This window comes from Pseudomonas sp. LFS044 (assembly GCF_047978245.1).
Classification (GTDB): Bacteria; Pseudomonadota; Gammaproteobacteria; order Pseudomonadales; family Pseudomonadaceae; genus Aquipseudomonas.
This window is the reverse complement of the sequence record NZ_JBFPFX010000009.1, coordinates 1-53,581: the sequence shown is the minus strand read 5'-3', so window position 1 is coordinate 53,581 and position 53,581 is coordinate 1. Positions and strand designations below refer to the sequence as shown.

The window sequence follows — 53,581 nt, the reverse complement described above, 5'->3', positions numbered from 1 at the left end:
AGGGCTGTATCGACCAGGCGACGAAGCCGTTGGTTGTCACTGGCCAAGGCGAAAGAGAAACTCCCGGGAGGCACCTGGCAGAAATGGTCGATCCTTACCAGGCCCTGGTAGGTTTTGCCGATGAGATAGTCGGTACTGATGGCATCGCCCAGGTACGCATCCGCATCGCCCATCTCTACCGCCGCCAGGCCGGCCAGGGTAGAACGATAGAAACTCAGCTGAGCCTTGGGGTAGAGCGTGCGGACCGTTTCGCCCGGCAAGTAATGATCGACCATTGCCAGGCGCAGGCCGGCAAGGTCTTTGTCGTTTTTCAGGGTGCGCCCTTCGCGGGTAACGATGACCGGCAAGTCGTCGGCGTAGGGCTGGCTCAGGCTTAGCTGGGCATCGGCGGCTTCGAAGCCGTTGGAGCTGCCGAGCATGTCGATCTTGCCATCACGCAGGGCAGCGATCGCCTCATGGCGGCTGGAAAATCGCCTGACTTCGATCGGTATGCCCAGTTGCTCGGCAATCAGCCCGGCATAGTCTGCGCTGAGGCCTTCATAGTCGGCCTGGCTGATGTTGATATCGAACGGCGGGTAATCGGGGCGGGAGCTACCCAGCAGCAAAACCTTGCGTTGCTGCAGCCATTGCCGGTCGTCGCTGCCCAGTTTTAGCGGTGGCGCAGCACTGATGGAGCGCGCCAGCAGCTGCCGTGGCTCGGCGTCGGCGAGGGTTGCAGGGGAGCAGCAGGCCAGGCCGATGGCCATGAGCAGGCCTGCCAGCGAGCGTTTCATGGCGATTGCGGGCCTACTTGACGTAGTTGCGCGTGGCCAGGTCAACCATTTCCACCAATGATTCAGTCTTGAGCTTGTCCATGATGCGTCCACGGTAGGTGCTGATGGTCTTGGCACTGAGGTTCATGCAATGGCCAATGTTCTTGTTGTTCTCGCCACGAGCCAGGCGTCTCAGTACTTCCATCTCGCGGTTTGACAGGCTGCCCAGCCGCGCCGCCTCGCTTTCCAGGGAATTGCTGTTGACCGACATCTGCGGAAAGGTGGAATAGCCCTTCACCAGCGCCTTGAGTGCAAAGACGACAGCCTCGAGGTCTTCATCCTTGGTCACGAAGGCGCCAATGCCGGCGTCCAGGCAGCGGCGTACGTACAGGTCGGTGGCTTGCCCGGTCAGCACCATGATCCTTGGCACTTTGGGTAGCTGCTGCAGGCGCTTTATCACCTCCATGCCGTCGAGCCCCGGAAGCCCGATGTCCAGTACCACCACATCCGGTTGCAGGTTGCGTGCTACCTGCCCAACTTCACTCCCATTGTCGACCTCACCAATAACTTGAAAGCGCTCGCGCTCAAGCAACATGCGCAGCGCGAAGCGGACGGTAGAGTGATCGTCGACGATCAGCACGGTTGTCATGAGGAAAACTCCTGTCGAAATGTGGTCCGTTTCCCGCGGTTATCAGGAATACGTCTGCAAGGTCTTTCTGCAGCGCAGCACGATACTTCCATTCCGACGCCTTGATAATGGCGAGTATAGATCTGTTGACTAAGCGGGCTGACTTTGTTGAAAAATCCTACAAAAACGGCTGAGGGCGGGCATCGTCAGAGGCATTTCGACGCTGCCTGCCCTCGGTAGCTGCTTATGCGCAGGCGGCGTGAGGCTTCGACACGCGCTGGGTAGAGGCAGGGTTGTTGCTGAGCGCCTGGCCGACGCGCGGGGGGCGGGCCAGCAACTGGCCGGCGCAATTTGGGCAGCGGCCCTGGAAGCGGGTTTCGGCACAGTTGCGGCAGAAGGTGCATTCGAACGAGCAGATCAGCGCGTCAGGGCTGTCGCCCGCAAGATCAACGTCGCAGCATTCACAATTTGGGCGTAGCTCGAGCATGGGCGTGACTCCGGTCCGCGCAATGGAGCCTGGAGTCTGCTACGGCACCTGGCAGGTTGGCAATGGTCAATCACCCGGGCGATAGAGGTGTGCGTGCCCTGCGCGGTACAAGGCTGACGCGGCGAACGGTGCGTCCCCGAGCACGTGGCCGACGAGGATCAGCGCCGTGCGGCGAAAGCCCTTGGCGGCCACCTGTTCGACGATAGTGCCAAGCGTGCCGCGGGCCCAATCCTGGTCCGGCCAGGTTGCACGGTGCACCACGGCGACCGGGCAGTCGAGACCGTAATGGGGCACAAGTTCGTCGACGATACGGGCCAGGTGCTTGACCCCCAGGTGGATGGCCAAGGTACTGCCATGGCGCGCCAGGTCGCTCAGTTGTTCGCCAGCAGGCATGGGTGAGCTGTCGCCGTAACGGGTGAGGATCACCGTTTGCGCGACCTCTGGCAGGGTTAGTTCACAGCCCAGCAATGCGGCGCTGGCGGCGGTGGCCGTAACGCCGGGGATGATCTGGTAGTCGATATTCAACTCGCGCAGATGGCGGATCTGTTCGCCGATGGCGCCATACAGGCTGGGGTCGCCACTGTGTACCCGGGCTACATCCTGGCCTTTTATATGGGCCGTGCGCATGGCCTCGATGATCTGGTCCAGGTGCAGTTCGGCACTGTTGATGACTGTCTCGGCCTGATGGCCCTCGAGCACTGCCGTCGGCACTAGCGAGCCGGCGTAGATGATCACCGGGCACTGACGGATCAGGCGTTGCCCCTTGACCGTGATCAGCTCGGGGTCGCCGGGGCCGGCGCCGATGAAGTAGACCGTCATGAAGATTCCTTGCAGGTAATGGATGTAGCGATTATCCGCCGCAGGCGAGGGCGAGGGTAGCGGGGCCAAGCGATTGCCGCGTCACCTGGAGCCTGGCGTTGCCGTGGTCGAGGTGCGCGAGGGCCAGGGCCGCGCTTTCCGCGACACCCCAGCAGCCGCTGTGGGCGTGGGCCAGCGCAGAGCGATGGCTGAGCAGGGGCTCGAAGGGGTGCAGCTGGCTGGCGGTGAACAGCATCAAGGGTAAGCCGTAACGTTTGGCGAGTTGTTGCAGGCCTGGCTCGTCGGCCTTCAAATCGATGCTGGCAATGCCGCGCAGCGCTGCCAGCGCCAGGCCGTGGCTTTCCAGGGCCTGACGCAGCAGCGTGTCGAGCACGTCCACCGGGCAGCCCCGGCGGCAACCAAAGCCGGCGTACAGGGCCGGCGGTGGGTGCTGGTTTGCCATCAGGCGTGGCTGGAGCGGCGGTACAGCCAGGCGCTGAGCAGGCCCAGGGCCAGCCAGAAGGCGGCATTGGTCACCCAGGATGCGATCTTGAACTGGGTTTCCAGGGCCTCAGGAGCCAGGCTTTGGTGGACGTCGGGTTGCGGAGCACCGATCACGTGGGGGACCGCCAGCAAGACCACGCCGATCACCTTGAATAGCCAATGGCGGGCGAACACCAGCAGCGCCAGCCCCAGCCCGGTGGCGGCAGCGGTGCCGATCCACCAGCTTTGGCGCTGGCCGAGGTCGGCGGCGGCGGTGCCGGGCAGCTCCGGCGGCAGGCCCAGGGTGGGCGCCAGGCAGAACACCGCAAACCCGGCCAGGCCCCAGAGCGCACCGGTGCTGACGCGGTTGGGTTCACGCAGGCTGTAAAGCGCAGCGAGGATCAGGGCAAAACCGACGGCGACGACCAGGTTGCCACCGGTGGTGGACAGGATGCGCTGCCAGCCGTCCTCTGGCGACCAGGCCTCGGCACTGTGTTCATGGCCTGCTGCATGTTCGTGGGCAACGGCCGCTTCGCCGTCATGGCTATGGTGCTCGGCGGCAGGGGCTGCCGATTCGTAGGTTTCCGCCTGGAGGATCAGCGGGGCGACCCAGAAGCTTTGCAGCAGGGTCAGCAGCAACGCTGCAAGCAGGCCGCTGAACCCGGCGGTGCGGGCAATGCGCTTGATCATGGGGCGGTCTCAGTGGCAGGGGAAGGCGGCGCTGTGGCGGGTGTCGTGGGCGGCGTTGTGCACGGCTTCGATGTGCGAGAAGCCGGCGAAGTAGATCAGGCACAGGCCCAGCAGGCTGGCGCCGGCGGCGATGATGACGCGCTGGCTGAGGGTGACGGGGGTGGCGATGGTGTGTTTGGCGCTGGTGATGGGCATGACGCGTTCCTCTGCTTTGCTTTTTATAGGGGCAACGGGGCACAGGCGAGCGCGACAGCCCCGGGCGTGGATGGCCCAGGGGAATGCGACAGCGCCCGCCCACCGCGGGGTGTTCATGAACGCCAGGCCGGTCTCCGGGCTTGCGAGGAGGAGCAGGGCTCCTGTGAACGCGTCACCTTCCCATGCCGTACTGCTTGGCACAGTGGTCTAGACGCTTCGCTCGCTTACCGTTGCGGGGGCAGCACCGGAGTTGTCGGGCCCTGGTCGAGGGCCTGCGACGCACCGGTTTCCCGTTTCACCCCCGTGGGGGCACCTGAACGCAGGGTGTAAGGAGAGCACGGGGCAGGGGTGGCGTCAATTGGTTGATGGGGTTGGGGGGGAGGCGGAGTGGGACGCGAAGGGGGCTCCTTGAATGCAGTGGTGGTGCGCAAATCGAGCGCCGCCCGCGCGGCGCTCGGTCGCCAGGGCGCCACAAATCTCAAGCCATGAGTTGACCACCCGCCACCCCCCGCGTAGCCTTGCCGCTTCGAGGTTCTTCGGCCAAACCGAAGCTAAGACGGGAACGCGGTACAAGCCGCGGCTGCCCCCGCAACTGTAAGTACCGGCAACGGATCGACACAGCCACTGCGCCCAGGCGCGGGAAGGCGTCATCCCGCCAGGCCCTTGTCTGATCAAGGCCTGAACGGTGCAAGCCAGGAGACCTGCCTCGCAACGATTTCGACTTTCAACCGGGCGGGGTGATCCGGTGGCGAACGAGCCCGGCCGGCCTGGCCCGAGGCTTTCGTCCCGCATGCCCGCGCCATCCTGCCAAGGGCAACGCGACATGAAAACACTGGCCAAGCTCCCCGTCACCATCGTCACCGGCTTCCTCGGCTCGGGCAAGACCACCTTGCTCCGGCACATGCTCGACAATGCTCAGGGCCGTCGCATCGCGGTCATCGTCAACGAGTTCGGTGAGCTCGGCATCGACGGCGAAATCCTCAAGCAGTGCAGCATCGGCTGCACCGAGGAAGAGGCCAGCGGCCGTGTCTACGAACTGGCCAACGGCTGCCTGTGCTGCACCGTGCAGGAAGAGTTCTTCCCGGTGATGCGCGAACTCGTGGCCCGCCGCGGCGACCTCGACCACATCCTCATCGAAACCAGCGGCCTGGCCCTGCCAAAACCGTTGGTACAGGCCTTCCAGTGGCCAGAAATCCGTAACGCCTGCACCGTCGACGCGGTAATCACCGTGGTCGACAGCCCGGCCGTGGCCGCTGGCACCTTCGCCGCCTACCCCGACCAGGTCGACGCCCAGCGCAAGCTCGACCCCAACCTGGACCACGAATCGCCGCTGCACGAACTGTTCGCCGATCAGTTGGCCAGTGCCGACCTGGTGGTCCTCAACAAAGCCGACCTGATCGACGCCGAAGGCCTGGCCAAGGTGCGCGCCGAAGTCGCCGAAGAACTGCCGCCTGCGGTCAAGGTGATCGAAGCCAGCAGCGGCCGCCTGCCGCTGGACGTGCTGTTGGGTATTGGCGCTGAGTCGGAAGCGCACATCGATGGCCGTCGCACCCACCATGACGCCCACCATGACGGCGACGACGATCATGATGACCACGACCATGACGCCTTCGATTCCATCTCCATCGACCTGCCGGAAGCCGACGAAGCCCTGCTGCTCGACGCCTTGACCCAGCTGGTAGTGGAGTTCGGCATTCTGCGGGCCAAAGGTTTCGCAGCCATCCCCGGCAAGCCGATGCGCCTGCTGGTCCAGGGCGTGGGCACCCGTTTCGACAAGCACTTCGACCGTGCCTGGCGCGCTGGCGAGCCGCGCATGACCCGCCTGGTACTGATTGGCCAGGATCTCGATGCCGCGCAACTGGAAGCGCGCCTGCGCCAAGCCCTGGGCGCCTGACCCATGCACCTGCTGCGGACCCAGCCCGGCGGCTTCGTGCCGGACGACAGCATCGCCGACCTCGGCCAGACACCCGCCGAGCTGGTGATCCTCTGCAGCGGCGACTCGCACCTGGCACTGCTCGCCGAAACCGCCGAGCAACTGCCAGACGACTTTCCCAGCCTGCGCCTGGCCAACCCCATGCAGGTGCAGAACCATGCTTCGGTCGATCTGTATGTCGACGAGGTACTGCGCCATGCCAAGGTTATCCTGGTGTCGTTGCACGGTGGGGTCGGTTATTGGCGCTATGGCGTCGAGCAGTTGGTCGAGCTGACCGCGCGCGGCGTGCAGCTGATTCTGGTGCCGGGTGACGACCGCCCGGACCCTGAGCTGACCGGCCTTGGCACCGTTACCGGTGAACCGGCCGAGCGCCTCTGGCACTACCTGCGCCAGGGCGGCAAGGCCAATGCCGTCAACCTGTTCAAGTGCCTGGCCAACCAGTGGCTGGGCCGCGATTACAGCTGGGACGCGCCGCAGCCGCTGCCGCGCACATCGGTCTATCACCCGGCCAAACCCGCGGCGGCCCTGGAAGACTGGTACGGCGAGTGGCACCCGGACTACCCGGTGGCGCCGCTGCTGTTCTACCGTTCGCACCTGCAGGCGGCAAACACTGCGTTCATCGACGTGTTCTGCGAACGCCTGCAGGCCGCAGGCCTCAACCCGTTGCCGATTGCCGTCGCCAGCCTCAAGGAAAGCGCGTGCCTGGAACAGGTCGAACGCTGGCTGGACGACATTGGGGCCGAGGTGTTGATCAACACCACAGGTTTTGCCCTGTCCAGCCCGGAGCGCCCCAACCTGCGGCCGTTTCGTCGCGACATCCCGGTGCTGCAGGCGATCTGCGCGCAGGACAACCAACCCGGTTGGGAAGCCAGCGAGCAGGGCCTGGGTGCCCGCGACCTGGCCATGCACATTGCCTTGCCCGAGCTGGACGGGCGCATCATTACTCGCCCGGTGAGCTTCAAGGACATGGCCTGGCGCAGCGAGCGCAGCCAGTCCGACGTGGTCTGCTACCGCGCCCACCCCGAGCGCATGGACTTCGTGGCCGAGCTGGCAAGGCGCTGGGTCGAGCTGGCGCGCCTGCCCAACGGGCAGAAACGCGTGGCGCTGGTGCTGGCCAACTACCCAACCCGTGACGGGCGCATCGGCAATGGCGTCGGGCTCGACACCCCCGCAGCCGCCCTGAACATTCTCAAGGCGCTGCGGGCAGAAGGTTACCCGCTCGACGAACTTCCCGGCAGCGGCACGCAGCTGATTCACCAGTTGCTCGGCGGCGTGACCAACGACCTCGATCACCTCGACCAGCGCCCCTGCGCGCAGAGCCTGAGCCTGGTGGATTATCAGGCCGCCTTCGCGCGCCTGCCCGCCGCCAACCAGCAAGCGGTGCTGGAACGTTGGGGCCCGCCCGAGCAAGACCCGATGTACCGCAGCGGCCGGCTGATGGTGGCCGGCCTGCGTTTTGGCCTGACCTTTGTCGGCATTCAACCTGCGCGCGGTTATCAGGTCGACCCCAGCGCTGTGTACCACGACCCCGACCTGGTGCCGCCGCATGGTTACCTGGCGTTCCATTTCTGGCTACGCCATGCCTTTGCTGCCGATGCGGTCATTCATGTGGGCAAGCATGGCAACCTCGAGTGGTTGCCAGGCAAAGGCGTGGGCCTGTCCGCCCAGTGCTGGCCGGATGCGCTGCTGGGCCCGTTGCCGAACATTTATCCGTTCATCGTCAACGACCCGGGCGAGGGCGCCCAGGCCAAGCGGCGCACCCAGGCGGTGATCATCGACCACCTGATGCCGCCGCTGACCCGCGCCGAAACCTACGGCCCGCTGCGTCACCTGGAGCAACTGGCCGATGAGTTCTACGAAGCGCAGATGCTCGACCCACGGCGTGCCCGTGAGTTGCAGCGCGACATCCTTGAGCTGGTCAAAGCCAACCACATCGACCGCGAGTTGCAGTTGGAAGGCCAGCTGGATGATGCTGCCGTGTGGTTGCCGCGCCTGGACACCTACCTGTGCGACCTCAAGGAATCGCAGATTCGCGACGGCCTGCATGTGTTCGGCGAGTCTCCGCAGGCACGCCTGCGGATCGATACCTTGCTGGCCCTGCTGCGCGTCGAGCGCGCAGATGGCCGCGGCGGCAACGCCAGCTTGCTGCGCACGCTCGCCAAGGCTTTGGCGTTAGGCTTCGACCCCTTGGACTGCGACCTCGGCCAAGCGTGGGAAGGGCCATGCCCAACCCTGCTGCAAGCCATCAGCCAAGCGCCGTGGCGCACCTTCGGTGATAGCCGCGAGCGTCTCGAATTGTTGGCGTTGCAGGTCATCGAGCAAGCCTTGAACGGCGAACTGCAACTGCCCGCCGAGGCGCAATGGCAGGCGGTGCACGAGGTGGTCCAGGCCTTGCTCGAGCAGGTGGCACCCAACCTCGACGCTTGCGGGCCAGCAGAAATAAACGGCCTGCTCGCAGCCCTGGCGGGCCGTTTCGTGCCGGCAGGACCCAGCGGCGCACCCAGCCGCGGCCGCCTGGATGTACTGCCCACGGGCCGCAACTTCTATACCGTGGATGTACGCAACCTGCCCACCACCACGGCCTGGCGCCTGGGTTTTGCCTCGGCGAACCTGATCCTCGAGCGCCATTTGCAGGACCATGGCGACCACCTGCGCCAGCTCGGCCTGTCGGTGTGGGGCACAGCGACCATGCGCACCGGCGGTGATGACATCGCCCAGGCCATGGCGCTGATGGGGGTAAGGCCGGTGTGGGCCACCGGCAGCCAGCGCGTCGACGATTTCGAGATCCTGCCACTGAGCCTGCTCGACCGCCCGCGGGTGGACGTGACCTTGCGCGTCTCGGGGTTTTTCCGTGATGCGTTCGGCAACCTGATCCGTCTGTTCGATGCGGCGGTGCAGGCCGTGGCGGCGCTGGACGAGCCGGATGACCTCAACCCCTTGGCCGCGCGCGTGCGCAGCGAGCGTGAAACGCTGCAAGCGCAAGGTGTGCAAGCCGAGCAGGCCGCACGCCAGGCCGGCTGGCGGGTATTCGGTGCCAAGCCCGGCGCGTATGGTGCCGGGGTGCAGAATGCAATCGATGGCCGCCTGTGGAACAGCCGTGACGACCTGGCCGAGGTGTACCTCAATCATGGCGGCTACGCGTATGGCGCCAGCGACGAAGGCACCCCCGCGCGGGCCCAGTTCGCCCACCGCCTGGGCCAGGTGCAGGCGGTGCTGCAGAACCAGGACAACCATGAGCACGACCTGCTCGATTCCAACGATTACTACCAATTCCAGGGGGGCATGCTGGCGGCGTCCGAGACCTTGTCCGGCGAGCGGGTGGCCAGTTATCACGGCGATCACAGCCAGGTCGACCGGCCGCGTATCCGCACCCTCAAAGAGGAATTGAACCGCGTCATACGTGCCCGCGCCCTCAACCCCAAGTGGATCGACGGTGCCAAGCGGCATGGCTACAAGGGCGCCTTCGAGCTGGCGGCGACAGTCGACAACCTGTTCGCCTTCGACGCCACCACGCACCTGATCGACGACCATCATTACCAGTCGCTGGCCGATGCCTACGTGCTCGACCCGGCGACGCGCGACTTTATGCGCGAGCATAACCCCGAGGCCTTGCGTGACCTCACCGAGCGTTTGCTGGAGGCCCAGCAGCGCGGGCTCTGGGAAACCCCCGGTGAATACCGCGAAGCCTTGGAGGAACAACTGCTCGACGGCGAGGAACAGGCTTGAAATGAGTGACCCCGTACAGTTTCCCCTGGCGGCCGTGGTCGGCGCCGACGACCTCAAGCTGGCCCTGTGCCTGACCGCCATCGACCCGAAGATCGGCGGCGTGCTGATCGAGGGGCCACGCGGCATGGCCAAGAGCACTGTGGCCCGTGGCCTGGCCGACCTGCTTGGCGAGGGGCCGTTCGTGACCTTGCCGCTGGGCGCCAGCGAAGAGCGCCTGGTCGGCACCCTCGACCTCGATGCGGCGCTGGGGCAGGGCAAGGCGCAGTTCTCCCCGGGGGTGCTGGCCCAGGCAGATGGTGGCGTGCTGTATGTCGACGAGGTCAACCTGCTGCCCGACACCTTGGTCGACCTTTTGCTGGACGTGGCTGCCAGCGGCACCAACCGGGTTGAGCGTGACGGTATTTCCCACCGGCACAGTGCGCGTTTCGTGCTCATCGGCACCATGAACCCCGAAGAAGGTGAGTTGCGCCCGCAACTGCTCGACCGCTTTGGCCTGAATGTGCTGCTCGAAGGTTTGCCGGCACCAGAAGCGCGTCAGCAGATCATTCGCCGTCGCCTGGCTTTCGACACCGACCCGCATGCGTTCTGCGAGCAATGGGCCGCCGCCCAGGCGCAACTGCGCGAGCGCTGCCAGGCGGCGCGCCAGGGCTTGGCGGCCATCGCCCTGGACGACCAGGCCCTGGCCTGGATCACCGAGCGTTGCTATGCCGCCGGGGTCGATGGCCTGCGTGCCGACCTGGTCTGGTTGCGCGCCGCCCGCGCGCATTGCGCCTGGCGCGGTGGTGAAGTGATCGAGGAGGGCGATGTCGATGCCGTGGCAGAGTTCGCCCTGCGTCATCGCCGGCGTGCGGCGCCAGAAGCCGCTGCGCCTTCAGCGCCGCCTGAGGCGGGCGGCCGCGATGCGCCCAGCCAGGGCGGGCAGGGCGATTGGGGGGCGCTGCCCGCGCAACCGGTGGCCAGCGGCGCCAGGCGCGAGGTGCCGAACTGGGCAAAAAAGCCCTGAGCATCCGCCCTGCGGGCAAGGTGGCGGATGCCCTGCCGCGTGTCGGCAAACTGGCCGGTAGCAGCCGTGGGCGCGTACGTGCAGCGTCGGCTGGCCGCGTGGCCTGGCTTGCCACTTTGCTCAAAGGGCGGCCGCGGCAGCGCCAGGACCTTTGCTGGCAGCAGCGTCAGGCCCAGGCCGCTGAACTGTGGCTGGTCATCGTCGATGCTTCGGCGTCCACTCGCCGCTATCAGGCACTGGCACAGAGCAAGGGGCTGTTGGCCGAGGTCTTCGACCAGGCGTATCGCCAGCGTGCCCGCCTGGCGTTGCTGACCGCCAGCGGTGCCGGCCCGCAGTGGCAGCGCCATGGCCTGAAAGCCTCGGCAGCACTGCAGCCGTGGCTGCAAGCCCTGGGCGCGGGTGGCGGCACGCCCTTGATTGCAGCGTTGGAGCAAGCCCGATACTGGTTGCTGGCACGGCAGCAGGCCCACCCTCAGGAGGTGCAGCGTTGCCTGGTATTCACCGATGGCCGCCTGCAGCGCTGGAATACCTTGCACCCCATGCCGTGTGCCACGTTGTTGGTGGACATGGAATTGGCGCCAGTTCGGCTGGGGCGTGCGCGGCAGTTGGCCACGCAGTTACAGGCCGAATATCAGCATCTTGAACAATTCAGGATAAAAGACTGAAGGCGAGGGCGCGACACTATGTCGCAATGGCAAAAGTTGCCGGAAGGGTAATGGCAAAGTTGCACAAGTGCGTGCGAGGCACGCACTTGCAGGCAACGTACTGGAATTACTTGGGCATCGACCAGGGTTGCAGGTCATAGCCTTTCTGGCACAGTTCGGCGCGCACTTCCTCGATCAGGCTAGCCCACTGCGCAGGGTCGGAGTAAATGCGCGAGGACACTTGTTTGCTGCCGATACGGGTGTTGGTCCGGTCGACCACTGCCAGGCTCAGCTCACCCGTACCGTTGGGTGCGTCCCAGGCAACGCACTGGAAAGGTTCGAAGGCGTGGTCGGCGATCAGCAGTGCTTCGTTTACACGGAGCTGGGCATTCATGGTTCGGTCTCTCTATGGTCCCAAACATCGAAATTCATGTCCGCGTTACTGCAATGGCGCTTCAGGTAATCGCGATCTGCAGTGCGGGGTTATTTGTACTGATGCTCCCTGTTGGGGGTGGAGTCACACAGTCACTGTAATTTTTTCACTGTGAAACATTTTTTTAATATCCTGCGCCGCCTGTGACGCTGATTAAATTGAAAAATTCCCGACTGGCGTAGTGGCCAAAGAATTCGGCAGACAGACGGTAGTGGGCGCCGTCAGGTTCGTTGCTACTGTTAAGCAGGCGCCGCAACTTACTGTTTTCACGTAAAAAACCACAATTTGGCGCCAAGGAACGGTCATGCACGAAACCGCCTCCCTTCGTCGCTTGCTCATCGTCGACCCCTGCGACGATTGCCACCGCTTGCTACCGGGCCTTGAGAGTGCCGGCTGGGACGTCCACAGCTGTAGCCTGGACCTGGCGCTGGAGCACCGCTGCGATATCGGCCTGCTGCGCCTGCAGGAGTCGCACCTGCGTCACCCCGACGCGGTAAAAGACATGATCAAGCGCAGCAATACCGAATGGATCGCCGTGCTCAATGCCGAGCAATTGCGCATGCAGAATGTCGGTGACTTCGTCTGCGAGTGGTTCTTCGATTTCCATACCCTTCCGTTCGACGTCTCCCGGGTGCTGGTGACGCTGGGCCGTGCTTTCGGCATGGCGCGTTTGCGCGGCAAGGGGGCGGTGCCTGTCGATGGTGTGGAAGACGAATTGCTGGGGGACAGCCGGCCGATTCTGGAGTTGCGCAAACTGCTGGGCAAACTGGCACCGACCGAATCGCCGGTGTTGATCCGCGGCGAGAGCGGCACCGGCAAGGAGCTGGTTGCACGTACCCTGCATCGTCAGTCGCAGCGCTGCGAAATGCCGTTCATCGCCATCAATTGCGGGGCAATCCCGGAGCACCTGATCCAGTCCGAGCTGTTCGGGCATGAAAAGGGCGCGTTCACGGGGGCGCACCAGCGCAAGGTGGGGCGCATCGAAGCCGCTCACGGGGGTACGCTGTTTCTCGATGAAATTGGCGACTTGCCGCTGGAGTTACAGGCTAATTTGCTGCGTTTTCTGCAAGAAAAACACATCGAGCGGGTGGGCGGCAGCCAGCCGATACCGGTGGATGTGCGGGTGCTGGCGGCCACGCACGTGGACCTGGAGCGGGCCATCGAGCAAGGGCGATTTCGCGAGGACCTGTATTACCGGCTCAACGTGCTTCAGGTGGTGACAGCGCCACTGCGCGACCGCCATGGCGACCTGTCGATGCTGGCCAACCATTTCTCCCACTTTTACAGCCTGGAAACAGGCCGCAGGCCACGCACCTTCAGTGATCACGCCCTGGCTGCCATGGGCCGGCACCACTGGCCGGGCAATGTGCGCGAGCTGGCCAACCGGGTGCGCCGCGGGCTGGTGCTGGCCGAGGGGCGGCAGATCGAGGCCCAGGACCTCGGCCTGCACGTGCTGGAGCAGGAGGAGCAGCCCTTGGGTACGCTGGAAGACTACAAGCACCGGGCAGAGCGCCAGGCGCTGTGCGATGTGCTGGACCGGCACAGCAACAACATGAGCATTGCCGCGAAGGTGCTTGGGGTATCGCGGCCAACGTTCTATCGGTTGCTGCACAAGCACCAGATTCGCTGAAACCGTGGCCCCGTGAGGGGCCAGTGCTGCGAGCGGTCAGCTCGACTGGGCTATGTGCCCGTCCGACAGCTCCTCGACCGACTCTTCTTCGTCCGGCAGTGCCGTGATCACGCTGAAATCGCTGACCTCGACCTCTCCACCGCCATACCCCAGCAAATGGAAAGAGAACGCTTTGCGCACGGTCGGGTTGTCGAAGCCGAATTCCATTTCCAGCGGCTCATCGGCGGTCACGCGAATCTCTTCCGGCAGCCCCAGCGGCACATCCTGCTCCAGTTCCTTGGCCTTGAGTTGAATGTAGGCGGCATGCTGCGGGTCGAGTACCCGCACCTTCACCCGTACACGCGTCCGAGAGCCCTCGGGCATTTCCAGGTACTGCGCGCCAATCAGGTTGTCGGCCCAGTCGTCGCGGATCTGCGCCTGCAACTGGATGGCCGAGGGGCCACCGAACTGGTAGCGCAGGTTGAGCGGGGTTTGCAGCAGGGACTGGTCGAGCACACCGGCGAGGGCGCCGAGTTGTGGGCCGAGGGTGCTGTCGCCGGCGCCCAGGTACTTGGCCTGGTCAGCGATGAACCCTTCGCTGGCATAGCGGCGGCAGCGCTGCTGGAAGTCGCACTCGGTGAACACGCCCTGGCCATTGTGGTAACGCAACATGCCGTTGGTGTAGGAGATCATTTCCCGGCCGCTGTCGTAATCGCGGAACATCGAGCGCCCGGCCAGTGCCACGGGCATCGGCAGGGCAAAGTAATCGAGCAGGGAATTGGCCAGGTCGACGTGGCCGTAGGTGCCGCGTTTTATGTGCGGCAATTGCGCCTGCTCCGGTGCCAGGGTCAGGTTGAACCCCCAGGAGGAGGCCAGGCGTACGCCATCGATACCGTGAGACTCGTCCGAAGTCACCACCACCAGGGTGTCCTTGAGCACGCCCTGGCGCTCCAGGTTGTCGAGGAACGCGCCGATGGCGTCGTCCAGGTACGCCACTGCTGCCTGCTTGGGCGTGTCGTAGCGGTCCAGGTAGTCTGCAGGCGCCGAGTAAGGCTGGTGGGTGCCCACGGTCAGCAGGGTGAGCATCCATGGGCGCTCCTGCTGCCTGAGCTGGCCAACATAGTCCAGCGCGCCTTCGAAGAATGCCCGGTCATCCTTGCCCCAGGGGAACTCCAGGTAGTTGTCGTTGCTGAACCATTCAAGGCCATGCACAGAGTCGAAGCCGATGTGCGGCATGATCCGGTCCTTGGCCATGAAGCGCAGGCCCGCACCCTGCAGGTAATGCGTGGTGAAGCCGGCCTGGCGCAGTTGGGCAGGCAGGCAGGCTTGGTTGCGCTGGTGCTGGGTGAGCAGTTCCATGCCCTTGGGCGTGCCGTTGGCCAGCTTGTCGTAGTCGCCGCAGAGCATGGCGTACAAACCGCGGATGGTCTGGTGGGTATGCAGCACGTAGTCCGGGGTGTTCATGCCGCGCTCGGCCCAGCGGCTGAGGTTGGGCATCAGGTCTTCGTCAAAGCGGCTGTGCAGGGCCTGGCGGTTGGGCCGTACATAGGCGCCGGGGATGCCTTCGACGGTGATCACCAGCAGGTTGCGCGCACTGCCGGGGCCAGCGAGCAGCCGCTGGCCATGCAGGTCGGGCTGGGTCAGCCCGGCGCTTGGCAGCGGTGTAACGGGTTGCGTCTGCCCGGCCCAGCCCAGTGCCTGCTGCTGCAGGTCGGCGACGCCGGCGGACAGTAGCTGGTGCGCAAGGTTGTATTGCCGCCACTGGTCGGCATCGGACGGCGCCAGGTGCTGGCTACCCCAGTGCAGGCCGAACAGCGCCAACGGGATGGACAGGGCTTTCAGCCCGAATGCGGCGCCACGCTGGCCACGGCTGCGCCAGGCAGTCAGCGCCCAGGCCAGCAAGCCTGCACCCAGGGCCCAGGGCAGCCAGGCGTGGGCCAGGCCACCGCCGGTGGAGTTCTCCATGAATTGGGGGTCGAACAGGTAGCCCAGGTCGGCACTGTTGGGCAGCCGCCCGACCGCACTCACCAACTCGGCCGATGCCACCCACAACGCGGCCCATGCCACCAGCACGGGCAGGGCCAGCCACAGCGGCCGGCGGTGCAGAAGCAGTACCAGCAGGCTGCCAAGCGCGAGGTCCGACACATAGCCGAGCGGGTTGGACCAGCCCAGCAGGGCGCGCGCAGCCAGTGGAACCACCAGCACCAGGGCTGCCAGGGCGACAAGCCGGGTGTGCGAGGGGCCAAGCAGGTTTTTCACGAAAACTTTCCTTAATTGCCGTTAAAACGTCACAAATCTGTGCGCGATGATAACAGGCTGGGGTCAGGAAAGCGGTGGGCTACAAGGTTGGTTACCAAAAGCCGGGCCCGCGCGGGCCCGGGCATCGAGCGGTCAGAAGTAGTAGGGGAATTTCAGGCTGAAGGAAAAGTCTGGCGCGTCGTCGGTCAACCCGATGGACAGGTTTGGCACGATGGTCAGGTTGTTGGAGGCCGCGAAGGTCATGCCGATGTTGAAGTTGGCCGCGTTGTAGTCGCTGTTGGTGATCGATTGCCAGTCGCCGCCGTCGGGTTTGATCTTGCTCTTGCGCGAGAACTGGTCGGTGACCGAGAACGACATGCTCATCTTTTCGTTCAGGGCGAATGCGATACCGCCACCAATCTGCCAGGAGTCACCCAGCTTCACGTCGCCTGGCACTTTGGTATTGACCGTAGGGCTGATGTCGCTGAACGAGTCCTCCATGTTGTAGGTGTAGGACAGGCTGCCGAACAGCACTGCCGGGTCGAATGTCTTGACCAGCGAGATGCCCGGCGTGATCGCCCAGACACCGTTACCGGTCGGGAGGTCTTCAGGCACGGCGAGGTTGTCGTTGCCGGCCACCTGGATCAGCTTGATGCCATACGGGTCCTTGCCGGTTGGCGCCTTGACGCGCAGGGTGGCGACGGCGTCGGGCCAGTTTTCCGACTCGTCGATGAACTTGTAGGCTACGCCGAAGTTGACGTCGCCGATGGTCGGGTCGCGGGTGACCGTACCGTCCGAACTTACCCCCGCAGCGCCGCCGGCACCGCCGGAGGAGTAGGTCGATTCGCGGTAGACAATGGGTACGTTAATGTCGAACTGCCAGCGCTGGTCGACGTTATAGCGGGCGGTGAGGTCAAGCGTCCAGTTATCGGCCTTGATGCGGTCGATGTTGATATTGCCGAGGAAGATCGAGTCGAGCGCGAGGAACCCGTTGAGGGTCAAGGCGCGCGTATCGTAATGGGTGTAGGTCAGGCCGGTTTCGACACTGAACTTGCCGCCGCCGAAGAAGCCGCTGGCTTCGTCGTACAGGTTGGACACGCTCTGCGCCGGCTCCGAATTGTCCTGCAGCGATTGCCCATACGAGCTGCCGGTGGTGCCTGGCGCGCCGGAGGCCACGGTTTGCGCACCCTTGACCCCTTCGGCGGGCGATTTGGTCAGGCGTTTCGGTGCGGGGGCCGGCGGTGCCTCTTCCACCTGCTTGAGCCGTTGTTCCAGCACCATCAAGGCGTTCTGTTGGGCTTCGTAGCGCTGTTTCAGCGCGATGAGTTCCTGTTTGAGTTGCTCGACCTGTGGGTCGGTTGCCGCCTGTAGCAGAGTGGCCGGGGCCAGGGTTGTCAAACAAACGATAGCTCTGAACGTCAACAAACGGTGCATGGATTAGCCGTCCCTTCTGACTACATACGATGAGACTGAGCGTAGATCAGTATCCGAGATTGCGAAGGCCTTTGAGCTGGTCAAGGTTGGTGCCCACCGATCCGGCCGTGGGCGCGTTGTCACGCAGCACCACATTGAGCGACGTCAGGTTGCTGACGCGGTTGCTGGCGCCCAGCAGGGTGGTGTTCTGCATCAGCCCACCTTGCCCCAGGCGCTGCAGGGTGCTGCCCTGGTTGTCGCTGGCGACGATACTCAGTTGCACCCCCGTGCCGCTGGACGAAACGCTAAGCGAGCCGGCGCCATTGGCGCCGACCAGCGTGGAGCCAGCCGCCAGGGCCTGGCCCTGGGGTTGCGTCGCCGGCGCCTGGTTGGCCTTGGTTACATTGATGTCGACATTGTTATGGGCGGTGTTGTAATCGCCGGCAGCCCGCACCACCTGGGTTACCCCTTCGGTGGTGTTGAGGCCGCTGCCCCCCGTGACGGTCCCCGTCCCGGCGCTGCTCGGTTGCGCGCCGCCACTGCCTTTTTCATTGATCATCGACACATAGAATTGCGGCTTGATGGTGGTTTGCTGAACCTGCATGGCCGACGTTGCCCCGATCACCTCACCATTGGCGTTCTGCCAGGTGCTGGTCATGACGATGCCGAAGCTGACGATGCGCCCGGGCATCACGTAGCGCCCGCGCAGGTTGGCCAGCTCCTGGTCCTTGAGTTCGATCGGTTTGAACGTTTGTGCCTGGGTCGGCAGGCTGGCAGCCATGCAAAGGGCGGCCAGCCAGATAGAAGTCTTCATGGGATGCTCCCGGAGCGTCTTGCCCACAGTCGTTAGAAGAAGTCGCTTTGGATGAAGCCGAAGTCCATCAACTCGGCGTCCTGCACCGGGGTGAAGTTGCTGACGCGGTTCTTGGCGCTCAGCGGCAGTGGCGGGTCGAGCAGGGCGTTGGCCTTGTCGTACCCTTGGCCGATGACGGCAAAGATGATGCCGTTCCAGCCTTTGACGAAGTCATCGAGCTTGAAGCGTTTGTGGCCGAGCACCGGGTCACCGATGTACACCCAGCCTTTGTCGACCTTCTGCATGACCACGAAGTGCTTGTAGCCGCGGATGTCCATCAGCACCACCACGGGGATGCGGATGCTGTGCAGCGTGTCAGGGGCCACCTTGTAGCCGCGTGCGCGCATGCCAAGGCTTTCCACGTAGCGCTTCATGTCGAGCATCGAAAAGCCCTGCGTGCGGACCAGGTCCGGGTCGGCGTGTTCCAGCATGCCTTCGATGATCTGATGTTCGTCGACGTCAAGCCAGTAGGCTTGGCGCAGGATGGTTGCCAGCGACGCTGCGCCGCAACTGAAGTCGGTTTTCTGCTGTACCAGGTCGGCGAACTTGCGCTCGCGGATGCTCTGGATGGGCTTGTAGATCACCGCGCCACCGGGCAGGACGGACAACGGCATCTGGGCTGCTTCGCTCACACTGGCCATGCACAGCAAAAACGCCAAGGCGATAATGCGCATGTTCGACGCCCCCCTGTTTTTTCTTGTTAGAAAGAGGCCCCCCGAAGGGGGCCTCCAGGCCGCAGTGGTTACATCGAGGTGTTGGAGATGGCCAGCGAGTTGCTTTGCTGGTTGCCTACACCGGCTGCCACGTTGACGCCCAGGTTGCCGCTGCCGCCATTCACCGAGCCACTCAGGGTTGCGGTGTTGGTTACAGGGTTGGCCCAGCCGGTCGGGGTCAGCACTTGGAACGACACGGTGTTGCTCAGGGCAAACTCGCTAGACTCGCTGAAGCTCTTCGAGATGCTGTCCGACGATTCGGATGCTTTCTCGCCAGCTTTCTCGTAGGCCGAAGCGCTCGCTTTTTCCCATGCCGAGGCGTTTGCCTTCTCGTACGACGTATCGCGAGCCTTGTCATAGGACGAGTCGCGGGTGCGGTCATACGAAGAGTCGTACGCCTTGTCGAAGGACGAGTCGAACGACTTGTCAAACGACGAGTTGCTGGCCGACTCGTGCGAGCGGTCGATCGATGCATCCAGCGAAGCGCTGAGCGATGCGTCGAAGTCGGAGCTGCGCGACCGGGTGAAGTTGCCGAAGGTTTGCGACGACGATGCACTGCCGTTGGCACTGGCATCGAGCGAAGCATTCAGCGAAGCGCTAGACGAAGAGCTGTGGTCGCGGCTGGCCGAACCACTGGCATCCCAGCTGTTGGAGCCACTGGCGGTCATGCTGTTGGTGCCACTGGCGCTGCTGCTGTTGGAGCCGCTGGCGGTCATGCTGCTAGACCCGCTGGCGCTGCTGCTCTTCGAACCGCTGGCGCTGTTGCTGTTGGAGCCGGACGCGCTGTAGCTCGAGCTGGAGCTCTTGTCGACGCTTGCATCGTACGCACCGCTACGCGAGGCCGAGCCACTCGAAGAAGTGGTGAAGGTCAGGGTGTCGAGGGTGTAGGTGCGGTCGGCACGGTTGTTCACTTCCAGGCCAGGGCCGTTCTGGTCGGCCGAAGCGGTGGCGCTCGAGTTACCGATACCTGCGGCATTGTTGGCGATTGCCATGGTATTTTTCTGCTGGTTCAGGTCGCCGCCAGCAATGTTGATACCAATGTTGCCGCTGCTGCCGTCAGCCGAGCCGCTCATGACCGCAGAACTTTGCGTCGACCAGTTGTTGACGACGTTATTGTTGCTGCGCTGAACCACCTCGGCGCTGGCGGTGGCGGTGCCGAAGACGAAGCTGTTGTCGATGTCGGCGTTATCGGACGAGGTGTTGGCGATGGCCGCGGCGTTGTCCTGCTGGTTGCCGTTACCGGCCGCCACGTTGACGCCGACGTTGCCACTGGCACCCGCGCCGGAGCTGCTCATTTCGGCTTCGTTGATGGTGCCTTCGTTGCGGATGGAGTTACCCGTGCTCCGTTGGGAATCAGTAGCTGTGGCATTGGCGTTGGTATAAACCGCCCTGTCCATCTGCTGGTGATTGTTGTTGTTATTGTGGCCGTGGCCACCGCGTCTATCGTTCTGATCCGCTTGTGCAGCAACAGCCATGACCGCAGCAATTGCGAAAACCAGAGGCTTGATTGCCATCGAGGGTTTCATGGTGTTTCTCCGTCTTCTTTAGGTTAAGTGTTGTTCTTACCTTTTTGGGTCAATTGGCGACCCGTACGCTCAGGGTGTTTGCCGTCTGGTTGCCCACCCCGGCGCTCTGATTCAGCTGGATTACCCCGCGGCTACCGGTGAATGCCTGGTCACCGGTGGTGACCTGGCGATAGCCGGGGGAGGTGTCAGCTGGATCTGAGCTGTTGATCAGCGCCACGTTCTGCTGCAACAGGACGCTGTCATCGATGCTTTGTGGTTGTGTACTGAGGCTGATGCGCAGGGCGTTGGCCTGCTGTGTGCTGGCGCCGGCGCTCTGGTTCACGCCCAGTGCGCCACTGCCATGGCTGAAGGCGTCGCCCTGGATGCTGGCACTGGCGCCCATGTTGGGGTCGACGATGGACTGCTGGCGTTGGCGGATCTGCGTGCTCGCAGCCGCTTCGCGGCCGGTGGCGATCGCCCGGGCATTGGCCTGTTGCTGCAGGTCGCCCGCGGCCTGGTTGACGCTGAAGTTGCCTTGGTACTGGGCGCCGGAACTGTCGATGTTGGCGCTGTTGATCACGGGAACGGGGGACTGGGCGAGGGCCGATGCACTGCACAACGTGGCGAGGATTAACAGCGTCTGCCTCATCTCATTTGCCTCCGGTCAGGATCTGCAGAGGCGCAAGGCCGCGCTGAACGCTGGAGTTGACCATGTTGGAGATACCGTTGCCCGAGCCAGTGCCACGCCCGGCTGCCATGTTTGGCAGTTGGTTCTGGTTGCTGATGTTGCCGCCCAGGTTGTCGGTCTGTTGGGTGATCAGCGAGGAGATCCCGGTGCCGCTGGTGATGTTGGCGAAGTCGCCATCACTCAGTTCGGTGCTCTGCTTGAGCACGTATGCGGACGGGTTGGCGTTGGCGGTGGTGGGGTAGGGGTCGGGTGCCAGGGGTGCACGGGTGGCCATGCGCGGTTGCACATCGCGGGTGATCACGATGATGCCGTTGTCGGCCTGGACCGGCAGGCTCAAGCCTGAGCCCACTACACAACCCACGAGCACCAGGCGAGCGATGCCTTTGTCCAGTTTCCTCACGACGGCGATTCCTTCTACGAGCGCTGGCGTGGTGCAGCGTTGCGAGGAGGAGAGCACGAGGCGTGCCGCTTTTTAGAACTGCTTTGATATCAGCAGGTTGCGCCAACTACCTGGGGGCGGTGGGAAATTGTTGTATCAGCGCTGAGACAGATTTCGCTGCACGTGAGGTTTTGCCCGTTATGCACGTTGCCCGAGGAGCATTTCCCGGCAATGTCTCATCCGCTTGACACTCGCCCCTCGATTGCCGAAGAAGCCCGCAAATACGGGGCTCCAGTCGCTATGGGGTGTGTCAGCGGTTTAACACTCGGTGGCACATTCCGGTGTTTTACCCTCCAGCAGGCGCTGTACGGCGCGCAATGCTGCCGCGCTGCGCCGTGGCCAGTCGCCGTCAATGATCTGCAGCTTCTGCCCATGGCCTTGCAGCCAATGCAGGCTGTCATCGAAGAACCTTTGACGGTCAGCCAGGTCAGGCTGGCAGCGCTGGGGGTCGGCCACCCAGCTTACGCCCTGTGGGCTAAGCAGCAAGTGCAGGTCGTATGGGCGTGACAGCAGGGCCTCTTCCAGCCAGGGTGGGCAATCCTGGAACAGCGCGCGGCTCCACAGCATGTTGCTGAGCAGGTGGGTGTCGAGGATCAGCAGTTGCGGCGCTTGCCCCCGTGCCTGGTCTTCCCAGGCCAACTGCCCCCGGGCAATGGGGGTGATGTCGGCGTAGCAGGTGTCACGGCATTGCTGGTCAATGAAATGCCGCACGTATTCGCCGACCACCACGCCGCCGAAGTGTGCCTGGATCTCGCCACTGAGCCAGCTTTTGCCGCTGGATTCGGGGCCGCATAGCACCACGACTTTCATGCCTGCACCTTGCTTGCCTGCAGGGCCGGGTCACGGCGCCACTCCCGCCAGCCACGCACGGCAATCAGGGTAAGCACGACGAAGAAACCCGCCGTGAAGTAAAGCTGCTGGTGCAGGTACTGGCCGACATAGACCACATCCACCACCATCCACAGCGGCCAGCATTGCACGCGCTTTTGCGCCATCCACAGTTGCGCGACCAGGCTGAAGCCGGTCAGCGTGGCGTCGAGCCAGGGCAGGGCAGCATCGGTCCAGTGGGCCATGGCCGCGCCGAGGGCGACGCTGATCACAACGCCTGCAGCCAGCCCGGTGAACACCGCCTGGTTAGCCAGGCGTGACACGACGCGCGCGTCCTGCGCTCGGCCGGGGCGTTTCCACTGCCACCAGCCGTAAAGTTGCAGTACCGCGTAGGCCAGCTGCAGCAGCATGCCCGAGTACAGCTTTACCTCGAAGAACAGCCAGCCATAAATAAGCACCATCACCAGACCGATTGGCCAGCACCAGGCGTTCTGTTTGACGGTGAGCCAGACGGCGGTGACGCCAAGCACGGCGGCGATGAGTTCGAGGCCGGACATCGGCGATCCTTGGAAAGGGGAAGGGCCGCGATTGTAGCCTGTAGGCGCGGCCTTGTGTCGCGAAAGGGCTGCTGTGGCCGCCGAAGCGGCCAGGCCTTACAAGACGCGCGCTTTCAAACCTTGAACTGCCTCAGCAACAGCTCCAGCTCCTCACTCAAACGGCCCAGCGCCACTCCGGCGTCGCTCGACTGGCGCGCCGCATCGGCGGTTTGCTGTGACAACCCGGCCGTGTCCAGCACATTACGGTTGATCTCCTCGACCACATGCGACTGTTGCAGGGTGGCGCTGGCGATGGTGGCGTTGAGCACGGTGAGGTTGTGCAGGGCCTGGCTGATGGCGTCCAGGCTGGAACCGGCCTCGCGGGCCTGTTCGACGGTTTGGCGCGACGCCTCGCTGCTGGTATCGATGGCCCTGACCGCTGCGTCCGACTGCCCTTGGAGGTGCTCGATCATGGTGTGAATTTCGGCGGTAGATTGCGCAGTGCGCTGGGCCAGCAGGCGCACTTCATCGGCCACCACCGCGAAGCCACGGCCCTGTTCGCCCGCGCGGGCCGCTTCGATGGCGGCATTGAGTGCCAGCAGGTTGGTCTGCTCGGCGATGGCACGGATGACATCGAGCACCCCGCCAATCTTGGTGCTGTGCCCGGCCAGTTCGCGGATCACCTGCACGGCCTGGTCGATGGTCGCCGAAAGCCGGTCGATCTGTTGCAGGCTGCCGTGGATAGCCTGCTGGCCATGCTCCACCTGCTGCTGCGCTGCGCGCATTTCGCCGGCGGCCTGCTCGGCTGTCTTGGCCACGTCCTGCACCGCATAGGTGACTTCGTTGACGGCAGTGGCCACCTGGTCCATCTGCATCGACTGCTGCGCGCTGCGCTGTTGCGCCGCGCCGGCATTGTCACCGACACGCCCGGCCGACTGCGCCAGCGAATGCGCCGCGCCCTGCAACTGGCCGACCACACCCTGCAGCTTGCCGTTGAAACGGTTGAAATGCTCACCGAGGTGAGTGATTTCGTCGCGCCCGTGCGTATCCAGGCGCCGGGTCAGGTCGCTTTCGCCGCTGGCGATGTTGCCCATGGCCTGCACGGCGTCCTGCAATGGCTGGGCAATGCTGCGGGCGATCAGCATGACCACCAGCGCCATCAGCAGGGCGATACCAAAGCCGACCAGCGAGGCATCGCGCAACTGGCGGGCGAACTCGGCCTGTACGTCGTCGATGTACACACCAGAGCCGATCACCCAGCCCCAGGGCTTGAACAGTTGAATGTACGAGGTCTTGGCCACGGGGTCGCTGGCACCGGGTTTGGGCCAGCGGTAGTTGACCGGGCCGGCGCCCTGGCTGCGGGCAAGGGCGGCCATCTCGTTGAACACGGCAAAACCGTCGGGGTCGCGAATGGCCGAAAGGTCCTGGCCGTCGAGCTTGGGGTTGGCCGGGTGCATGATCATCTTCGGCCCCAGGTCGTTGATCCAGAAGTAGTCGTTCTGGTCATAACGCAGCGCTCGCACCACCTGCAGGGCCTGTTGCTGGGCGGCCTCGCGGCTGAGCGTGCCGGCGGCCTCAAGGCCCTGGTAATAGGCCAGCACACCGGCCGCGGTCTGTACCACATGGCGGGTTTTCTCGGCCTTTGCCTGGTACAGATCGCCATGGATCTGGCGCAGCATCAGCAAGCCCAGCACCACCAGCATCGCCACAGCCACCAGCAGGATCAGCCATAAACGGCGGCTGATCGACATCGACCTCAAGGTCTTCATGAATAGCACTCCGCATTGTTCTTGTTATCAAGGTGCATCCAAGCATGCTTTGGCGGTGCTCCCTAGCCGACTTATGGCTAAGTGCCATTTATTGCCTGATCTGCCAAATACCGCACAAGCCATTGCAAAGCCGCTCTGTTAGGATTTCGGCCGTGCAAGATGAAACCTTTAGGGCTTGTGAACTTTTCTACTGGCGTTGGTCCCACCAGTCGCTGTAAAAATGCCGCGCCGCGTGCGGCAATCAAAAGCAAATCAAGAATAAGGGGCCTGCAAGCAGCAGCGCTCCAACCGGGGGAATGATGGATTTTTGGACTGCCTTTCAGGCAATCATCTTGGGTGTGGTCGAGGGGCTGACAGAGTTCTTGCCGATTTCCAGTACTGGCCACCAGATCATCGTCGCCGACCTGATCGGTTTCGGCGGCGAACGCGCCATGGCCTTCAACATCATCATCCAGCTGGCGGCGATCCTGGCGGTGGTGTGGGAGTTTCGGCGCAAGATCCTCGATGTGGTGTTCGGCCTCACCAGCCAACCCGCGGCGCGGCGGTTCACCGGCAACCTGCTGCTGGCGTTCATGCCGGCCGTGGTGCTGGGCGTGCTGTTCGCCGACATGATCCATGAATACCTGTTCAACCCGATCACCGTTGCGACCGCGTTGGTGATCGGCGGGGTGATCATGCTCTGGGCCGAGCGTCGCAGCCACCGTGTAGAGGTGGACCACGTCGACGACATGCGCTGGTCGCATGCCCTGAAGATCGGTTTCGTCCAGTGCCTGGCGATGATCCCGGGGACCTCGCGCTCCGGCTCGACCATCATCGGCGGCCTGCTGTTCGGCCTGTCGCGCAAGGCGGCGACGGAGTTCTCGTTCTTCCTGGCGATGCCGACCATGGTCGGTGCAGCGGTGTACTCGGGGTACAAGTACCGCCATCTGTTCGAGCCGAGCGACCTGCCGGTGTTCGCCCTCGGTTTCGTGACGTCGTTCATTTTCGCCATGATTGCGGTGCGCGCGCTGCTCAAATTCATCGCCAACCACAGCTACGCTGCCTTCGCCTGGTACCGCATCGTCTTTGGCCTGCTGATCCTCGCCACCTGGCAGTTCGGCTGGGTCGACTGGTCGACGGCGCACGGCTGACATGGCACGCACGCACACCGCACAACGGCCCGCCGCGCGCAAGGAGGAGGGTGTACGCAATGTGCGCCTGAAGCTGCTGGTGCTGGGGCTGCTGTGCCTGCTACCGCTGGTGGGCGCTGCGCAGATGGCCTGGAGCGGGCAATCGTGGCTGCCGCTGGCCGTGTATCCGGCAGTGAGCCTGATCACCGCCTTGCTTTACTGGCAGGACAAGCACCAAGCCCGTACCCAGGCCTGGCGCACGCCAGAGAAGGTGCTGCACGCCAGTGAGCTGCTGGGCGGCTGGCCTGGGGCCCTGGTGGCGCAGCAGCTGTTTCGGCACAAGACCCGCAAGCTGTCGTACCAGCTGATGTTCTGGGCGATTGTGCTGCTGCATCAGCTGTTCTGGGTCGATCACCTGCTTCTGGGCGGGCGATTTCTCGCGTTGGGTTGAGGCCAGCGGCTTACAGCAGCAGGCCTGCCTGCAACCGTTTCGGTAGCCGTCGCACCACCAGCTGGTGCGAGCGCTGCAGCAGATCGCACAATTCTTCACGGGCCATGGGGTAGGGCGGTGCCATGCTGACCCACCGCGCCCGCGCCAGGTACGGCGCCGGGCGTACGCCAGGGCGGTCGCAGTAGCCCAGAAACAGCTCATCGGCCACCTTGAACGACAACCCCGCACCCGCCAGGTCGAGCACCGCGAACATCTTGTTGCCGGCCACCGAGAACACCCGGATGCCGCCCCATTTGTAATCTTCCCGCGCGCCAGGCAGGCCCAGGCAGAACGCTGCCACCTGCTCTTCGGTCATCTTCTGCTTAGACATCTACGGCGCCTGGATCAGCCCCATGCCGATCGCCTTGACGACCGCCTGCACCTTGTTGGCCGCGCCGAGCTTGGCGAGGATGTTGTTGATGTGGAACGTGACGGTGCGCTCGGAGATGTTGAGCTGTTCGCCGATCTCGCTGGCGGTGCGGCCTTCGCTGGTCCAGCTCAGCACCTCGCGTTCGCGCTTGGTGAGCGAGATGCTCGCGGCCGGCGACAGCTTCGGCACGAGGAACCGGCCCATCAGCGAATGCGAGAGATTGGCGAGCCAGTTGGCCTGCAGCGTCAGGCTGTTGATCTCGGCCGGCGTGAGGCGGTCCGAGCGCCGCGCGATGGTCAACAGTCCGAACACGCCGCGCGCGGCCCAGCTCGACTGCGCGACGCCGACCGACATGCCGAAGTCGCGCGCGTCGCGCCAGAGCGACGGTTGCTCCGCCGCATCGGCGTCGGGCCAGATGATCATGTTCGGGCTCGCCGCCCCGTCGCGCACGGTCGGATCGATCTCGATGTAGTTGCGCGCCTGATAGTGCGCCATCCAGCCCGGCGGATAGGTGTCGAAGATCTCGACCAAGGGCTGCGATCCCGGCTGCGGCACGCGGATTCCATAGCAGCAGTACTCGAAGCCGAGACGCTTCGAGTATGCGGAAACCTGGTGAAAGAGCTGCTGCTCGTTTTCCGCCGTATTGAACTGGTGGTAGGCATCCTGCCAGCGTAGTTCCATAACGCTCTCCACACGCCTCGAACGACGCTGCCAGGTGGTCGATCCACACCCGCACCGCCGGCAGCAGGCCACGCCGATGCGGGTAAACCGCCTGCAGATAACCGCCCGGTAATGACCAGTCCGGCAGCAGCCGCACCAGTTCGCCGCGCTGCAGTTCCTCTTCGCAGAACATGCTCGGCAGTGCCGTAAAGCCCAGCCCGGCTTTCACGGCGGCGTTGCGCACGACGAAATCATCGATGGCCAGGCGCGGCTCCAGGGCCATTTCCTGCTGACGGCCATTGGGCCCCAGCAGGCGCAAGTGCACCAGCCGGTCAGCTTCGGCGGCGCCCAGCACGGGCAGCGTCGCCAGCTCCGACGGCTCGCGTATGTGGTCGGCAAAGCCCGGCGCGGCCACCAGCTGCATCTGCGCCTGGCGCAGGCGGCGGGTGACCAGCGCCGGGTCCTCGTCGCCCAGGTCGCGCACGCGCAGAGCAACGTCGATGCCTTCGGAAATCAGGTCGACGCGGCGGTTGAGCAGCACCATGTCCAGCTGCACCTGAGGGTATTGCGCCAGGAAACGGCTGATCACATCCGGCAGAAACGCATGGGCCAGCGCCACCGGGCAGGACACCCGCAAGCGCCCACGCGGTTCGCTGCTCATGCTCGCCACTGCCTCATCCGCGGCCTCGGCCTCCAGCAGCATGGCCTGACAATGGTGCAGGTAGCGTTCGCCCACCGCGGTCAGCTTCAGCTGGCGCGTGGTGCGTTGCAGCAGCCGCGTACCCAGGCGTTCTTCCAGCTCGGCGATGCGCCGCGACAGGCGCGACTTGGGGATGCCCAGCTGGCGCCCGGCGGCGGCGAAGCCCCCGGCTTCTACCACCCGGGCGAAGTAGAAGAGGTCGTTGAGGTCTTGCATGGCTGTCTCACTGTTCTATCTGTGGGACAAACTAACGCATTTTTGCCGACTTATCAGCCATTCGACGCCCCGGTAGGATTCTCCCCATCGTGATCGCCCAACGCTGCGGTCTTCATACACAGGAGAGTCCCATGAAACTGTTGCACATCGATTCGAGCATCCTGGGTGACAATTCCGCCTCCCGCCAGCTGAGCCGTGAAGTGGTCCAAGCCTGGCAAGCCGCCGAGCCGGGTATCGAAGTGGTTTACCGCGACCTGGCCGCCGACGCCATCGCCCACTTCTCGGCCGCTACCCTGGTCGCTGCTGGCACGCCGGAAGACGTACGCGACGCAGCCCAGGCCTTCGAAGCCAAGCTCAGCGCCGAAACCCTGGAAGAATTCCTCGCCGCCGACGCCGTGGTGATCGGTGCGCCGATGTACAACTTCACCGTACCCACCCAGCTCAAAGCCTGGATCGACCGCGTTGCCGTTGCCGGCAAGACCTTCCGCTACACCGAGGCCGGCCCTGAAGGCCTGTGCGGCAACAAGAAAGTGGTGCTGGTGTCGACCGCTGGCGGCTTGCACGCAGGCCAACCGACCGGTGCTGGCCATGAAGACTTCCTCAAGGTGTTCCTCGGCTTCATCGGCATCACCGACCTGGAGATCGTTCGCGCCCACGGCCTGGCCTACGGCCCGGAACACCGCAGCCAGGCCATCGATGCCGCCCAGGCGCAGATTGCCAACGAGCTGTTTGCCGCCGCCTGATCGGCAGGCACGAAAAAACCGGCTGTCGCCTGTGCGGCAGCCGGTTTTTTTCATCCAGTTTTCATCTGCCCCACCCCAGCCTCGACCTATTCTGACGCTATCCCCTCGCTCCGCGTGGAAGCGCCGGCCGATGAACCTTTCCCGTTGCTTGCTGGCACTGCTGCTGTTCGCTGGCCTGTTGGCGCCTGCCGAGGCTGCGCCCTGGGTCGCCGGGCTGCACCACATGACCCTGACCGACCCCGTCGATGCGCGCCCGATGCAGGCGCTGGCGTTCTACCCGGCACAAGGCACCGCTCACAGCACCCGCATTGACGGTTACCCCGTCGAAGTCGCCGATGAAGCCCCGGTCGCCCTCGGGCAGTTCCCGCTGCTGGTGCTGTCCCACGGCAATACCGGCAGCCCGCTGGCGCTGCATTACCTGGCAACCGCCCTGGCGCGCCAAGGGTTTGTGGTGGTGGCGGTGGTGCACCCTGGCGACAACGCCCGCGACCCTAGCCGCCTGGGCACCCTGAGCAACCTGTATGGCCGGCCTTTGCAGGTCAGCGCTGCGATTACCGCCGCCCGTGACGATGCCTTGCTCGGGCCTTACCTGAACGATGGCAAAGTGGGCGTGATCGGTTATTCGGCCGGCGGCGAAACGGCGCTGATTCTCTCCGGCGCCCAGCCCGACCTGGACCGCCTGCGCCAGTATTGCCTGGAGCGCCCCACCGACGCCGATGCCTGCAAAACCCATGGCGTGTTGATCGCCGACCGCAGTGAGCTGGCGCCCAAGGCCGATGCCCGCGTGGGGGCGGTGATGCTGATGGCCCCGCTGAGCCTGATGTTCGGGCGCCACGCCTTGGCCAGTGTCAGGGTGCCGGCACTGATCTACAGCGGCGACAACGACCAGCTGCTGGCCGTGGACCGCAATGCCGAGGCGCTAGCGCGCAAACTGCCGGTAACGCCGGACTACCGCCTGCTGGCAGGCGCCGGGCATTTCGTGTTCATGGCCCGTTGCGACAAGGAGCAGTGGGCCCGCATGACGGCGCTGTGCAAGGACGCAGAGGGCGTCGACCGCCGCCATATCCATCACTCCCTGCAGCGCGACACGGCTGCCTTCTTCAGCCAGGCCCTTGGCGCCCCGGAGCACGGCGAGCGCTCAGCCGCGACGGCTGCGCCGCGCCAGCAACAACGTTAGGCCCACCCCGGCCAGGGCCAGCAAGGCGGCTACGCAGAAGATCGAGGCATACCCCAGGTGCACCGCCACGGCGCCCATCACCGGCCCGGCCACTGCCAGTGCCATGTCGAAGAACACCGCGTAGGCGCCCAGCCCGGCACCGCGGCTGCTGCTGGGCACCTGCCTGATCGCCTCGACACCCAGCGCCGGGTACACCAGCGACAGGCCAAAACCGGTCAAGCCAGCACCGACCAAGGCCCAGAGCGGCGAGGGCGCCAGCCATAGCAGGCTCAAGCCGAGCACTTCGGTGACCATGCAGGCGACTGCCACGTTGTAGCCGCCAAAGCGGTTAACGGCGTTGACGAACAACAGCCGCGAAACGATGAAACACAGGCCGAAGGCACTCAGGCACCAGGCCGCACCTGCCCAGCCGCGCTCCAGGTAATAAAGGGTGACGAACGTGGTCAGGGTGCCGTAACCGATCGATGCCAGCGTCAGCCCTAGGCCGCAAGGCGCAACCCGGCCGAACGCCGACCAGAACGGCAGCCGCTCACCCCGCACCACCACCACGTCCGGGCGCTTGCGTAGCACCAGCAACCCCAGCACGGCAAGCACCAGCAAGGCGGGCCCGAGCACGCTGAAATCCAGGCCATCGACCGCTAGCACCCCCACCGGCGCGCCGATGGCGATGGCGCCGTACGAAGCAATGCCGTTCCAGGAAATGACCCGCGCTGTATGCTCAGGCCCAACTTGGCTGATGCCCCAACTTAGCGTCGCAACACCGATCAGGCCCTGGGCAAGCCCCAGCAGCAAACGCCCGCCCAGCAACAGTGCCAGGCTCAGCAGTGGCAGGCTCAAGGTCCAGGCCGAAGCGAACGTCAACACCCCGCAGGCAGCAATGCCCATCAGGCCGTAACGAATCGCCTGCTTGCCACCCAGCGTGTCTGCCACGCGCCCGGCAAACGGCCGGCTGAGCAGGGTGGCCAGGTACTGCAGGCCAATGGTCACCCCGGCAACCACCGCACCAAAGCCCAGCTGATCGTGCACATAGCTGGGCAACACCGCGATCGGCAGGCCGATGCAGAGGAATGCGATAAAGGTGTAGAAGACGATCGACAGGATCTGCAGGGTGATGCTGAAGGTACTGCTGGCGGGGGCGGGCTGTTGCGCGGTCATGGGCTCGTTCGCGGGCGGGCGGTTGGGCGTGGCTTCATCATGGCCGTTGCGCGAAGGAAATGAAAGCAGGCTAACGAATTAATCCTCGCGGCTGCCCGCGATGAGGTCCGCCCGGCCACCCGAAGATGACCAGGCCACCTCACTTACCTCAGACCACTACACCCTGGCTGCGCAGGTAGTCGTCATAAGTACCGCTGAAGTCCACCACACCGTCCGGCGACAGCTCGATGATGCGGGTGGCCAGCGACGACACGAACTCACGGTCGTGGCTGACGAACAGCAGCGTGCCCGGGTAGTTTTCCAGCGCCAGGTTCAGCGCCTCGATCGATTCCATGTCCAGGTGGTTGGTCGGTTCGTCCATCACCAGCACGTTCGGCTTCTGCAGGATCAGCTTGCCGAACAGCATGCGGCCCTGTTCACCACCGGAGATCACCTTCACCGACTTCAGAATCTCGTCGTTGGAGAACAGCATGCGCCCCAGGGTGCCGCGGATGACCTGTTCACCGGAGGTCCACTGGCCCATCCAGTCGAACAGCGACACGTCGTCTTCGAAGTCGTGCGCGTGGTCCTGGGCGTAGTAACCCACTTCGGCGCTGTCGGTCCACTTCACGGAGCCGGCATCTGGCGTCAACTCGCCGACCAGTGTGCGCAGCAGGGTGGTCTTGCCGATGCCGTTGGGGCCGATGATCGCCACGCGCTCGCCGGCTTCGACCGTGATGTCGAAGTTCTTGAACAGCACCTTGTCGTCAAAGGCTTTGGCCATTTTCTCGACCACTACGGCCTGACGGTGCAGCTTTTTGGTCTGCTCGAAGCGGATGAACGGGCTGACACGGCTGGAAGGCTTGACCTCGGCCAGCTGGATCTTGTCGATCTGCTTGGCCCGCGACGTTGCCTGCTTGGCCTTGGAGGCGTTGGCCGAGAAGCGGCTGACGAAGGTCTGCAGCTCGGCGATCTGGGCTTTCTTCTTGGCGTTGTCCGACAGCAGCTGCTCGCGCGACTGGGTGGCCGCGGTCATGTACTCGTCGTAGTTGCCCGGGAACAGGCGCAGCTCACCGTAATCCAGGTCAGCCATGTGCGTGCACACGCTGTTGAGGAAGTGACGGTCGTGGGAAATGATGATCATGGTGCTGTTACGCGCCGTCAGAATCGTTTCCAGCCAGCGGATGGTGTTGATGTCCAGGTGGTTGGTCGGTTCGTCGAGCAGCAGCACGTCCGGGTCCGAGAACAGCGCCTGGGCCAGCAGCACACGCAGCTTCCAGCCCGGCGCCACTTCGCTCATCGGGCCGAAGTGCTGCTCCAGCGGAATACCCAGGCCCAGCAGCAGTTCACCGGCGCGCGATTCGGCGGTGTAGCCGTCCATCTCGGCGAACTCGGTTTCCAGCTCGGCGACGGCCATGCCGTCTTCTTCGGTCATTTCCGGCAGCGAGTAGATGCGGTCGCGCTCGGCCTTGACCTTCCACAGCTGGCCGTGGCCCATGATCACCGTGTCGATCACGGTGAATTCCTCGTAGGCGAACTGGTCCTGGCGCAGCTTGCCCAGGCGGGTGTTCGGCTCGAGCATGACCTGGCCACCGGACGGGTCCAGGTCGCCGCCGAGGATCTTCATGAAGGTCGACTTGCCGCAACCGTTGGCGCCGATCAGGCCGTAGCGGTTGCCGTTGTTGAATTTGACCGAGACGTTTTCGAACAGCGGCTTGGCGCCGAACTGCATGGTGATGTTAGCGGTAGAAATCAAAGTGCTTGTCCTGCGGGGGTTCCAGAGGTGTATTTAGGCCCTCTTGTCTGTGTTGGGCCAGTTCTGGGCCAATTCGACTCGGGGCGGCAGCTTCTCCAGCTCCCTCCAGTCCGAGGAGGAGCTGATCCATTTCGCGTAGGTAGAGGGCAACATCTCGACGCTGTGACCGAGCGGGTCTGCGATGAACGCAGGGTTCATCCCAACCATCAGGCTCAGGGTTGCAGAGGTGTGGCGGGTGTCGTACTGCCGGCGTTCACGGATGGCCAGCGCCTTGAGCGCTGATTTGAAGGGACGGATTGTAACACTTGGTTAGTCAAGCGCGCACGTAGCTGTTCGTCTCGCCGCCTTATGCAGCAGTGAATTGCGTTGCGTAGCCGCACCCGCTCAAAACTCCAGGTCACCCTGCCGAGCGGGTTCACTGATCGGCTCCAGCAACGCTGCCCCCTGATTTCGTACATTGCCCACAGCCTTGTCGACGGGATACCAGCGAAAATCCTCAGCCGGCCTGCAACCGCCCTGCATGATCGCGACTGCTCGCGCTGGTGATGTGGCCGAGTCAAGCCACTCCCTTGCCGTTTCCGCTGTGAGCACCAGCGGCTTCCTGTCGTGGATGTCTACCAAGCCCTGGTCGGCAGCCGCCGTGATGATCACGAACCCATCGCGTTCATCTGGCTCCAGGCCCTGGTGCACTTCGGCAAGCGCTGCGAAATACAGCGGCCCGCCGTCGGCGCTGGTGATGTAGTAGGGCTGCTTGCGTTTCGGGTCTGCAGGGTCGGGTATCCATTCGAACCAGCCGTTCGCCGGCGCCAAGGCGCGGCCGCCTGGCCATAGCCCTTTGAAGAATTTCCCGGTCACCACAGTCTCGCCCCGTGCATTGATCGGGTCTGGGCGCTTGCCCTTCGCCCAGAACGGCGACCACCCCCACTTGACCCGGTCCACGCTCAGCCCGCCCTCCACCTGGCGAATAATCTCGACACGCGTCGAGGGCGCTACGTTGTAGCGGTCGATTGACGCGTGGTCATAGCCATTGATCACCACCAGGTCCAGTGACAGCTGCCGAAGGTAGTGATCCATCGACTCGTAGATCGAGTACCGCCCACACATATGCACCTCTCGCTTGTCAGAAATTTCGCTGCCCAGGATTGACCGGGCGAACGATGCCGGATTAACTGTATATGCATACAGCCTGCATCGGACCTTCCATCATGACCATCACGTTCCTGGGTACGCCAACCGGCGGTACCGAACCGCTACCGCTGTACTCATTCCATGTCCCGGCAGGTTTTCCATCACCTGCGGCAGACCACCTGGAAGGTCATATTTCCCTCGATGAGCTATTCGACCTCCGCGCGCCGCATGTGTATCTGGTGAAAGTCGAGGGCGACAGCATGCAAGGGGCGGGCATCTATTCTGGTGACATCGTCATCGTAGACCGCGGGCGTGAAGCAGAGCACGACGATATCGTCATAGCAGCAGTCAATAGCGAGCCTGTCTGCAAGCGGCTGCACCGCCGCGCCGGGGTGGTGATGCTCAAGTCCGAGAACCCCGCCTACCCACCGCGTTACATCATGGAAGGCGACGAGCTGGTTGTCTGGGGTGTGGTGCGGTACAGCGTGCGCGACCATGCCCAGTGACCAGGTGTTCGCGCTGATCGACTGCAACTCGTTCTATGCGAGTTGTGAGCGTGTGTTCCGGCCCGATTTGGCCAGGACGCCCATCGTCGTGTTGAGCAACAACGACGGCTGCGTGATTGCCAGGTCGTACGACGCCAAACCGTTCGTGAAAATGGGCGAGCCGTACTTCCAGGCAAAGGACAGGCTGCGCAAGCATGGGGTCATGGCCTTCAGCAGTAATTACGCGTTGTACGGCGACATGAGCGAGCGTGTCATGACGCTGATCGAGTCGATGGTGCCGGCGACCGAGGTGTACAGCATCGATGAGTGCTTCGCTGACCTGCGCGGCATTCAGGGCAACCTGACCCAGTTTGGCAGGCAGGTGCGTGCGCGGATCTTTCAGTGCACGGGGATCCCCGTGGGCGTGGGGATCGCGGCCACCAAGACGCTGGCCAAGCTGGCCAATCACACCGCCAAGCGCTTGCTGGAGCAGACCGGTGGGGTGGTCGATATCTGCGACCCCTTCAAGCGCGACTGGGTGCTGCGCAATACCGACGTGAAGGAGGTGTGGGGGATCGGCCGGCGAATGACAGCGCACCTTGAGGCGATGGACATTCGCACGGCCATGGACCTGGCCAGAGCGAACCCGGCGACGCTCCGCCAGAAGTTCAGCGTGGTCGTGGAGAAGACCGCCCGGGAGTTGCGTGGCACACCGTGCCTGGAGCTTGACGAAGCTGTACCCCCGAAGCAGGAAATCTGCTGCAGCCGCATGTTTGGCAAGCGGCTTGCCGAGCTTGCGCCAATCAAGCAAGCGGTGGCCACCTACGTGGGTCGAGCGGCAGAGAAACTCCGCGCCCAGGGGTCGGTGTGCAAACGCATGCGCGTGAGCATCCGCACCGGGATGTTCAACCCGGACGAGGCGCATCATGCCCAAGGTGCACTGGTGGAACTGCCTTACCCGACCTGCGACACGCTGCTGATGACCCGGCTGGCCACCGATGCAGTAGCGCGGGTTTTCCGGCCGGGTTTCCGTTACAGCAAAGCTGAGGTGCTGCTGATGGACCTGCGCCAACCTGGCGAGTTTTCCGAAGACCTTTTCGCGCTCAAGCAGTCGGTAGCGTGTGACCGGCTGATGCAGGTGATGGACGACATCAACGAGCGTTGGGGCAGGGGGACCATGAGAGCGGGCAGCGTGCCGGTGTCCCCAGACTGGGGAATGCGTAGGGACATGATGAGCCAGTCATACACCACGCGGATTGATCAGCTGTGGACCGTCAGGTGTTGAGGTACCGTTCGGGGTGGGCGGGGCTTTCTACGGAAGATCGCGTATTGCGGTCTCTGTAGGGGGCTGGTTTGTCGGCGATCGGCTGGTGTAGGAGCTGGCTTGCCGGCGATCGGCTGCGCAGCAGTCGTAAATGCTGCATCCGCATTCTGTCTGGCACTGCGCAGATACCGATTTTACGACTGCTGCGCAGCCGATCGCAGGCAAGCCAGCTCCTACACCAGCCAATCGCAGGCAAGCCAGCTCCTACACCAGCCGATCGCAGCAAGCCAGCTCCTACACCATTCGGGCAAAACCTAGAGCTTGTATTGAATGGTGTAGGACGCATCGGTTCGAGGTTCAATGATAACCGGCATGCCGAATAGCTTGCCTTTACATTCGCTGACGACGCAGCGATACACAGACCCCTGCTTGAGCTGGGTCCACAGGCCTTCGTCATGTATCACGATGCGCACGACTCGGTTTTCCGGAGCATCTCTGACCTGAGCAACATGGTGGTCCAGGTCGCAGCCGAATTCCGGCGTGGTGAACTCGGGGTCATAGCCGATCAGCACCCCGTGCCGTTTAAGATCGTCCCTGATACGCTCAATCACGTCGTCTGCTTCTTGTTTTAGCATGATCGTCATCTCACGGTGCTTGAACACATCAAAACTCTAGCTGACCCTGATGATTTTTGCTGTTCAACAAAGCAATCAACGGCCGCTTGACGCTAAACGGCAGCCTGGCCGATCATTGCCTCACCCCGTCATGCCTGCGCGTGTTGAGGCGTGATGCAGAAGCCCGACATAACGTCGGGTTTTTTCGTTATGGGGCAATTACACGATTCAGGATGTGTGGGTTGTTGCGATTTACCAGAAGAAAGCTGTATCGGTTGTTCAGGCGGTGGTTTGTCTACCTCTCTATTGCAGGCGCGATGGGAAGCGCCAACCGGCTGTTCGAGCATTTCTCCTTGTGGAAATCCTGGCATCTGGTCAAAGGCATTGTCGCGCACTGGGTCGTTTACTGAGCTGTCATGCCTCAGCGGCGTTCTACACTTTGTTGAACTGCGACCGTTGATCAGGAGTTTTGTATGGAGCGCTTACTGTTGGGTGCTGTTCTGCTTGCCATGGCCAGCCTGGCCAATGCCGATATGCCGTTGGTGAACGCTAACTGCCCGGGCAACATTGAAGTGCATGCGGACGAGGGCGGGCCGGTGTATATCAATGGCAAGGAAGCAAAGCTGAAAAAATTCAGTGATGCCTACTACGAGGCCAAGGGCAGCGGGGTGACCATTTCCATTACGATCAACCCCGACGAGTCGCTGGGGGTGTCGTACACGGGGAAAGGGGGCGTGAATGGGGTGTGTGAACTGACTGAGCAGGATTGAGCACAGTCGTTCATTCAGATGAGGCCCAGCGCCGCGGCGTAGGTGGCAGCCAGCGTCTTGTTCGGCGCGTCGAACTTCTTCTGGATGTTCTTGTGGTGGAAGTTCACCGTGCTCTCGGAAATGCTCAGGATGATGGCGATTTCCCCGGAGCTCTTGCCGTCGGCGGTCCATTGCAGGATCTCGCGTTCGCGATGGCTCAGGCAGACCGGGTTGGACATCAGCATCGGATGCTCCAGGTCGGTCAGCTTCTGGGTCAGCAACTCGATCATGCAACGCAGCCGCAGGCGGATTTCCTCGCGCTCGAAGCTGGAGATGTTCTGCTGGTCGCGCGCCACGGAAAGCACGCTGAGCAAATTGTTCGGCGCGCGGATCGGCAGGGTCGCGCCGACACAGAGGCCCCAATCGCGAGCCTCGTTCCAGAGCATCCGGCTCTGGTCGAACAGGCTGTCGCTCCAGACCACCATTTCCGAGGAGCGCAGGCCGTTGAGGATCGCCGGATCCACGGCCCCGTAGTTCTGCATCTGGTATCGCTCCAGCCAGGCCTTGGGATAGGTGCCATGGACCTCGGTCTTCGGCCGGGTGAAGGGAATCGTGTGGCGCACGCCATAGGCGTAGTAATCGAAGCCCAGGCGCCGCACTTCCTTTTCCAGGACGGCGAACACGCCCTGGCTGTCGTGGATCGGCTGCATCTCGCTACGCAAACCGTCCCACCACAGCAAAAAGCCTCCGTCATTCCTCATATAGCGAACAAGAATATTGGCGCTTTGCTGGCGCGGTTTAATATAGTCACGCCTACAACTAAAACAGGGGCTTTTCTGCTTCGCCAATTTTGCAACGTACTTGCAGGGGGCTGCAGGAGTGTGTCGCGTGAAGAGCCCAATATCATTCGCAGGTGCAATACTGATGTCGGCTTTGGCTACAAGTTTCATTGCGGGGTGTGCACAAAACCCTGATGTTCGTGATGGCCACGATTATACGTCTGGCATTACCGACAAGAGCCCGCCGGATTATCTAGGGTGCGTCAAGGAAGAGTTGCATGGCAGTGCAACGACGTATGAAGTCGGTACGGGTGACGCGCTGAAGCTGTTCGTTGACAGTACTGATCCCACTACCGCCAACGGCTTGATAGAGCTGCGTAACGCCGGCACGCACCATCAATTCACCGCCTACCAACGTGATGCCTGGTATGACCACGGGCGGTTACTGGACGCGGCACTCATGTGCTCCAAAGCCTGATCGTAGTGTAGGAGTTGACCTGCGATCGGCTGCGCAGCAGCCGTAAATCCTGTATCCGCATTCTGTCTGGCACTGCGCAGATACCGATTTTACGACTGCTGCGCAGCCGATCGCCGGCAAGCCAGCTCCTACACCAGCCGATCGCCGGCAAGCCAGCTCCTACAGGGGCCGCGTAGAACCTGGTACAGAGTTACCGCCGCGCATATGAAATGCGCCGCAAGGCTCGGGTTCTACCTTGGTGGATTAGTGCATTGGCAAAAGCATGGCTAAAATGCACCCTGTCCACTTGGGTCAATTGCAAATGCCTACACTTCGCATTCTTTTCTGCTCCGTATTGGTCGTCGGCCTTGCCGGCTGCGCAAACCCTGGTAAGCCCACTGCCAGCAAGCTGACCAACAAATCCCCCGATGTCTATGCCGCGTGTGTCTTGCCAAAGTGGCAAGCACTGGCGCCGCTGACTACGCAGAAGTCCATCAGCCACGGTTATCGGCTGACCGCGCCCAGCGCAGTGGCATCGGATGAAGTCCTCGAAGTGGTGGAGAGCCGCGCAGGCAGCCGGGCGACGTTTTACAAAGGCAGCTTCCTGTCGGGCAACAAGCTGCGCCAGGCGGCGAGAGAGTGCCTGGATTGACTGCCCCATAGCCCGACCCGCCGGCAGGAGCGGGCCGCGGCTTTTCTAGCGCATTTCAACCTTCAGGTTCATTTGCCGGCATTGCACCTCCGCGTCCACCTTGCTCGGGTAGCTGGGTTTGAGCCGCTCCTTCGCATGGTTGTCATAGATGTCGAAGCCCCCGCATACCGTAGCCGCGCAGTACCTGCCACTGATGCGCAAGGACTCCCTTTCGATGGGCACAGCAGGAACGATAACGAATCGTGGTTGCATTGATCGTGCCTCCCCAGGCAGAGACTTAAGTATTAGTACCGCAAGGGATAACCAGCAAGGAAACTCATGGATAAATGAGCAGGGCGGACGATCAGCGACCCGTTGGTCGGATTGTGTAAGGTTTTGGTAAAACCGACTGCAACGTACGCATCAGTGGGTACTCTGTTCTAGATAGTCCAAACCGATGATTCGACAGATGAACACACTTCCGTCGCAGCTCAATGCTGAACGCGGGGCGTTCTCCAGTTTCGAGGCGTGTCGCAATACCCAAAAGGGCCCTGTGGTGATTCTTGCCTCAGGGGCCTCGGCCAGGCAGTTCCCCTTGCGTGAATTCGCCCACCTTCCCGTCATTGCCATGAATGGTTCAGTCGCGCTCACCGCCGCCTGCGGGATAAAGCCGTTTTTCTACGTCTGCACCGACAAGAGCTTTCGTGATCAACAGCCTGAGCTGTTTGCCACGGCTTTGCGTGACAGCGAGCGCCTGGCCCTGTGGCCCGAGCAGTTCGCCGGCGCGGATATTCCGGCAGGCACCGAGTGCTACCCGCTGCACAAGGCCGACAACCCGGGAGTACTCGATGGCTTGCGCGGGCATGGTGCAAGCCATGTCTGCAGTCGCGCGCTGTGGAGCAAGCGGGCGCGCTCGATCGCCTTCAGCAAGGACCTTTCCAGTGGCTACTACGATGCTCGCACGGTGGCCTATGTCGCCCTGCAGCTGGCGTACCACCTGGGTTTCGAGCAGGTGCTGATGGTTGGTGTGGACCTCGACCAGTCGCTGGGCCGTTTTTACGAGAACGGCGAGGGCGAATGTTCACCTTGCGGGCTCGACCAGCACTGGGACAGCCGCATCCTGCCATCGCTGGCGCTGATGGCTGAGCACGTAGTCAACGAACATTTTCAGGTGTACAACCTGTCTGCCGTGTCGCGCATCCCCCCGGCGTTGATCCCCCGAATCGGCCTGGCCGAAGCGCGGCGCATCGCGGCCTGAACATTACCGGCGCAAGAAAGCGAGTGCGCAGGCCGGGGCAGGGCGCTACAGTGCGCCGACCTTGCCACGCAGTGAGTATCTTGCATGTCCAGCGCCTTCACCTTCATGCATTCCCCGGTTGGTACCCTGACCCTGGTGGCCCGCGGCGATTGCCTGGCCGCCGTGCTGTGGGAAGAAGAGCGGGAAAACCGCGTGCGCCTGGGCGCGCTGCACCGTGATGATCAGCAGCCGATACTGCGCGAGGCCGCGCGCCAGTTGGGTGAGTATTTTGCCGGCAAGCGCCGACGTTTCGAGCTGGCGCTGGACTTTGCCGGTACCGAGTTCCAGCGCCAGGTGTGGGCGGCGCTGCTGACCATTCCATTTGGCGAGACGCGCAGCTACAGCGACATCGCCCGGCAGATCGGCAGCCCCAGTGCGGTAAGGGCGGTGGGCGCGGCCAACGGGCGTAATCCGATCTCGATCATCGCGCCGTGCCACCGCGTGATTGGCGCGTCCGGAAGCCTGACCGGTTTTGCCGGTGGCTTGCCGGCCAAGCAATTCCTGTTGGCGCTGGAAGGGCGACAAAGCCTGGCGTTGGACTTGTAGCCGATACAGCCCGCAGCGGCATCAGCTGAGCGCATAGACAATCAGGCAGATCACCAGCGCCACCGCCGAGCCCGCCATCAACGTGTACTGCCGATGTGCCCGACGTGCATGCGGCCGCACTTCCCGCAAGTACTGCCCGGGCGGCGGTGCATCCGGGCGGTGGCGCAACCCCTCGGCAATGTCGGCCAACTGGCCCTGGATCAACAGCCCTACCAGGTAATAGGTACTGGCAAAACTGGCCAGGGTCAAAAGCAGGTATTTCATGCCGCTGGCGCGTTCAGCGGTACACCAATGGCGCAGGAAGCCAGGGTATCCAGCACGATCATGCCTTCGTCACGTTCGCCCAGCGCCGCCAGCAATTGGCCCTGGCTGTCCCAGGCGGCCGAGCCACCGGCACCCACGAAGTTGTCGGCAGGGCCGACGCAGTTGGCCATCAACACCGGGATACCCAGGGTACGCGCCACTTGCGGGTAGTGCTCGTAGCCTTCGCGGATACCCTTGGCAGTCTTTGCCACGCTCACCAGGTACAGCTGCGCGCCACGTGCGCGCGCGTCTGCGGCATGCGCCATGAACATCGATTCGTAACAGATGGCAGGCGCCACCTGCAGCTGCCCGGCCGCGAACACCAGTGGCTGGTCCCCGGCCGCGAAAAACGCCAGCTCGTCGGCATGCAGGCGCTGTTTGGCGTACGCCAGCGGCGGCTGGCGGGGGCGCAGGATCGGCATGCCGATCTGTATGCCCGCTGGGGTAGGCAGCGGCAGGCCCACGGCGATGCAGATATTCAGGCGGTCACAGAGTGCCTGCAACGGCTCGAGCCGGGCAGAGCTGATCGGCAATGCCACCTGCCGGGCAAGCGTGGGCTCGTAACCGGTCAGCGACAGTTCGGGAAACACCACCAAGTCGGCGCCCAGCGCTGCGGCCTGCTCGATGCAGCGCAAGTGCCGGTCAAGGTTGCCTTGCAGATCGCCTTTGCGTGATGCCAGCTGGACGGCGCAGAGTTTCATGGGTGAGTCCCTTCCCTGATACAGATCGAAGGGCCGAGCATACCCTCGGCAGGATCGCCTGTGCCAGTGAAGGGATTTTCAGGAGGCTGGCTGGGGCGCGAAACGCTGGCGGAACCAGTCGTTCAACATGGCTTTTTCCGCAAACAGCCGGTCGCTGCTGCTGGTCACCCGGCCCGGGCGGCTGAGGTACATCTTGTCACTGACCCGTTCTTCAGCCTGCTGGCTCGGTTGGCCGGGCTGGCTCAGGGTGTAGCTGAGGTCGATGGTCGGCCAGGTGATGTCGCGCATGAAGCGCACATCGTAGGCACGGCTGTGCCACGGCTCGAAACGGCCGGCCAGATCGATGTCACGGATGTCGATGACCAGTTGCTGGCCCGGTTGCAGGTAGCGCTGGCCAAGCTTCTGCAGGTGTTGAGCAAGGGTCTTGATCACGTAAGCGTCGGCGCCGCGTTCGTAGCCTGCGCTGTCCAGGCTGGCATCGCGGAATTTTTCCGGGTGATCGAAATGCACCTCGACCTGCGCAGGTGGGTTGGCTTGTGCCATGCTGTTGGTTGATAGCGCCATCAGCGCGGCACAGACAAGAACGGTACGCATGATGCACCTCCGGGGCGGGCTACGTATTCGTCCATTTTACGCCTGCCAGGGTGCGGCAGCAGAGGAACATTGTAATGAGCCGGTTTCGGCGGGTAGCCGCCAACAGCCACGGGCGTGACCTGGCCGTTGGCGATATTCACGGGCATTTTCGGCGCCTGGAGCAGTGCCTGGCCGCAGTGGGCTTCGACCCGCAGGTGGACCGGCTGTTCAGCGTCGGCGACCTGGTTGACCGCGGCCCGCACAGCGAAGAAGCATTGGCCTGGTTGGCCAAGCCGTGGTTCCACGCGGTGCAGGGCAACCACGAGTCGCTGGCCATCACCCACCTGTATGGCGGGCGGCTTGACCTGGAGATGTACCGGGCGGCGGGCGGTGGCTGGTTCATCGATTTGCCCAGTGACCAGCAAGCGGTGTTCGTCGAGCAGTTCCTGCAACTGCCGATTGCCATGGAGGTACAGACCCCGGCCGGTTTGATCGGCCTGCTGCACGCTGATAGCCCCTTCGCTGACTGGGCCGCATTGCGCGAGAGCCTGCTGTTCGACGATGACGCAAAAGTCCGCGAGGTCTGCCAGTGGTCGCGTCAACGCCTGAAGGACGGTGATACACGGGTCGTTGAAGGGGTGCGAGCCCTGCTGGTCGGGCACACACCGGTGTTGCAGGCCAAACGGTTGGGCAACGTCTGGCACCTGGACACCGGTGGCTGGGCCAGTGGCCATTTCAGCCTGATGGACATGGCCACCTTGGCCCTGCTCAGCCCTGCACCAGGTGAACCAGCAACGCCGCCGCCAGCAGCATCAACATGACCCCCGATGCCCGCTCCAGCCCGGGCAGTGCATGGGTGAAGCGGCGCAGCAGGCGTCGATTGCCGATGGCCACGGCCACCAGCAGGTCCCAGAGCAGCACGATGCTGAACATCCAGGCGCCATAGGCCCACTTCCAGCCGGCACCACTGCTGGCGACCATGCTCGCCAGGCTGGCATAGAACAGCGCGTTCTTGGGGTTGAGGATGCCAGACACAAAGCCCATGCTCAGCCCCCGCCACCAACCCCGAACAGCCCCGCGCGCATCGACGACAGCCAAGTCGGACTGCCCGGCATGGCGCAGGAACAGCGCGCCGATGTACAGCAGGTAGGCCGCACCGGCCAGCTGCAGGGCGATGAACAGCGCACTGCCTTCGCGCAGGATGGCCAGGCCGGCGAAGGCCACGCCGATGAACAGGCCATTGGCCAGGGCGATGCCCAGGCAGGCACCGCTGGCCACGCGCCAACCGGCATTGATCGAGGTGCGGGCAACGAGGAAAAAGTCCGGCCCGGGGGACAGCAGGGCGAGGAAGTGGGCGAGGGCGACGATCAGGAACTGCTCCATGGGCTGGGCTTGCTCAGGTGAGAAAGCCGCAGTGTGGAGGCAGGCCAGGCGCGGGTATTGAAGATTATTGCAGGTGGGCTGATGCCTGCCGGTATTCGCCAGGCGTCACCCCCACATGCGCCTTGAACACCCGCTGGAAATGGCTCTGGTCGGCGAAGCCCAACCGGTAAGCCACCTCGGCCAGGGCCAGCCCTTGGCGGAGCAAATGCCGGCCATGGTTGACCCGGGCATTGATCAGGTAGGCATGCGGCGTCAGCCCGGTTGCGGTGCGGAACGCCCGGATCAACTGGTAACGGCCAAGGCCTGCCTGGCGGGCCAGTGCTTCAAGGCTCAACTGTGCAGGGTCTTGCGCTTCGATATGCTCGATCAGGCCTTTCAAGGCTGGCAGGGCCAGCTCAGGCGCTGGAGCAGGCGCCAACGGCGGGTGGGTGGAAAAATCCTGGTCCCCCATGAAGGCGATCAGCGCGGCTTCCTTCTCGCCGATGCTCGCGGCAGAAAACAGCAGATCATTCAGCGCGCAAAACGCGTGATACAACGCCGGTGCCCGGCTGATCCGGGCCGGTGCCCCAGGCTCGGCCGCATCAAGCCCGGATTCCAGGCGCATGGCGGCCAGCCATTGCCCATCCACATGCAGCATCTGGTAGCTCCAGGCCTCGCCGGGCGCGGGGTTGCACGCATGCACCCGCTGCGCGGGCACCAGCACCACGGTGCCTGGCGTCAGGCGTTGCTGGCCTTCGGCAGCACCGGTGAAGTGGCTACGGCCTGCGTCCACAGCGCCCATGGAAAAGGTCGGGTGGCTGTGCGCCTTGTAGCAGGCGCGGCTATGGCAGGCGCGGCGGCTTTCCACCCAGGGCAGGGCGGGGTCGCGCCAGAGGGAGGCTTGGGCTAAAGCGCGAGTGCGAGACATGGCGGCTTCCTCGGTAGGGCCGCAAGCTTAGCAGCGCCAACCATACCGGGGCAAAACGGAGGAGGCTCCCGGGCGGAGCCTCCCCAGGCCTTGGTCAGCTTCATCCATTTGGAGGGCGGCACAGCGTAAGCCAACAGGCGAGCCCGCATAGCGCATGGGGGGGCGCCCATACAGTTTTATTCTCTGGCTGTACCTTGACCGGATGGCCGGTAAGCGCCGAAATGACTGGCTGATGACAAGGAGAAGAACATGGACCTTTCGAGCCTGCTGCTATTCATCCCCGCCTGCTTCGCCCTGAATATGGCGCCGGGGCCGAACAACCTGCTGTCGCTGCACAACGCCAGCCGTTATGGCCTGCGTACCGCCTGCGTGGCGGGTGGTGGGCGTATCGTCGCCTTCAGCGGCATGATCGCCTTGGCCGCCATGGGCCTGGCCGTGGTCTTGCACACCAGCGAATACCTGTTCCTGGCGATCAAGGTGGTGGGCGCGGCCTACCTGTTCTACATCGCCTGGCAACTGTGGCGTGCCCCGGTGGGCGAAGCGCTGGTGGCTGGTGAGCAACCACGTGGCGGCTGGCGCCTGGCGCGGCAGGAGTTCTGGGTGGCAGCGGGCAACCCGAAGGCGATCTTGATCTTCACCGCCTTTCTGCCCCAGTTCGTTTCAGTCGCCAGCCCTACGCCAGTGGGTGAGCAGTTCCTCTACCTGGGTGTGCTGTTCCTGTTGCTGGAGTGGGCGGCGATCGCCATCTACGCGGGCCTGGGCGCCTACCTGCAGCGCTGGTTCAGCCAGCCCGGGCCGCGGCGGATGTTCAACCGGGCCAGCGCATCCCTGCTGGGCTGCGCTGGCCTAGGGTTGCTGGCAGCGCGCCGCTAGAACTGCCAGCGCACACCCAGGTTCACGCCGCTGGCTTCCTGCTGGCGGCTGTCCAGGTTGCTGGCGTACTGCACACCGCCGTGCAGGCTCAGCGCTGCGTTCACCTGGGCGACCAGCCCGGTTTCAAGCTGCAGCGAGGTGTAGCGGTAATCGGTCTTGATCGAGTCCACGCCATCAAACGTCAGGGTGTCGCGGCCACCGTCGCCATGCCACAGGTTGATCTGCGCGTAGGGCTGCAGCAGGCGGGCGCTGCTACCGGTGAAGCTGCCCTCCAGGCGCACGCCGAGGCGGCCGGTCAGCTCCACCTGGGCGTCGTAGGTAACATGCGAAATGCTGTCGTTGGCGCTGTCGAGTGACACCTTCTGGGCGATGAGCTGGGCCTGCGGTTCGACGGTCCAGCGTTCGGATACGCTGATCGGGTAACCGGACTCCAGTGAGGCCGTCCAGGCGTGGCCGTTGATGTTCAGCTTGTCGCCACGCTGGGAGCGGGCGCGGCCGTCCAGGTCGGTGTACTGCAGCACGGCATCGAGGTACCCGCGCTGCGGGCCGACCAGCGTCCAGTAGGCACCCACGCTGTCCCCATCGAGCGTGAGGTCTCCGACACTGCGGTCCTCGACGGCCAGGGCGAAGCCTTTTACATCGGCTTCCAGGCGGCTGTGGCTGACGTACACGCCCACCTGCTGGCGGTAACCGCTGTCACTGACGCGGGCATACAGGTCCTGGCCTACCTTGAAACCGTACAGGTCGCCGTCCAGGCTCGGGCTGACCGTGCCACTCCATTGCTGGCGCAAGGTGCCGCCATAGGCTTGGCCCCAGGCTGCGGGCAGGCCACCCTGGCCGTCGAGCAGTTGCTGATCGCCCTGGCGTTGGTGGAACGTGCCAAGGGCCTGGCGGGCGATAAGGGCGGCGCCGCGTGGGGCAGCCGCGTAAACCGGCACTTCGGGGCGGTACAGCGGCGTGCTGACGCCGGCTACCGGCGCAGGCAGTTCGGCCTGGCCAGGGGCGGGGGCTGCCACCGGCGGCGTGGCCGCCGGCTCCACGGGGTCTACCGGGGTGCCAGGGTCAACCGGTACGCCCGGCTCTGGCGTCACGGGGGCGACTGGCGGTGCCGCCACCAGCGTGGAACGCAGGAACCAGCTGTTTTCCGAACCTGCGGTGACACCGCCCTTGAACAGCCGGTAATCGTAGGCGCCTGCCGACAATGTCTGCGTCTGCGTAAACGCGGTGGCGCTGCTGGTGGCGCCGTCGCGGGCTTCGACCACCTGGATACCGTTTTGCGGCGTGGCCCCACCCGCGCCGCCCAGGTTGTTGACCAGCAGGCGGGTGCTGCCGCTGATGGCCCCTTGGCTGACCACCAGCCGGTCGGAGGCAGCGTCGTCACCGGCCAGTACGCTGTTCACACGCAATACGCCGTCGTTGCCTTGGTAATCACCCTTGATCGTGAGGCGCCCCTGGGCATCGTTGCCGCCGCTCAAGTCAATTGTGCCGGCGTTGGTTAGCGTTGCGCGTTGCCCTTCGGTGAACGCCGCAACCGTGCCCTGGCGGGAACGCAATGCGCTGCTGCCATCAAGGCTCAACGTGCCCGTTGCGCTATTGGCATCGCCCAGCGTCATCGTGTCGTCGAGTGTAAGGCTGCTGTTGTCGGTCAGGCTGATCGACTCCCAGTTGGGATACAGCGCGCCGCCCGCCACCTGGCTGTTACTGAAGCGCACGCTGTCATTGCCGTCGCCGCCGTCCAGCGGGTTGACCAGGGTGTTGGCGTCGAGGTTGCTGATAGTGGCCTGGTCATTGCCCAGGCCCATGTCGACCCGGCCACCGAGGCTGCCGCCCGACCAGTTGAAAACGTCGTCGCCGGCACTGGCCAGTACGTTGCCGCGCAGGGCGCCGCCACTGATGGTGATCGTGTCCACACCGCCACTGGTGCTGATGTTGCCGCCGATGGTGCCACCGCGCAGGATGATGGTGTCGTTGCCGAAACCGCTCACCAGGTTGCCATCGATGAGGGTCGCTACGGCCGTGTCCTGGGACATTTCGAAATAGTTGTTGGCGAGCTTGAGGTCCACCCGGCCGATGCGCCCGCCACTGAAAATGGCCCGGTCGCCGTCTTCGAAGGCACCGATGATGCGCCCGTCGGACATGCTGAAGGTGTCGTAGCTTTCACCCTGGTTCAGTGACTGAACCGTGCCGCCTGTCATGGTGAAGTCATCGATGGCCGGTGTCTGCACCACGGCACCCAAGGTGTCGCCGGCAGCGACGGTGAGGTTCGCAGCGTGAATCGCGGCAGGCAAGGCAAGCAGGGGTAGCGCGGCAGCGGCCAGCAAGTGAGGAAAACGCATCGGCAGGTCTCCGTGTCCATGTGAGAGGGACCACTACCTGGCGCCCCCCAATGGGTGCTACACCGGCCCTGCCTGCTTTGTATGTAAATGCCCACCAGTGGACAACTGGCAGAAATGCTAGGTGGCGCGTAGCTATCAGTCGCGATAGAACGTCTGCACCAGGTGGTAACCGAACTTGCTCTTGATTGGCCCGTGCACTACGCGCAGTGGCTTCTTGAAGATCACCTGGTCGATCGCGCCCACCATCTGCCCGGGGCGCACCTCGCCCAGGTCGCCGCCGCGCTTGCCCGAAGGGCAGGTGGAAAACTTCTTGGCCAACACGTCGAAAGCCTCGCCGTTGGCGATGCGCTGCTTGAGCTTTTCGGCTTCGTCAGCGGTCTTGACCAGGATGTGGCGGGCTTGAGCTTTCATGGGACACCTGTGCTTCGGGGTAAAAAAAAGGGCGCCATTATGCCTGATCGCGCAGCTGCGTGCGGTCACGCAACTGCACGAGCACCTTGGGGGCAAGGCGCGGGTTACTTATTCCACCTTGGCCTTCTTCACATCCTTCGACGCCGACCACACGCGGTAACGCACCTCGACACCTTCCGGCACATACACCACGACCGGTAGCTTGCTGTTGTAGCGCAGCATGAAACCTTCACCGACTACCGGCACGAAGTCCTTTTTCTTCTTGCCGTCCGGGCAGGCCATCAGGGTGCTGGCAGGGCCGCCGACCTTGTCCAGGCGGTAGTAGGTGTAGCCCCAGCCTTCGAGGGTACGCTCTTCCAGGCTGCCGGCCAGGCGCTGGCGGTTGCAGTCGACCTCCAGCGTCTTGCCAGCCAGAATTTCCAGCTTGTAGGCGTATTCATCGGCTTGTGCCGGCAGGTGGATCACCTGCCGGGTGAAGCCTTTTTCTGCATCGGGGTAGGGTGCGACGTCTTTGAGGCTGGCGGCCATCGCCGGGGCGGCGGCTGCCAGGGTCAGGGCCAAAATCACGGGCAGTGGGGTTGGGCGCATACGGCCTCCTTGCAATTGAACGGGTGCCAGGCCAACGCCAGGCCCAGGCCGGCCATCACTGGGCCAACCAGCCACCATCGACGTTCCAGGCGGCGCCGCGGACCTGGCTTGCGGCCTCGCTGCACAGGAATAGTACCAGTTCACCCAGGTGCTCAGGCGTGACGAAGGCCAATGAAGGCTGTTTCTCGGCCAGCAGATCCGCCTGCGCTTGCTGCGGGTCAATACCCTTGGCGGCACGCTCGTCGATCTGCTTCTGCACCAGCGGGGTCAGCACCCAGCCCGGGCAGATAGCGTTGCAGGTGACGTTGCCGGTGGCCGTTTCAAGCCCCACCACCTTGGTCAGGCCGACCACGCCGTGCTTGGCAGCCACGTACGCCGCCTTGCCGGTGGAACCAACCAGCCCATGCACCGAGGCGATGTTGATGATCCGCCCCCAGTCGCGCTCACGCATGCCCGGCAGCGCCAGGCGCGTGCCGTGGAACACCGCTGACAGGTTCAGGGCGATGATCTTGTCCCAGCTTTCCACCGGAAACTGCTCGACCGGCGCGACGTGCTGAATACCCGCGTTGTTGACCAGAATATCGACGCCGCCGAACTCGCGCTCGGCGAAGGCGAACAGTGCTTCGATCTGGGCCACATCGGCAAGGTCGGCCGGGTGGTGCGCAGCCTTGCCGCCATGCTGCGCAACCTCGGCCAGTGCCGCTGCGGGGTCGCCAAACCCGTTGAGCAGAATGTTGGCTCCGGCGCGCGCCAGGACCTGGGCGATGCCCAGCCCGATGCCACTGGTGGAACCGGTGACCAGTGCAGTTTTACCGCTGAGTGTCATGCCAATCCTCCTTGCAACGAAATGCCCGCGATAAGGCCGCTGCGCACTACCGCCGCGGATCAAACGCCTCCCGCAAGGCATCCCCGATAAACACCAGCAACGACAGAATCACCGCCAGTGCAAAGAATGCAGTAAAGCCCAGCCACGGCGCCTCCAGGTGCTGCTTGCCCTGCGTCACCAGCTCACCTAGCGAAGCGCTCCCGGCCGGCATGCCAAAGCCCAGAAAGTCCAATGCGGTCAACGTGGTGATGGCCCCGGTCAGCATGAACGGCACGTAGGTCAGCGTGGCGTTCAGTGCGTTGGGCAGGATGTGCCGGAACATCACCTGGCTGTCCCGCAGCCCCAGGGCGCGGGCAGCCTTGACGTATTCCAGGTTGCGCCCGCGAAGGAACTCGGCGCGTACCACATCGACCAGCGTCAACCACGAAAACAGCGCCATGATGCCCAGCAACCACCAGAAGTCCGGCTCGACGAAGCCACTCAGAATGATCAGCAGATACAGCACCGGCAACCCCGACCATACCTCCAGCACACGCTGCCCAAGCAGGTCGACCCACCCGCCGTGGTAGCCCTGCAAGGCGCCGGCGACCACGCCGATCAGCACGCTGACCACGGTCAGGGCGAAGGCGAACAGCAGCGACACCCGGGTGCCGTACAACACCCGCGCGAGCACGTCGCGGCCCTGGTCGTCGGTGCCCAGCCAGTTGCTGCTGGTCGGCGGGCTGGGGGTGGGCACCTGCAGGTCATAGTTGGGGGTGTCGGCGCTGAACGGGATGGGCGCAAACAGCATCCAGCCACCCTGGCCCTCGATCAGCTGGCGCACATAGGCGCTGCGGTAATCCGGCTGGAACGGCAGCTGGCCACCGAACTGCTGTTCGCTGTAGCGCTTGAGCGCCGGCACGTACAGCTCGCCCTTGTAGCCGAGCAGCAAAGGCTTGTCATTGGCCACCAGCTCCGCCCCGAGGCTCAGCAGCAACAGGCCGGCGAACAGCCACAGCGACACCCAACCCAGGCGGTTGCGGCGAAAACGCTGCAGGCGGCGACGCGATACCGGGGAGAGCATCAGCGGCTCCTCGCGTCGAAGTCGATGCGGGGGTCGAGCAGGGTGTACGACAGGTCGCCGATCAGGCGGATCAGCAGGCCCGCCAGGGTGAAGATGAACAACGTGCCGAATACCACCGGGTAATCCCGCGACACTGCCGCCTCGTAACTCATGCGCCCCAGGCCATCGAGCGAGAAAATCACCTCGATCAGCAACGAGCCTGCAAAAAACACCGTGATCAACGCCTGCGGCAACCCCGCCAGCACCAGCAGCATGGCGTTGCGCAACACATGCCCGTAAAGCACCCGGCGCTCGCTCAGGCCTTTGGCCCGGGCGGTGACCACATACTGGCGGGAGATTTCCTCAAGGAAGGCATTTTTGGTCAGCAGCGTCAGCGTGGCGAACCCGCCGATCACCAGCGCACCCACCGGCAATACCAGGTGCCAGAAGTAATCGGCGACCTTGCCCAGCAGGCTGAGCTGGTCGAAGTCGTCAGATACCAGGCCGCGTACGGGGAACCAGTTCAGCGAGGTACCGCCAGCGAACAGCACGATCAGCAGCAGGGCGAACAGGAACGAGGGCAGGGCGTAGCCGATCACGATCAGCGCGCTGCTCCAGGCGTCGAAGCGGCTGCCATGGCGCACGGCCTTGCGGATGCCGAGCGGGATCGACACCAGGTAGGTGATCAGCGTGGCCCAGAAACCCAGCGACAAGGTCACCGGCAGCTTGTCGAGGATCAGGTCGGTGACCTTGGCACCGCGGAAGAAGCTCTGGCCGAAGTCCAGCCGCGCGTACTGGCCGAGCATCAGCCACAGGCGCTCGGGGGCCGACTTGTCGAAGCCGTACTGGCGCTTGATCTCTTCGATGAGTTTCGGGTCCAGGCCACGGGTGGCGCGGGATTCACCGTGCATCACTTCAGTGCGCGCCCCTGGTGCACCGCCGCCGATGCCTTGCAGCCTGGCCACGGCCTGCTCCACGGGGCCACCGGGCGCGGCCTGAACAATGGCGAAGTTGACCAGCAGGATCGCCAGCAGCGTGGGGATGATCAGCAGCAGGCGCCGCAGGATATAGGTGGTCATGGCGTGGCCTTTTGGCGCTCGGCCATCTGCGCGTTGGTCAGCGCGCTGGGGCTGACTTCCCACCAGCTGTCCAGGCCTTCGTCATAGGCGGGCTGCACCTTGGGCAGGCCGAAGCGGTTCCACCACACGGTCGAGCTGCCCGGCGGGTAATAGTTGGGGATCCAGTAGTAGTTCCACTGCAGCACCCGGTCCAGCGCGTGGGCGTGGCGCAGCATGTCGGCCTGGGTGTCGGCGCGCACCAGCCCGTCGATCAGGCTGTCGACGGCGGGGTCTTTGAGCACCATCAGGTTGTTGGAACCTGGGTCGTTGGCCGCCGCAGAGCCGAAGTAGTTGTACAGCTCGGCGCCCGGCGACAGGGTGGTCGCATAGCCGGTGACGATCATGTCGTAATCGCGGGCCATGACGCGGTTGACGTACTGCGCCGAGTCGACGTTGCGGATGTTCAGGGTGATGCCGATCTGTGCCAGGTTGCGCTTCCATGGCAGCAGCAGGCGCTCGAGGCCGGACTGCCCATTGAGGAAGGTGAAAGCCAGGGGCTCACCGGCCGCGTTCACCAGCCGATCATTTTCCGGGTGCCAGCCCGCTTGTTCGAGCAACGCCAGCGCCTGCGCCTGTTGCGTGCGGATGATCCCCGAACCATCGGTTACCGGTGCCGTGAACACCTGGCTAAAGACTTCGTCCGGCACCGTGCCGCGCAGCGGTTCCAGCAGTTGCAGCTCGCTGGCATCCGGCAGCGCGCGCGCGGCCAGCGGGGTGTTGGCGAACACGCTCTGCTGGCGGATGTACAGGTTGCGCATCATCTGCCGGTTGCTCCATTCGAAGTCCCAGAGCATGGCCAGTGCCTGGCGCACGCGGCGGTCCTTGAACTGCGGCTGGTCGAGGTTGAACACGAACCCCTGGGCGGTCTGTGGCTTGGCCGGGCCCAGGTGGGCGCGCTGCAAGCGGCCGTCATCCAGTTGTGCGCCGTTGTAGCCGAGGGTGTAGGCGGTTGCGGAAAACTCGCGGTTGTAGTCGTAGCCACCGCCCTTGAGCACCTGGCGCGCCACTTCGGTGTCGCCGAAGAACTCGACGCGGATACGCTCGAAGTTGAAGCGGCCGCGGTTTACCGGCAGGTCCTTGGCCCACCAGCGCGGGTCGCGTTCGAAGGTGATGCTGCGGCCGTTGTCGATGCGCCCGATGCGGTACGGGCCACTGCCGACCGGCGTGTCGAAGCCGGCGCCGTTGGCGAAGTCGCGGTGTTGCCAATCGTGTTCGGGCAGCACCGGCAGGCTGGCGAGGTCCAGCGCCAAGGCGCGGCCGTGGGGCTGTTTGAAGTCGAAGCGTACGCGGTGCGGGCCTTCAACGGTAACACCGGTGACGTCGGCGAACTGGGTGCGGTACTTGAGGCTGCCCTGGCTCATCAGTTTCTCGAAACTGAACCGTACATCTTCGGCGCGTACCGGCTTGCCGTCGGCGAAGGTGGCCCTGGGGTCGATCTCGAAGCGTAGCCAGGCGTCTTGCGGGCCGCGCTCCATGCGCCGGGCGATCAGGCCATAGACGGTGTAGGGTTCATCGAACGAGCGCACCGCCAGTGGCGCATACAGCCAACCGTCGACCTCGCTGACGCCGGTGCCTTTGTCGATGTAGGGCAGAATATGGTCGAACTGGCCGATCTCCATGGCCGAGCGGCGCAGGGTACCGCCCTTGGGGGCGTCGGGGTTGACGTAGTCGAAGTGGCGGAAGCTTTCAGCGTAGCGGGGCGTTTCGCCGTAGACGGTGAGGGCGTGGGTGGGTGCAGCCAGGGCCGCAAGGCTCATGCACGCCAGTACCAAGCCCAGAAAAACCTGTAGGAGCGCGCTTGCCCGCGATGAGGCCCGGCCAGACAACGGCGTTGCCTGCTCGGGCCTTATCG

Annotated in this window: 58 protein-coding genes, 3 pseudogenes and 2 riboswitches (1 of these 63 cut by a window edge); of the genes and pseudogenes, 19 read left to right on the top strand and 42 right to left on the bottom strand. The window is 63.9% G+C overall.

Annotated elements, in window-relative coordinates; all coding sequences use genetic code 11:
- The 7 genes from ACNQPL_RS09910 to ACNQPL_RS09880 form a co-directional block, all read right to left on the bottom strand.
- Positions 1-773, bottom strand: partial view of a transporter substrate-binding domain-containing protein gene (locus ACNQPL_RS09910; RefSeq protein ID WP_416466568.1) — the 5' end (the start) only. 2,503 nt of this gene lie to the left of the window's left edge; 773 of the gene's 3,276 nt are visible here — the first part of the coding sequence; the start codon lies at positions 771-773; its stop codon lies beyond the left edge, outside the window.
- Between the two features lie 13 nt (positions 774-786).
- Complete coding sequence (locus ACNQPL_RS09905; protein WP_346614293.1) at positions 787-1,401, bottom strand: response regulator transcription factor; 615 nt, start codon at positions 1,399-1,401, stop codon at positions 787-789.
- A 223-nt stretch (positions 1,402-1,624) separates the two neighbouring features.
- On the bottom strand, positions 1,625-1,867 hold the full coding sequence (locus ACNQPL_RS09900; protein WP_346614292.1) for a DUF1272 domain-containing protein: 243 nt from the start codon (positions 1,865-1,867) through the stop codon (positions 1,625-1,627).
- 66 nt (positions 1,868-1,933) lie between these two features.
- Entirely contained in the window at positions 1,934-2,686 is a 753-nt protein-coding gene (gene cobM, locus ACNQPL_RS09895; RefSeq protein ID WP_416466567.1) for a precorrin-4 C(11)-methyltransferase, read from the bottom strand.
- A 31-nt stretch (positions 2,687-2,717) separates the two neighbouring features.
- A complete protein-coding gene (locus ACNQPL_RS09890; protein WP_346614290.1) occupies positions 2,718-3,128 on the bottom strand; it encodes a cobalamin biosynthesis protein in 411 nt (136 codons plus the stop codon).
- A complete protein-coding gene (locus ACNQPL_RS09885) occupies positions 3,128-3,838 on the bottom strand; it encodes a CbtA family protein (RefSeq protein WP_346614289.1) in 711 nt (236 codons plus the stop codon). Before ACNQPL_RS09885 ends, ACNQPL_RS09890 begins: the two co-directional genes overlap by 1 nt.
- A 9-nt stretch (positions 3,839-3,847) precedes the next feature.
- The gene (locus tag ACNQPL_RS09880) at positions 3,848-4,033 is read right to left on the bottom strand and encodes a CbtB domain-containing protein (protein WP_387530816.1); all 186 of its coding nucleotides are present in this window, start codon (positions 4,031-4,033) and stop codon (positions 3,848-3,850) included.
- Positions 4,034-4,140: 107 nt separating this feature from the next.
- A riboswitch (cobalamin riboswitch) is annotated at positions 4,141-4,365 on the bottom strand.
- A 180-nt stretch (positions 4,366-4,545) separates the two neighbouring features.
- A riboswitch (cobalamin riboswitch) is annotated at positions 4,546-4,757 on the top strand.
- Between the two features lie 99 nt (positions 4,758-4,856).
- Between ACNQPL_RS09880 and cobW the strand changes: the two genes are divergently transcribed.
- The 4 genes from cobW (at position 4,857) to ACNQPL_RS09860 (ending at position 11,360) form a co-directional block, all read left to right on the top strand.
- Positions 4,857-5,927: a cobalamin biosynthesis protein CobW gene (gene cobW, locus ACNQPL_RS09875; protein WP_346614287.1), complete on the top strand. Its 1,071-nt coding sequence runs from the start codon at positions 4,857-4,859 to the stop codon at positions 5,925-5,927.
- Positions 5,928-5,930: 3 nt separating this feature from the next.
- Positions 5,931-9,692: a cobaltochelatase subunit CobN gene (gene cobN, locus ACNQPL_RS09870; RefSeq protein WP_416466565.1), complete on the top strand. Its 3,762-nt coding sequence runs from the start codon at positions 5,931-5,933 to the stop codon at positions 9,690-9,692.
- A gap of 1 nt (position 9,693) precedes the next feature.
- A complete protein-coding gene (locus tag ACNQPL_RS09865) occupies positions 9,694-10,695 on the top strand; it encodes an ATP-binding protein (RefSeq protein ID WP_416466564.1) in 1,002 nt (333 codons plus the stop codon).
- 98 nt (positions 10,696-10,793) lie between these two features.
- Positions 10,794-11,360, top strand: a complete 567-nt coding sequence (locus tag ACNQPL_RS09860) for a vWA domain-containing protein (RefSeq protein WP_416466661.1) — start codon at positions 10,794-10,796, stop codon at positions 11,358-11,360.
- A 106-nt stretch (positions 11,361-11,466) separates the two neighbouring features.
- On the opposite strand, the gene ACNQPL_RS09855 is transcribed toward ACNQPL_RS09860, so the two are convergent.
- Together ACNQPL_RS09855 and ACNQPL_RS09850 are read right to left on the bottom strand one after the other, a co-directional pair.
- Entirely contained in the window at positions 11,467-11,733 is a 267-nt protein-coding gene (locus ACNQPL_RS09855) for a hypothetical protein (protein ID WP_346614284.1), read from the bottom strand.
- 163 nt (positions 11,734-11,896) lie between these two features.
- Positions 11,897-12,082 (bottom strand): hypothetical protein, encoded by a 186-nt coding sequence (locus ACNQPL_RS09850; protein ID WP_346614283.1) that lies wholly within the window; start codon positions 12,080-12,082, stop codon positions 11,897-11,899.
- Between ACNQPL_RS09850 and ACNQPL_RS09845 the strand changes: the two genes are divergently transcribed.
- On the top strand, positions 12,077-13,402 hold the full coding sequence (locus ACNQPL_RS09845; protein WP_346614282.1) for a sigma-54 dependent transcriptional regulator: 1,326 nt from the start codon (positions 12,077-12,079) through the stop codon (positions 13,400-13,402). The genes ACNQPL_RS09850 and ACNQPL_RS09845 overlap by 6 nt on opposite strands.
- Before the next feature lie 36 nt (positions 13,403-13,438).
- On the opposite strand, the gene ACNQPL_RS09840 is transcribed toward ACNQPL_RS09845, so the two are convergent.
- The 11 genes and pseudogenes from ACNQPL_RS09840 to ACNQPL_RS09790 all read right to left on the bottom strand — a co-directional run.
- Positions 13,439-15,640, bottom strand: coding sequence for an LTA synthase family protein (locus ACNQPL_RS09840; RefSeq protein ID WP_416466563.1), 2,202 nt, complete (start codon positions 15,638-15,640; stop codon positions 13,439-13,441).
- A gap of 132 nt (positions 15,641-15,772) precedes the next feature.
- On the bottom strand, positions 15,773-17,053 hold the full coding sequence (locus tag ACNQPL_RS09835; RefSeq protein ID WP_346614280.1) for a hypothetical protein: 1,281 nt from the start codon (positions 17,051-17,053) through the stop codon (positions 15,773-15,775).
- A 46-nt stretch (positions 17,054-17,099) separates the two neighbouring features.
- Positions 17,100-17,846 carry a hypothetical protein gene (locus ACNQPL_RS09830; RefSeq protein WP_346614279.1) on the bottom strand — a complete coding sequence of 249 codons (747 nt, stop codon included), beginning with the start codon at positions 17,844-17,846 and terminating at the stop codon, positions 17,100-17,102.
- Between the two features lie 32 nt (positions 17,847-17,878).
- Positions 17,879-18,559: a C39 family peptidase gene (locus ACNQPL_RS09825; RefSeq protein WP_346614278.1), complete on the bottom strand. Its 681-nt coding sequence runs from the start codon at positions 18,557-18,559 to the stop codon at positions 17,879-17,881.
- 68 nt (positions 18,560-18,627) lie between these two features.
- Complete coding sequence (locus ACNQPL_RS09820; RefSeq protein WP_346614277.1) at positions 18,628-20,124, bottom strand: heme utilization protein; 1,497 nt, start codon at positions 20,122-20,124, stop codon at positions 18,628-18,630.
- A gap of 49 nt (positions 20,125-20,173) precedes the next feature.
- Entirely contained in the window at positions 20,174-20,752 is a 579-nt protein-coding gene (locus ACNQPL_RS09815; RefSeq protein WP_346614276.1) for an adhesin, read from the bottom strand.
- Between the two features lies 1 nt (position 20,753).
- The gene (locus ACNQPL_RS09810; protein WP_346614275.1) at positions 20,754-21,191 is read right to left on the bottom strand and encodes a hypothetical protein; all 438 of its coding nucleotides are present in this window, start codon (positions 21,189-21,191) and stop codon (positions 20,754-20,756) included.
- 297 nt (positions 21,192-21,488) lie between these two features.
- Complete coding sequence (locus ACNQPL_RS09805; protein WP_416466562.1) at positions 21,489-22,040, bottom strand: AAA family ATPase; 552 nt, start codon at positions 22,038-22,040, stop codon at positions 21,489-21,491.
- Positions 22,037-22,615 (bottom strand): nicotinamide riboside transporter PnuC, encoded by a 579-nt coding sequence (gene pnuC / locus ACNQPL_RS09800; RefSeq protein WP_416466561.1) that lies wholly within the window; start codon positions 22,613-22,615, stop codon positions 22,037-22,039. The genes ACNQPL_RS09805 and pnuC overlap by 4 nt, the downstream gene beginning before the upstream one ends.
- A gap of 113 nt (positions 22,616-22,728) precedes the next feature.
- On the bottom strand, positions 22,729-23,463 hold the full coding sequence (locus tag ACNQPL_RS09795; protein ID WP_416466659.1) for a methyl-accepting chemotaxis protein: 735 nt from the start codon (positions 23,461-23,463) through the stop codon (positions 22,729-22,731).
- Positions 23,464-23,601: 138 nt separating this feature from the next.
- Positions 23,602-24,273 (bottom strand): annotated as a pseudogene (locus ACNQPL_RS09790) (cache domain-containing protein); the annotation flags it as partial.
- 389 nt (positions 24,274-24,662) lie between these two features.
- Here ACNQPL_RS09790 and ACNQPL_RS09785 point away from each other — a divergent pair.
- Together ACNQPL_RS09785 and ACNQPL_RS09780 are read left to right on the top strand one after the other, a co-directional pair.
- Complete coding sequence (locus ACNQPL_RS09785) at positions 24,663-25,493, top strand: undecaprenyl-diphosphate phosphatase (protein WP_346614271.1); 831 nt, start codon at positions 24,663-24,665, stop codon at positions 25,491-25,493.
- Between the two features lies 1 nt (position 25,494).
- The gene (locus tag ACNQPL_RS09780; protein WP_416466560.1) at positions 25,495-25,923 is read left to right on the top strand and encodes a DUF1294 domain-containing protein; all 429 of its coding nucleotides are present in this window, start codon (positions 25,495-25,497) and stop codon (positions 25,921-25,923) included.
- A gap of 10 nt (positions 25,924-25,933) precedes the next feature.
- On the opposite strand, the gene ACNQPL_RS09775 is transcribed toward ACNQPL_RS09780, so the two are convergent.
- The 3 genes and pseudogenes from ACNQPL_RS09775 to ACNQPL_RS09765 all read right to left on the bottom strand — a co-directional run.
- Positions 25,934-26,293: an MmcQ/YjbR family DNA-binding protein gene (locus tag ACNQPL_RS09775; RefSeq protein ID WP_387530771.1), complete on the bottom strand. Its 360-nt coding sequence runs from the start codon at positions 26,291-26,293 to the stop codon at positions 25,934-25,936.
- The gene (locus ACNQPL_RS09770; protein ID WP_015877499.1) at positions 26,294-27,013 is read right to left on the bottom strand and encodes an autoinducer binding domain-containing protein; all 720 of its coding nucleotides are present in this window, start codon (positions 27,011-27,013) and stop codon (positions 26,294-26,296) included.
- Positions 27,012-27,908 (bottom strand): annotated as a pseudogene (locus ACNQPL_RS09765) (LysR substrate-binding domain-containing protein); the annotation flags it as partial. The pseudogene ACNQPL_RS09765 and the gene ACNQPL_RS09770, both read right to left, overlap by 2 nt.
- A gap of 131 nt (positions 27,909-28,039) precedes the next feature.
- Between ACNQPL_RS09765 and ACNQPL_RS09760 the strand changes: the two are divergent.
- Both ACNQPL_RS09760 and ACNQPL_RS09755 read left to right on the top strand, forming a co-directional pair.
- Positions 28,040-28,651: an FMN-dependent NADH-azoreductase gene (locus ACNQPL_RS09760; protein WP_387530667.1), complete on the top strand. Its 612-nt coding sequence runs from the start codon at positions 28,040-28,042 to the stop codon at positions 28,649-28,651.
- Positions 28,652-28,781: 130 nt separating this feature from the next.
- On the top strand, positions 28,782-29,828 hold the full coding sequence (locus ACNQPL_RS09755; protein WP_416466559.1) for an alpha/beta hydrolase family protein: 1,047 nt from the start codon (positions 28,782-28,784) through the stop codon (positions 29,826-29,828).
- On the opposite strand, the gene ACNQPL_RS09750 is transcribed toward ACNQPL_RS09755, so the two are convergent.
- From ACNQPL_RS09750 to ACNQPL_RS09735, 4 genes and pseudogenes are all read right to left on the bottom strand, one after another.
- Entirely contained in the window at positions 29,790-30,983 is a 1,194-nt protein-coding gene (locus ACNQPL_RS09750; protein WP_416466558.1) for an MFS transporter, read from the bottom strand. The two genes, ACNQPL_RS09755 and ACNQPL_RS09750, sit on opposite strands and share 39 nt — an antisense overlap.
- A 148-nt stretch (positions 30,984-31,131) precedes the next feature.
- Positions 31,132-32,718, bottom strand: coding sequence for an ABC-F family ATPase (locus ACNQPL_RS09745; protein ID WP_346614264.1), 1,587 nt, complete (start codon positions 32,716-32,718; stop codon positions 31,132-31,134).
- A gap of 33 nt (positions 32,719-32,751) precedes the next feature.
- Positions 32,752-33,027 (bottom strand): annotated as a pseudogene (locus ACNQPL_RS09740) (integrase); the annotation flags it as partial.
- A gap of 75 nt (positions 33,028-33,102) precedes the next feature.
- Positions 33,103-33,822: an SOS response-associated peptidase gene (locus tag ACNQPL_RS09735; protein WP_346614263.1), complete on the bottom strand. Its 720-nt coding sequence runs from the start codon at positions 33,820-33,822 to the stop codon at positions 33,103-33,105.
- 101 nt (positions 33,823-33,923) lie between these two features.
- Between ACNQPL_RS09735 and ACNQPL_RS09730 the strand changes: the two genes are divergently transcribed.
- Together ACNQPL_RS09730 and ACNQPL_RS09725 are read left to right on the top strand one after the other, a co-directional pair.
- Positions 33,924-34,352 carry a LexA family protein gene (locus ACNQPL_RS09730; RefSeq protein ID WP_346614262.1) on the top strand — a complete coding sequence of 143 codons (429 nt, stop codon included), beginning with the start codon at positions 33,924-33,926 and terminating at the stop codon, positions 34,350-34,352.
- Positions 34,342-35,616, top strand: coding sequence for a Y-family DNA polymerase (locus ACNQPL_RS09725; RefSeq protein ID WP_346614261.1), 1,275 nt, complete (start codon positions 34,342-34,344; stop codon positions 35,614-35,616). Before ACNQPL_RS09730 ends, ACNQPL_RS09725 begins: the two co-directional genes overlap by 11 nt.
- A gap of 293 nt (positions 35,617-35,909) precedes the next feature.
- Here the strand turns inward: ACNQPL_RS09725 and ACNQPL_RS09720 are convergent, their stop codons facing one another.
- Entirely contained in the window at positions 35,910-36,257 is a 348-nt protein-coding gene (locus ACNQPL_RS09720; RefSeq protein WP_346614260.1) for a hypothetical protein, read from the bottom strand.
- A 29-nt stretch (positions 36,258-36,286) separates the two neighbouring features.
- Here ACNQPL_RS09720 and ACNQPL_RS09715 point away from each other — a divergent pair, with 29 nt between their 5' ends.
- Positions 36,287-36,619 (top strand): hypothetical protein, encoded by a 333-nt coding sequence (locus ACNQPL_RS09715; protein ID WP_346614259.1) that lies wholly within the window; start codon positions 36,287-36,289, stop codon positions 36,617-36,619.
- Between the two features lie 63 nt (positions 36,620-36,682).
- A complete protein-coding gene (locus ACNQPL_RS09710) occupies positions 36,683-36,979 on the top strand; it encodes a hypothetical protein (protein ID WP_346614258.1) in 297 nt (98 codons plus the stop codon).
- 14 nt (positions 36,980-36,993) lie between these two features.
- On the opposite strand, the gene rhlR is transcribed toward ACNQPL_RS09710, so the two are convergent.
- Positions 36,994-37,719 carry a transcriptional regulator RhlR gene (gene rhlR / locus ACNQPL_RS09705; RefSeq protein ID WP_347063173.1) on the bottom strand — a complete coding sequence of 242 codons (726 nt, stop codon included), beginning with the start codon at positions 37,717-37,719 and terminating at the stop codon, positions 36,994-36,996.
- Positions 37,720-37,882: 163 nt separating this feature from the next.
- On the opposite strand from rhlR, the gene ACNQPL_RS09700 reads away from it, so the two are divergent.
- Both ACNQPL_RS09700 and ACNQPL_RS09695 read left to right on the top strand, forming a co-directional pair.
- On the top strand, positions 37,883-38,215 hold the full coding sequence (locus ACNQPL_RS09700; protein ID WP_346614257.1) for a hypothetical protein: 333 nt from the start codon (positions 37,883-37,885) through the stop codon (positions 38,213-38,215).
- A 271-nt stretch (positions 38,216-38,486) separates the two neighbouring features.
- Positions 38,487-38,846 (top strand): hypothetical protein, encoded by a 360-nt coding sequence (locus ACNQPL_RS09695; protein WP_346614410.1) that lies wholly within the window; start codon positions 38,487-38,489, stop codon positions 38,844-38,846.
- 45 nt (positions 38,847-38,891) lie between these two features.
- Here ACNQPL_RS09695 and ACNQPL_RS09690 read toward each other — a convergent pair whose 3' ends face one another.
- Positions 38,892-39,098, bottom strand: a complete 207-nt coding sequence (locus tag ACNQPL_RS09690) for a hypothetical protein (RefSeq protein WP_346614256.1) — start codon at positions 39,096-39,098, stop codon at positions 38,892-38,894.
- Between the two features lie 196 nt (positions 39,099-39,294).
- Between ACNQPL_RS09690 and ACNQPL_RS09685 the strand changes: the two genes are divergently transcribed.
- Both ACNQPL_RS09685 and ACNQPL_RS09680 read left to right on the top strand, forming a co-directional pair.
- The gene (locus ACNQPL_RS09685) at positions 39,295-40,083 is read left to right on the top strand and encodes a lipopolysaccharide biosynthesis protein (protein WP_346614255.1); all 789 of its coding nucleotides are present in this window, start codon (positions 39,295-39,297) and stop codon (positions 40,081-40,083) included.
- A gap of 84 nt (positions 40,084-40,167) precedes the next feature.
- Positions 40,168-40,668 carry a methylated-DNA--[protein]-cysteine S-methyltransferase gene (locus ACNQPL_RS09680; protein ID WP_416466556.1) on the top strand — a complete coding sequence of 167 codons (501 nt, stop codon included), beginning with the start codon at positions 40,168-40,170 and terminating at the stop codon, positions 40,666-40,668.
- 21 nt (positions 40,669-40,689) lie between these two features.
- Here the strand turns inward: ACNQPL_RS09680 and ACNQPL_RS09675 are convergent, their stop codons facing one another.
- The 3 genes from ACNQPL_RS09675 to ACNQPL_RS09665 all read right to left on the bottom strand — a co-directional run bounded on the left by ACNQPL_RS09675 (position 40,690) and on the right by ACNQPL_RS09665 (position 42,266).
- Positions 40,690-40,932 carry a hypothetical protein gene (locus ACNQPL_RS09675; protein ID WP_416466555.1) on the bottom strand — a complete coding sequence of 81 codons (243 nt, stop codon included), beginning with the start codon at positions 40,930-40,932 and terminating at the stop codon, positions 40,690-40,692.
- Complete coding sequence (locus ACNQPL_RS09670) at positions 40,929-41,672, bottom strand: carbon-nitrogen hydrolase family protein (protein ID WP_416466553.1); 744 nt, start codon at positions 41,670-41,672, stop codon at positions 40,929-40,931. Before ACNQPL_RS09670 ends, ACNQPL_RS09675 begins: the two co-directional genes overlap by 4 nt.
- Before the next feature lie 78 nt (positions 41,673-41,750).
- Positions 41,751-42,266 (bottom strand): DUF3016 domain-containing protein, encoded by a 516-nt coding sequence (locus tag ACNQPL_RS09665; RefSeq protein ID WP_416466551.1) that lies wholly within the window; start codon positions 42,264-42,266, stop codon positions 41,751-41,753.
- A gap of 74 nt (positions 42,267-42,340) precedes the next feature.
- On the opposite strand from ACNQPL_RS09665, the gene ACNQPL_RS09660 reads away from it, so the two are divergent.
- The gene (locus tag ACNQPL_RS09660) at positions 42,341-43,066 is read left to right on the top strand and encodes a metallophosphoesterase (RefSeq protein WP_416466550.1); all 726 of its coding nucleotides are present in this window, start codon (positions 42,341-42,343) and stop codon (positions 43,064-43,066) included.
- On the opposite strand, the gene ACNQPL_RS09655 is transcribed toward ACNQPL_RS09660, so the two are convergent.
- Both ACNQPL_RS09655 and ACNQPL_RS09650 read right to left on the bottom strand, forming a co-directional pair.
- Complete coding sequence (locus ACNQPL_RS09655; RefSeq protein ID WP_416466549.1) at positions 43,014-43,628, bottom strand: LysE family translocator; 615 nt, start codon at positions 43,626-43,628, stop codon at positions 43,014-43,016. The genes ACNQPL_RS09660 and ACNQPL_RS09655 overlap by 53 nt on opposite strands.
- Before the next feature lie 64 nt (positions 43,629-43,692).
- Positions 43,693-44,535 (bottom strand): helix-turn-helix domain-containing protein, encoded by an 843-nt coding sequence (locus ACNQPL_RS09650; protein WP_416466548.1) that lies wholly within the window; start codon positions 44,533-44,535, stop codon positions 43,693-43,695.
- Between the two features lie 249 nt (positions 44,536-44,784).
- On the opposite strand from ACNQPL_RS09650, the gene ACNQPL_RS09645 reads away from it, so the two are divergent.
- Positions 44,785-45,408, top strand: coding sequence for a LysE family translocator (locus ACNQPL_RS09645; protein WP_416466546.1), 624 nt, complete (start codon positions 44,785-44,787; stop codon positions 45,406-45,408).
- Here the strand turns inward: ACNQPL_RS09645 and ACNQPL_RS09640 are convergent.
- From ACNQPL_RS09640 to ACNQPL_RS09610, 7 genes are all read right to left on the bottom strand, one after another.
- Positions 45,405-47,744, bottom strand: a complete 2,340-nt coding sequence (locus ACNQPL_RS09640) for an autotransporter outer membrane beta-barrel domain-containing protein (protein WP_416466545.1) — start codon at positions 47,742-47,744, stop codon at positions 45,405-45,407. The genes ACNQPL_RS09645 and ACNQPL_RS09640 overlap by 4 nt on opposite strands.
- Positions 47,745-47,879: 135 nt before the next feature.
- Positions 47,880-48,155, bottom strand: a complete 276-nt coding sequence (locus tag ACNQPL_RS09635; protein ID WP_009686637.1) for a peptidylprolyl isomerase — start codon at positions 48,153-48,155, stop codon at positions 47,880-47,882.
- 108 nt (positions 48,156-48,263) lie between these two features.
- On the bottom strand, positions 48,264-48,743 hold the full coding sequence (eco, locus tag ACNQPL_RS09630; protein WP_346614245.1) for a serine protease inhibitor ecotin: 480 nt from the start codon (positions 48,741-48,743) through the stop codon (positions 48,264-48,266).
- A gap of 55 nt (positions 48,744-48,798) precedes the next feature.
- Complete coding sequence (gene hbdH / locus ACNQPL_RS09625; RefSeq protein ID WP_416466543.1) at positions 48,799-49,569, bottom strand: 3-hydroxybutyrate dehydrogenase; 771 nt, start codon at positions 49,567-49,569, stop codon at positions 48,799-48,801.
- A 46-nt stretch (positions 49,570-49,615) separates the two neighbouring features.
- Complete coding sequence (locus ACNQPL_RS09620) at positions 49,616-50,632, bottom strand: ABC transporter permease (protein ID WP_416466542.1); 1,017 nt, start codon at positions 50,630-50,632, stop codon at positions 49,616-49,618.
- Entirely contained in the window at positions 50,632-51,690 is a 1,059-nt protein-coding gene (locus ACNQPL_RS09615) for a microcin C ABC transporter permease YejB (protein ID WP_346614242.1), read from the bottom strand. The genes ACNQPL_RS09620 and ACNQPL_RS09615 overlap by 1 nt, the downstream gene beginning before the upstream one ends.
- Entirely contained in the window at positions 51,687-53,579 is a 1,893-nt protein-coding gene (locus ACNQPL_RS09610; RefSeq protein ID WP_416466541.1) for an extracellular solute-binding protein, read from the bottom strand. Before ACNQPL_RS09610 ends, ACNQPL_RS09615 begins: the two co-directional genes overlap by 4 nt.
- Positions 53,580-53,581: the final 2 nt, after the last annotated feature.

What these genes read in the sequence shown, in the direction of transcription:
- ACNQPL_RS09905 (WP_346614293.1), bottom strand. Translation starts at nt 1,401, where the DNA reads ATGACAACCGTGCTGATCGTCGACGATCACTCTACCGTCCGCTTCGCG.
- ACNQPL_RS09900 (WP_346614292.1), bottom strand. Translation starts at nt 1,867, where the DNA reads ATGCTCGAGCTACGCCCAAATTGTGAATGCTGCGACGTTGATCTTGCG.
- cobM (WP_416466567.1), bottom strand. Translation starts at nt 2,686, where the DNA reads ATGACGGTCTACTTCATCGGCGCCGGCCCCGGCGACCCCGAGCTGATC.
- ACNQPL_RS09890 (WP_346614290.1), bottom strand. Translation starts at nt 3,128, where the DNA reads ATGGCAAACCAGCACCCACCGCCGGCCCTGTACGCCGGCTTTGGTTGC.
- ACNQPL_RS09885 (WP_346614289.1), bottom strand. Translation starts at nt 3,838, where the DNA reads ATGATCAAGCGCATTGCCCGCACCGCCGGGTTCAGCGGCCTGCTTGCA.
- ACNQPL_RS09880 (WP_387530816.1), bottom strand. Translation starts at nt 4,033, where the DNA reads ATGCCCATCACCAGCGCCAAACACACCATCGCCACCCCCGTCACCCTC.
- cobW (WP_346614287.1), top strand. Translation starts at nt 4,857, where the DNA reads ATGAAAACACTGGCCAAGCTCCCCGTCACCATCGTCACCGGCTTCCTC.
- cobN (WP_416466565.1), top strand. Translation starts at nt 5,931, where the DNA reads ATGCACCTGCTGCGGACCCAGCCCGGCGGCTTCGTGCCGGACGACAGC.
- ACNQPL_RS09865 (WP_416466564.1), top strand. Translation starts at nt 9,694, where the DNA reads ATGAGTGACCCCGTACAGTTTCCCCTGGCGGCCGTGGTCGGCGCCGAC.
- ACNQPL_RS09855 (WP_346614284.1), bottom strand. Translation starts at nt 11,733, where the DNA reads ATGAATGCCCAGCTCCGTGTAAACGAAGCACTGCTGATCGCCGACCAC.
- ACNQPL_RS09845 (WP_346614282.1), top strand. Translation starts at nt 12,077, where the DNA reads ATGCACGAAACCGCCTCCCTTCGTCGCTTGCTCATCGTCGACCCCTGC.
- ACNQPL_RS09835 (WP_346614280.1), bottom strand. Translation starts at nt 17,053, where the DNA reads ATGCACCGTTTGTTGACGTTCAGAGCTATCGTTTGTTTGACAACCCTG.
- ACNQPL_RS09830 (WP_346614279.1), bottom strand. Translation starts at nt 17,846, where the DNA reads ATGAAGACTTCTATCTGGCTGGCCGCCCTTTGCATGGCTGCCAGCCTG.
- ACNQPL_RS09825 (WP_346614278.1), bottom strand. Translation starts at nt 18,559, where the DNA reads ATGCGCATTATCGCCTTGGCGTTTTTGCTGTGCATGGCCAGTGTGAGC.
- ACNQPL_RS09820 (WP_346614277.1), bottom strand. Translation starts at nt 20,124, where the DNA reads ATGAAACCCTCGATGGCAATCAAGCCTCTGGTTTTCGCAATTGCTGCG.
- ACNQPL_RS09815 (WP_346614276.1), bottom strand. Translation starts at nt 20,752, where the DNA reads ATGAGGCAGACGCTGTTAATCCTCGCCACGTTGTGCAGTGCATCGGCC.
- ACNQPL_RS09805 (WP_416466562.1), bottom strand. Translation starts at nt 22,040, where the DNA reads ATGAAAGTCGTGGTGCTATGCGGCCCCGAATCCAGCGGCAAAAGCTGG.
- pnuC (WP_416466561.1), bottom strand. Translation starts at nt 22,615, where the DNA reads ATGTCCGGCCTCGAACTCATCGCCGCCGTGCTTGGCGTCACCGCCGTC.
- ACNQPL_RS09795 (WP_416466659.1), bottom strand. Translation starts at nt 23,463, where the DNA reads ATGGACCAGGTGGCCACTGCCGTCAACGAAGTCACCTATGCGGTGCAG.
- ACNQPL_RS09785 (WP_346614271.1), top strand. Translation starts at nt 24,663, where the DNA reads ATGGATTTTTGGACTGCCTTTCAGGCAATCATCTTGGGTGTGGTCGAG.
- ACNQPL_RS09780 (WP_416466560.1), top strand. Translation starts at nt 25,495, where the DNA reads ATGGCACGCACGCACACCGCACAACGGCCCGCCGCGCGCAAGGAGGAG.
- ACNQPL_RS09775 (WP_387530771.1), bottom strand. Translation starts at nt 26,293, where the DNA reads ATGTCTAAGCAGAAGATGACCGAAGAGCAGGTGGCAGCGTTCTGCCTG.
- ACNQPL_RS09770 (WP_015877499.1), bottom strand. Translation starts at nt 27,013, where the DNA reads ATGGAACTACGCTGGCAGGATGCCTACCACCAGTTCAATACGGCGGAA.
- ACNQPL_RS09760 (WP_387530667.1), top strand. Translation starts at nt 28,040, where the DNA reads ATGAAACTGTTGCACATCGATTCGAGCATCCTGGGTGACAATTCCGCC.
- ACNQPL_RS09755 (WP_416466559.1), top strand. Translation starts at nt 28,782, where the DNA reads ATGAACCTTTCCCGTTGCTTGCTGGCACTGCTGCTGTTCGCTGGCCTG.
- ACNQPL_RS09750 (WP_416466558.1), bottom strand. Translation starts at nt 30,983, where the DNA reads ATGACCGCGCAACAGCCCGCCCCCGCCAGCAGTACCTTCAGCATCACC.
- ACNQPL_RS09735 (WP_346614263.1), bottom strand. Translation starts at nt 33,822, where the DNA reads ATGTGTGGGCGGTACTCGATCTACGAGTCGATGGATCACTACCTTCGG.
- ACNQPL_RS09730 (WP_346614262.1), top strand. Translation starts at nt 33,924, where the DNA reads ATGACCATCACGTTCCTGGGTACGCCAACCGGCGGTACCGAACCGCTA.
- ACNQPL_RS09725 (WP_346614261.1), top strand. Translation starts at nt 34,342, where the DNA reads ATGCCCAGTGACCAGGTGTTCGCGCTGATCGACTGCAACTCGTTCTAT.
- ACNQPL_RS09710 (WP_346614258.1), top strand. Translation starts at nt 36,683, where the DNA reads ATGGAGCGCTTACTGTTGGGTGCTGTTCTGCTTGCCATGGCCAGCCTG.
- rhlR (WP_347063173.1), bottom strand. Translation starts at nt 37,719, where the DNA reads ATGAGGAATGACGGAGGCTTTTTGCTGTGGTGGGACGGTTTGCGTAGC.
- ACNQPL_RS09700 (WP_346614257.1), top strand. Translation starts at nt 37,883, where the DNA reads ATGTCGGCTTTGGCTACAAGTTTCATTGCGGGGTGTGCACAAAACCCT.
- ACNQPL_RS09695 (WP_346614410.1), top strand. Translation starts at nt 38,487, where the DNA reads ATGCACCCTGTCCACTTGGGTCAATTGCAAATGCCTACACTTCGCATT.
- ACNQPL_RS09690 (WP_346614256.1), bottom strand. Translation starts at nt 39,098, where the DNA reads ATGCAACCACGATTCGTTATCGTTCCTGCTGTGCCCATCGAAAGGGAG.
- ACNQPL_RS09685 (WP_346614255.1), top strand. Translation starts at nt 39,295, where the DNA reads ATGAACACACTTCCGTCGCAGCTCAATGCTGAACGCGGGGCGTTCTCC.
- ACNQPL_RS09680 (WP_416466556.1), top strand. Translation starts at nt 40,168, where the DNA reads ATGTCCAGCGCCTTCACCTTCATGCATTCCCCGGTTGGTACCCTGACC.
- ACNQPL_RS09675 (WP_416466555.1), bottom strand. Translation starts at nt 40,932, where the DNA reads ATGAAATACCTGCTTTTGACCCTGGCCAGTTTTGCCAGTACCTATTAC.
- ACNQPL_RS09670 (WP_416466553.1), bottom strand. Translation starts at nt 41,672, where the DNA reads ATGAAACTCTGCGCCGTCCAGCTGGCATCACGCAAAGGCGATCTGCAA.
- ACNQPL_RS09665 (WP_416466551.1), bottom strand. Translation starts at nt 42,266, where the DNA reads ATGCGTACCGTTCTTGTCTGTGCCGCGCTGATGGCGCTATCAACCAAC.
- ACNQPL_RS09660 (WP_416466550.1), top strand. Translation starts at nt 42,341, where the DNA reads ATGAGCCGGTTTCGGCGGGTAGCCGCCAACAGCCACGGGCGTGACCTG.
- ACNQPL_RS09655 (WP_416466549.1), bottom strand. Translation starts at nt 43,628, where the DNA reads ATGGAGCAGTTCCTGATCGTCGCCCTCGCCCACTTCCTCGCCCTGCTG.
- ACNQPL_RS09650 (WP_416466548.1), bottom strand. Translation starts at nt 44,535, where the DNA reads ATGTCTCGCACTCGCGCTTTAGCCCAAGCCTCCCTCTGGCGCGACCCC.
- ACNQPL_RS09645 (WP_416466546.1), top strand. Translation starts at nt 44,785, where the DNA reads ATGGACCTTTCGAGCCTGCTGCTATTCATCCCCGCCTGCTTCGCCCTG.
- ACNQPL_RS09640 (WP_416466545.1), bottom strand. Translation starts at nt 47,744, where the DNA reads ATGCGTTTTCCTCACTTGCTGGCCGCTGCCGCGCTACCCCTGCTTGCC.
- ACNQPL_RS09635 (WP_009686637.1), bottom strand. Translation starts at nt 48,155, where the DNA reads ATGAAAGCTCAAGCCCGCCACATCCTGGTCAAGACCGCTGACGAAGCC.
- eco (WP_346614245.1), bottom strand. Translation starts at nt 48,743, where the DNA reads ATGCGCCCAACCCCACTGCCCGTGATTTTGGCCCTGACCCTGGCAGCC.
- hbdH (WP_416466543.1), bottom strand. Translation starts at nt 49,569, where the DNA reads ATGACACTCAGCGGTAAAACTGCACTGGTCACCGGTTCCACCAGTGGC.
- ACNQPL_RS09620 (WP_416466542.1), bottom strand. Translation starts at nt 50,632, where the DNA reads ATGCTCTCCCCGGTATCGCGTCGCCGCCTGCAGCGTTTTCGCCGCAAC.
- ACNQPL_RS09615 (WP_346614242.1), bottom strand. Translation starts at nt 51,690, where the DNA reads ATGACCACCTATATCCTGCGGCGCCTGCTGCTGATCATCCCCACGCTG.